Below are 57,671 nucleotides of genomic sequence, written 5' to 3' on the forward strand. Positions count from 1 at the left end.
GCATGAAGGTGCCGATGGAGACCACGGCCAGTGTCCACCAGCGCACGGGGCTTCGGGGTGTGATCGAGGTGGTCATGCTGTCTTTCCCATCACGTCGTCGTTCGGCTGGAGCGGGCCATTCGCAGAGGTCTGGCCATCGGCGTATACAACGTACACATTGCTCACTCCACCTTACACGCCAATGCGTACGTCGTATACCTTGGAAAGGTGCGCACTACGCTCACCGGCTGGTGACGGACCGACGAAGGGCGGCGGCGGGATCCATGGCGGCACCCAAACGAGTGAACAGGGACGATCTGATCGCGACCGCCCTGGCGATCGCGGACGGCGAGGGCCTGGACGCCGTGACCATCCGGCGGGTCGCCCAGCAGCACGACGTCACGGCCATGGCGCTCTACCGGCACTTCCCCGACAAGGACGGCATCTTCGACGCGGTCATAGAACGGCTGCTCGGGCAGGTCCACATCCCCGACCCCGACGCGCGGCCGTGGGACGAGCAGCTGCGGGAGCTGCTCTCCGGGCTGGTCGCCGCGCTGCGGCCGCACCCGAACGCCGCCACCCTCGTCTTCTCCCGCATCCTGGCCTCGACGCCCGGCCGCGACATCACCGAACGCACCCTGGCGCTGCTGTGCGACTCCGGGATGCCCGTCGAGCAGGCCGCCGAGACCGCGGGCCAGACGCTCTCCTCGCTGGTCGCCCTCGTCATCGCGGAACCGGGCCGCACCAACGGCCCCGAGCCCGACGAGGCCGCCGCCCAGGCCAAGAAGGAACTCCTGCTCGCCCTCCCGGCCGACCGCTACCCCCACCTGGTGGCCGCCGCCGACGCCCTCTCCCACTGCGCCAGCCAGGAGACGTACTACCGCCGCGGTGTCGACCTGATCGTCACCGGCATGCGCGGCGCCCCCGCCCGCACCGCCTGAGGTAGCCGCCTGCGTAGTTCTACGGATGTGGCAGGCGCCGAATCACGCGAGCCTTGCGTACACATTTCCCGTCGGCCGGAACCGCCGTCCCCTCGGCGCCTCCCGGGCACGACAGCACCACAGAACATGGAGAAAACGGATGGGCCTGGCGGAGCGCCGCAGCGCTGAGCGGTTCAAGAACGACGACTACCCCGGCTGGAAGTCGCGGATCGACGAGGCGGCAGGATTCGACGTGCCGATCGAGGTGGCATGGGACGAACTGGCCGTCCCCGACTACGCCGACATGTACGCCGAGTACTTCCCGCAGGTGTACTTCCAGCCCCTGGCGGACGCGCTGGGCGCGATCGGGGCCGACGACATGGGCAAGGAGGCGCTCCGCGAGGGGTTGACGAAGATCGTCATCAAGAACTCCGGCGAGTACTTCAGCGAGTCCGGCATCTCCTTCACCGACGGCGTGCTGACCTTCGACCACAAGTCGGACACCAACACCCACCACGTGCAGGAGCGCACGAAGGCCATCCAGGGCCTGCTCGAATCGGCGCTCTGAGGGGTCCGCGCACCCACGGCGCCTCATGACGCCCACATCTGGCGGTGCTTCGGCACCGCCAGATGTGTGTCGCGGGACCTCAGGAGAAGCTGATGGCCAGCAGAACCACCATGGTGCAGATCAGCGCGACGGCGATGGTGACGACCCAGCCTTCCACCGACCCCTCCGTGCGGTCGCCGCCGCCCCGGCCGGTGCGCCGGTCGTTGCGGGCCGCGGCGGGCAGCGGGCTCTGCTGGCGGCGAGGCTGGGATCGGGCGGCGGTGGCGGCACTGCGGGCGTCGGGCAGCAGTGCTTCGAGGAGCCGCTGCCAGATGTGCGGCGGGAAGTCGGCCGCAGCGGTGCCGTCGTAGGGCGCGACGGAGATACGGAGGGCGAGTGCGCGGTCGGCGCCCGTCGGACGGGTGCCGATGGTGTCCAGGAGAGCGTTCAGACCGGGCAGTTGCAGGGAGTCCCTGACGTGCGGGCGGACGGCCCACGCGAAGAGCCAGGCGGCGGTCTCGACGGCGGAATCGCTGTCGGAATGGCCGTGATAGAGATACAGCCGTTCTTCGAGCAGCCTGGTGCACAGCTGGCGGGCCTCGCCCCGCGTGCGGTGCGGGGCGCGATCGGCGAGGACCTGGAGGACCAGGTTGCGACCGGGCTGCCGTACCTCCGGTTGGCCGAGCATGCCCAGCAGTTGCGCGTCCGACAGGTCGCGGAGCCGGTGCCGCAGGGTCGGCCCCTCCGGACTGCCCAGGGACGCGGTCGCGGGCAGCGTGTAGCGGTTGAGGTCGACGACGGTACGGCGGCGGCGCCGGTCCCAGCGTTCGCGCAGGAACGCCCGGACGCTGAAACGGGCGGGCATGGTGAACGTGTCCAGGAGGAGCGGCGCCGACGGCGGCGCCAGCGCGGGCTGCCGGGACGGCGCCGGCACCGGGCCGGGACCGGCCTCGGGAATTGTCTCCGGCTCCAGTTCGACCCAGTCCTCCGAGACCACGACCGCCGCGGCCTCCTCCGCCTCCGCTGCCGCTTTCGCCTCCACCGGGGGCTCGTACGTCACCCAGACGTCCGCCGGCCGCCGCAGCCCCAGCAGCTCCGCCAGGTCCGCGAGTTGCCGTTCCCCCGAGTGAGCGGGATTCCAGGGGGACTTCCTGAGCAGATCTGCGACCGAGTAGCCGGGTTCGGCGGCGGAGAGATAGCGGCCGACGAGCGCCTCCGCGACCTCGTGGGCGTCGTCCCGGGGAGTGCCGGTGTCGGTCAGGGAGATCCGGCTGAGGTGGGGATCGCTCGTGGCCGAAGCCCGCCACTCGGGAACGAAGACGATGCCGAGGCCGCGGTCGTCGGCGGTGTCGAAGGTGGCGAAGTTGAACTCGGCGGAGAAGCGGTTGCCGAAGATCTCGTGCAGGCCCCACAGGAGCGGGGTCGCGAAGTTGATGTTGCGGGCGTCGGCGAGCCGTTCGTCCCTGACGGACAGCCGGTGGCCGGGGGCACGGAGCATGGCGGCGGTCAGCTGGACCAGTTGGGGGGCGAGGCTCTGGACGCGTGTGCGGATCTTGGGGAAGGTGCTGCGCCAGGACTCCTGGAGGACCTCGTGGCGGACCGGGGCGATGCGGGGGTCGCCGTCGGCCAGGTAGGGGACGTCCGGCGTGCTGGGCCACTTCCAGGCGACCAGGGCGAGGGTCGGGCGGATCTGGAGCAAGGTGCGGTCGCCCACGAGGGCGTGGCAGTTGGTGGTGGCCCGCCCGCCCGGTTCGCGGGCCGCGCGGCGGTGGAGGAGAACGACCTCGCCGGTGGAGGCGACCGTGCGGACCAGACTCGGCCGGTCGGGACCGTCCTCGACGCGCAGCAGCGGGGCGAGTTCGTGGTAGAGCTGCCAGGCGCGGGCCTCGTCGCAGGAGTAGGCGACCGGTGCGATGCCGGTGCGCGGGTTCCGCGGGTTGGTGGCGTTGCCCTGCCAGCGGAAGAAGAGCTGGTGGACCACTTCGGGGTCCTGCTCCCAGTCGTTCATGCGCTCACCTCGTCGGAGGGCTGCTGAAGGGGTTCGGTCGGGTCGATGACCCCGCACATCGACAGCACCGACAGCAGAGGTTCGATCACCCGCCGGGCCCGCACGCCGTGCGGGTAACGGCCGTCCTCGGCGCGGCCGCCGGTGGCGGAGGCGAAGTGCAGGGTGCACTGCGGGATGCTCTCGAAGGGCCTGAGCCACGGGCGTTGGGCGTGGAGCCGCAGGAAGGCGTAGACGTCCCGGCTCTCGGCGAGCATGCGTGCGTGGTCCAGCCCGGTCCGCGAGGGGTGGGTGGTCTCGCTGAGCCACTGGCCGACCGGGCTCTCGAACCGGATGAGGTCGGCCTTGCCGACGACCAGGGCGGCGACCGGCCGGTGGTCGGACGGCAGGCGGTCCAGGACGGTCTCGAAGGTGGGGTCGCCCGCCGGATTGGCATGGACCTCGTACTTGGCGCGCACCTCGTCGAGCTGCGGCAGCGGGAGCGCCAGCAGCGGGTCGACAGCGAAGACCAGGGCATCCACGTTGAGGAGGAATCTGAGCAGTTCGTCGGTCTTGAGCAGATCCTCGCCGCCGAGGTCGAAGAAGGCCACGGGCCTGGTCTCGCCGCGCCGGTCGGTGATCAGCAGTGCCTCGGCGAACTGCGCGAACGCCGTCTGGGGAGTGTGGCCCAGCTCGGCCCCGCCCCGCAGCGGCGCCACCCGCGTGCTGTAGAAGTCGGAGTGGATACGCGAGTTGACGGACTGCCAGCGCAGGCCGAAGGGCGCCAGGGCCTCGGCGGCCACCTCACCGATCATCTGGGTCAGCAGATGGGTCTTGCCGGTGTGCGAGGCGCCGACCATCGCGATGATCAGCGGCCGCCCGTTGGTGAGGTAGGGCACCGGCACGTAGTGCGGCGGCGCGCCGGGAGCGCCCGGGCATCTCTGGACGGCCCGCCGGAGCAGGTCCTCCAGCCGCTTGGGGTTGTGCTCGGAGGACACCTCCAGCGGCTCGTACTGGAGCTGGGTGTTGACGAGGAACAGTTTGCTCATGTCGTACGTCATCGGTTCGAGGCAGTACGGGCACTCGACGGCATGGGCCTTGCCGGGCGCGCGCGGACCGGCCGAGGGCCGTGGCGGCCGGGCCCGCGCCGCTGTCTGCTTGCGTGCCAGGGCCGTGTCGAACTCCCGGCGCAGCGGCTCGAGGGGGTCGGGTCTGACGGGCGTGGCACCCGCGGGACCGGGGCGGGGCTGGAAGCGGGCGAGCACCTGCGCCGCGGAAGGGCGGTCGCACGCCATGGGTGCGAAGAGCGGGCCGAGTTCGCGCACCAGCGAGGGATAGCGGTCCAGGTCCTCCGGTCTGCCCTGGGCGTCGCCGGAGCGGCGGGCCACCAGGCGGTACATCACCTGGGCGGCGCTCCACAGCGCGTCGCGCGGGTCGGTCACGCCGCTCCCCGCCAGCTGCTCGGGAGGCGCGTAGGGCGCGGTCCCGTACGGGGTGCGGGGGCGGCCCGTGCGGGCGACGGCGCCGAGGTCCCAGAGCTGGACCATGGCGTGGTCCCAGCGGACCTGGGAGGGCGCGATACCGCGATGCACCAGCCCGAGGTCTTCCAGGAGACTGACGGCCAGCACCAAGTCCCGCTGGATCAGCTGCTGTTCCCTGATCTGGACGCCGGCGGCCTCCGACAGCGGTTCGCCGCGGGGCCCGAGGTAGAGGACGAACGGCTCGGCGACGTCCATGTCGTAGCCGACGGGCATCGGGAACAACTGCTCGTGGCCGGTGCCGAGAAGCGCGGAGTGGATCTCCAGAGCCGCGCTCGCCTCGGCCTCCAGCGCGATCTGTGCCTCGCCGTCGCGGGCGTACGGCGCCGGGAGCCGTACCTGGACCAGCTCCCAGCGGCCGTCGAGGGTGACCCGGCGGGCCACGGCGGGACCGCGGACCAGACCGGGCAGGTCGCCGCCGGGGACCATACGCGCGGTGTGGCGGCGGCCGGAGGGGTCGGTGAAGCGCATCGGCCAACCTGTCCTGTTTCCCGGGTGAGTGGACGTGTGCGGCGAGGACGCGTTCACCATGAGTGCTCCTCGTCCACGGGGTCCTTCCAGGGACTCGGCCCTGCCCCCTCGGGGTCGGGCGCGAAACCGTCGTCGGCGTTCGGGCCGGAGCGGGCCGCTCCGGCCGGGTCCGCGGGCCCCACGGCGGACGAGTCCCGCGGGTACGGATCGAGCGGATCCCCGTACGTCCGCACGGACTCCACCGAACCCGAGCGCAGCGGAGTGAGGCGCAACTGCCCCGCGTAGCGGCCGGAGTAGGTCCATACGGCGCCGTCCTCGACGCTCTCGCCGTCGATCGCCCGGCCCTCCAACTGGGAGCGCAGGGCGGCCGGGGCGAAGCGGATCCACTCGACGGCGACGGGATCCCGGCTGAGCAGGGGGAGTTGCCGGGTGGACGCCAACTGGACCACCGGCTCCCGGTCCGCGTTCGGCCCGGCGACCTCGACGACCCGGTCAAGGCCCAGGCCGATCAGGCCCGCGGGGCCGCCCCGGGAACGCTTGGGATCGGCGAAGCGGGGCGCCGGGATGACGCCGTTGTGCAGCAGATGCCGCCGGGCGACGCCCATCAACTCCCTTACCCGCCGGGCCGCCTGGTGCTCAGCGCCGGCGGCGGCGTGGCCGCGCTTGACGGACTCCCAGTACGGCTCCAGAGCCCGTACGACCAGATCGGCGAAGTCGCCGCTGAGGGTGGCGACCAGATCCGGGCCGCCGTCCCCGTTCTCCCGGTCCATCCAGGGCGGGGTGAGCTCCTCCGGCGCGGCGGTGGAGCGCACCGGCGGTACGGGGCCGGCGGTACGGGGCATCCAGTCGGGGACATCGGGGCCGTCGTCGTCCTCTCCCGCCTCGGGGTCGGCGGTCGCCACGGGACCGGTGACGGGCGGCTCCTCGGCGTGGACTCCGGCGGCGGCCTCGGCGGTGACGGCGGCGCCGACGGTCCCCAGCACCACGGACACCGACCGGGCCGCTTCCGCGGAGCCGACCCGCTCGGGCTCCGCCCACCAGCGGCGGCGCACCGCCTGGTCAAGGACGTCGTCGAGGGCGCGCACGGCGGCCTGGAGTGCCGCCGCCCCGCTGTCCCTCCAGACCTGGCCGACGGCCCGGTTCCACTCGCGGACCACGGCGAGCCACGCCAGCAGCAGGCCCACGGGCAGCCCCACCGGGGCGGTCCAGGAGGGCAGCCCGAGTACGGTGCCCAGCGTGACGGCGAGCGCCCCGCCGAGCGTCGCCGAGGCCACCTGGGCCACCGCGTACCGCCCCTCGAACGCGCCGCGCACCCGGGGTGCGCCGGCCGGGAGATGACGCGAGACCAGCAGGGCCCCGAGCAGGGTGAGCAGCACCACACCGATCGCGCCGGCCGACCACGGGAGAACGCCCGCCCCGGCCAGCGCGCCGGCCAGGAACCCGAGCACGCGGGCACCGGCCGCGCCGCCCGGTTCCGGAGGCGTGCCGCCGCCTCCCGGCTGGAGGAGGCCGGGCGGGCAGACGCGGTCCGGCTCGTCGGCCAGTGCCTCGTCCTGGTACGGCATCATGCGCGCCGAGCAGTCCTCGAACCGGTCGGCGACGCCGCTGAGGGTGAGCCCCGCCCCGAACAGCCGCTCCGCCAGGGCCCGCAGGCCCTCGCCGGACTGCTCGGGAGTGACGCCCGACGGCCGCAACGTCACTCCCAGCTCCTTGAGCCGCAGCGCGGCCTCGGCCGGTTCGACGGCCCCGGCCGGGTGGGCGCCCAGTTCGGTGACCGCGCTCACCTGCCCCCGGTACGCGCTGAGGGCGGCCCTGGCCTCGTCCAGCGCGAGACCGAATTCGTACGATCCCTGGCCCGCGACCAGGCCGCCCGTGGTCTCCAGTTGGCGCTTGGCCTCGCCGGCGGCCCGCAGCGCGGCCACGCAGCGGGCGCGATCGTCCTCCAGCGGTCCGCCCCTGGTGTACGCGGCGGAGCCGTCCGCCGCGTGTGCGTCGGCGAGTCGGTCCAGCGGGTCCGGCAGGCCCGACGTGCTGTCAGAACCGCCCGGGCCGCCGCCTGACGGCTGTCCCACGAAGCGGGCCGCACCGCTCTCCCAGGCGCGGTCGCGGGCCGCCGCCGACAGGTCGTACTCCAGCAGGCGCGCGCCCGGCGCGGCCACCCCGTTGCATGTCGCGCTCAGCCGTTGCAGCACATGGTCGAACAGCTCCGGCACCTGCAGCAGCCCGGCCAGCGCGGTGAGCCCGCCGCCCGCCTTGGGGTCGCCCGCCCACAGCACCCCGACCGAGGTGGTCCTGAGCATGCCGGGCAGCCGTAACACGGAGGTGGCGTCCCCACCGGCCGCGCCGAGCCGCAGGTCGCCGGTCAGCAGGCACAGCAGGCTGATCCGGGGGGACCGCTGGTAGCGCAACAACCGTTCGTAGACCGGCTGGTGGCGTACCAGTCCCTCCGGCGTGTCCACCACCAGGAAGCGGTAGGCGCCGGGGGCGGTCACCCCGTGCGGCGCGAGCAGCGCCCCGACGGCGGCGGCGAGCCGCTCGTCGTCGTCGTACCGCTCGGCGTTCTCCAGCAGGCTGAGCCGGATCACCGGCTGCGGGGGTCCCTGGTCCTCGCTCATTCGGGATCACGCTCCCAGGAGTAGAAGTCGCCGCTCACCGCGCCGTTGCGCTGCCGGGTGCTCTCCGGCACGGCTGGGCGCGGCCGCTTCTCGGCCGGTTTCTCGTACGGATCCGACCGCTCGCCGGGTTTCTCGTGCGGCTGCTCGTCCGCCGCCGTGGACACCCGCTCCACTGCCGGCGCCGGAGTCTGCGCCGGCAGCGGCGACGTGCCGAAGTCCTCGTCAGCGGGCCGCTCGGCGACGGACGGCCCGTGGTCCGCCGTCGGCTCGGGCCGCCGCCGGCGGGGGCCGGCGCCGTCCCGGAAGGCGTCCAGGAGGTCGCGCAGGGTGACTTCGTACGCCTGCTGTTCGGCGTCGACGTCGAGCGCGGCGGGGAGGGTGTGGCTCCAGAAGCGGCGCAGCGGGCCCAGCCAGGCGGTGACCCGCGGGTCGTCGGACTCCTCGCGCTTGGCGAGCAGCCGCAGCTGCTGCGGCGCGACCTTCTCCACCAGGTGGGCGAAGAGCGCGTGCGGCTTGCTGCCGGGCCGGTCCACCCCGAGGGGGGTGATGTCCATCAGCACGTCGCAGTAGGTGTCCACGATGGTGCCTTCGTCGAGCAGGGCCCAGCGCTCGTAGGACTTGACCAGTCCGGCCCAGTTGGACAGGCCGTCCTGGTAGCCGTCCAGACTCAGCGTGATGCCGGGCTGGCCGGGCCGGGTGTCGGTGGTGAGCCAGACCCGGATCCGGTCGGGGGAGTCCTCGTCGCCCTCGACGACCTCGACCTGGCCGTTCCACATCGCGCACAGCAGCCGGTACAGGATGTGGGTGCGGTCGTCCTCGGTGCTGGCCAGCCAGCCGTCCTGGTAGCCCAGCCGCTGCCGCCAGTTGAGCATCGTGCCGTTCCGCCGCGCCGCCCGCGCCCAGCCGCGCAGCACATTGCGGGCCTCGGGAACCTCGGTGATGCTCATCTCGCTGCGGAACAGCACGACGGTGATCGACTCGGTCTCCACACCCCGGAACTCGATCAGCCGCTTGGTGTCCCTGGGCAGCGGCAGCACCGTGCGCAGATAGTCCTCGACCTCCTGCCGGTTGGGCACCTGCGGGTAGACGATGAGCACCTTCATCGGGCCGTTGCCCTCGGGGCTGAAACCGATCGGCAGCAGGCCCATGATCTTGTGCCCGAAGTCCGCGAGCGCGGCCTCTCCGATGCCCTCGGCCGCACCCCGGTCGCCCGAGGCGGCGGCCAGCAGCGACGCCATCGAGGGCAGCAGCGGACGCTCCTCCTCGTGCTTGAGCCGCTCCGCGAAGAGCGTCTTGACCCGCTTCTTCACCATGGACTTGACCGCGCCCACGGCGATCTCCGGCTTCTCTTTGCGTACCGCTTGCACGGCGGCCGTCCACTGGTCGGGGCCGACCAGCTTCAGCAGGAGGTTTCCCTCGTCGTCGTTCTCGTCCAGGCCGTGCCGGCTGGCGAGCCGGTCGGCCAGGTCCCCGTAGAACTCCCGCAGATCGCGCTGCGAGGGCAGCAGATAGGCGACGCCGGTACGGTCCTGGTAGAGCTCCTGGACGGCGCGCTTGTGCGTCTTCTTCTCTTCGTCGATGTGGTCGAGGAAGGCCGCGGTGAGCCGCTTGACCTCGCCTTCGAGGATCTTCGCCGAGCGCTCCCACGACGTGCGGTGGGCCGCCCACGCGGAGTGCCAGACCGCCTGGCAGCGCCACGCGTACCAGCGGTCCTGCTCGTCGACGGCCTGCTGCACCTCGGGGTCGCTCCAGTACAGCCGGCCCATCCTGCTGCCCCGGATCCGCGGGACCGACGGCGACTTGTCCCCTGCCCCGGCGGGCACGCCCGGGGGCTTGGACGGTGGCTGGCCGCGCCGCTGCAGTATGCCGAGCAGCCCCTGCTGGACGGCCGTGGCCGGGTCGAGCGGGTCGCCCAGCACGATCCTGCGCAGCTCGAACGGATTGGCCGTGGCCAGCATCTTGTCCATGGCCTGGAGCGGGGTGAAGGCGTGCACCAGGCCCGGCATCTGCCGGGCGACCTTCTTGCGCAGGTTCTCCAGCTGGGTCTCCAACTGCACGACGCGGTCCTGCAGTTCCCGCTCGATCGCGGCCCGGCCGTGCGGCCGCTCGCCCGGCTCGGCGGGGGCGTCGAACGGCCGGTGCCACAGGTCGGACAGCCCGCACAGGTCGAACATCTGCTCAAGCAGCGGCCGCAGTTCGCGCTCGGACCGGCGGCCCTCCTCGGCCAGCGCGTCCACGGCGACCGCCAGCATGCGCGCCGACATCACCTCGGCCAGTTCGTCCACCGGCACGGTCAGGGAGGCGACCAGGCTCGTCGAGACGCCCTTGTAGCCGATGCCCGACGGTGCGCGCTCGGTGCGCTGCTGGCCCCGGTTGAGGAAGCTGGAGGCGAAGGTCTGGTCGTTGCTGTCCCGGGCCACGCCGCCGTTGGCGGGAGCGTCGCCCAGTTCGGTGCCGATCAGCGACATCACCAGCGACACGATGGAGCGCCGCAGGTCGTCGGGGCGGATGCCGGCGGTACGGCTGAACAGGAAGCCGGTCGGCATCAGCCCGGGCCTCATACGGATCGGGCTCGCGTGGGGATAGTGGATCTGGAGCCCGCCGGTGTTCTCCTCGACGTCCCCCAGTTCGGCGCTGGAGACCGGACGGTTCTGCTCGTCCACCAGCCGGAACAGGTCCACCAGCGACCGGGCCGCGTTCAGCTCCGCCTCGGGGCCGCCGCCCGACTCGGCGCCGAACGCCGAGGGCATCACCACCAGCGGGTAGATCTTGACGCCCGGAAAGCCCTTCTGCTTGAACGCCTCCGCGATCAGGTGCAGATAGTCCAGGAAGATCCCCGCCCCGGTGCCGCCGGCCACCGAGAAGGACACGAACACATCGCAGCCGGTGATCTGGTTGCCGCCGAGCTGTGCCAGCGCGGGGCCGGACCGGGCGATCGCGTTGATCGCCTCGGTCAGCGGGCCCATCACCGCCATGAGGCTGTGCTGGAGGGTGCCGAACAGCGCCGCCCGGCCGATCGTCGGCAACTGGCCCGCGCCCTTGCTCAGCGGCACCACCCTGGGCTCGTTGCGCTCCGGCGGCAGCCAGGACTCCGTCTCCCGGCGGTACTTGGCCCGCAGCACCCGGTTGACCTCGGACGAGCTGTCGTCCGGGGGCAGCAGGTCATGGGTGACCCTCGCGGTCTTGCGGTAGGCGGTGCGCAGCGCCGGGTCGCTGACGCTGTTGAGCGGCAGCAGATCGAGCTCGGCCTGGCTGAAGTCCGCGTAGACGAACTGCAGGCACTCGGGCAACTGGTACGGCAGCTGCACGCCGATCCGGCTCAGCGCGGTGCCGTCGGGGCCGCACAGCTCCGCGCGGAGCCTGCGCTCCAGCTCGGAGCCGACCTGCCCGCCCGTGCCACCCAGGCCGACGAAGAGCATGGGCTGGAAGACTTTCATTGGTGTTCCCCCCTGTGTGGAGCGTCAGTTCGGTGATCGGCTGTCAGAGGAATGGATCGAAGTCGTCGTCGACAGCCGACGAAGCCGCCGATCCCGCTCCGGCGGGACGCGGCGCCGCGCCGCGCGGCCGGACCTGACCGCCGCGGCCCAGCAGGCGGTGCAGCGGCCCGCCGGGCTTGGGCGGGCGGCGGACTCCGCCCTCGGCGAGCGCGAGCAGCAGCTCGCGGCCCTGGCCGGTCTCCAGCGTGGCAGTGCGGCCCCGGGCGAGCGGACGTTCGCCCTCACCGGCGACGCGCAGCAGCACCCCCGCCCGGGGGTCGCGGCGGATCGCGTAGCCGCCGCCCGGTCCTGCGGCCAGCGTCGGGTGCTCACCGGCCTGGTCCACGACCTTGAACTCGAACCAGTTGCCCTTGCGCGCACGGCCCGCGGGCAGCGTGCTCAGCGGGGTGCCGTCGGGCAGGCTCAGCTCCAGCCGCAGACCGTGCGCCCCGCGGTTCCAGATCCGGATCCGCCAGGCCAGGACGGCCGCCGCGACCAGCAACAGCAGCGCGGTGGCGGCGAGCGCCAGCAGCTTGCCGTACTTGTCCATGAAGGTGGGCGTCGGTGTGACGGCGACCGACAGCTGGTCCTGGCGCAGCGGGCTGCCGCCCGCCGAGCTGTCGGTGACGGTGAGCGTGCCGCCGAGCCGGGTGCGGGCGGAGACGCCCGCGGCTGCGAAGTCGCCCTTGCCGGCGACCCTCAGCGTGATCGGGACGCTGCGGGACGCCCCCGCCGGGAGCGTGATCGAGGCCGGGGAGACGGTCAGCAGACGGCCGGCGGTGTTGCGTACGGAGACCAGCAGGGTGTGCGGCTGCCCGCTGTTGTTGCGCAGCTCCAGCGTGCCGTGGACGGCACCCCCGGGATGGGCGGCGGAACGGCCGAGGCTCAGCCGGGAGGAGACCGCGGGTGTGCCCAGCGAGACCTGACCGCCCTCGCTCCGGTCGGGGTCGGCCTGGAGCCCGATGGCGCTGAGCGTGGCGGTGGCCCGGATCGCGCCGTTCGCGGTGGCGGGGACGGCCGCGGTGCCGGTGAAGGCCCCGTCGCCCGCCTTGACGTCAGGGGACACGCCGTCGTCGGCGAGCTTGAGCGGCTGGTCGGCGAAGCCGCTGCCGGTGAGCGCGGCCTGGACCCGCATGCCCTTGAGGTCCTGCGGGTCGGTGATCGGGGTGTCCTTGCGGGTGAGGAGTTGGAGGGTGACCACGGCGGTGCTGCCGGGACGCGGGTTGGGCGGGTCCAGGGCGATGGAGGTGCGCAGCTCCCCGTGCCACAGCACGCTGACACTGGCGAGCTGGTCGCGGTGCCCGGAGGGCGCGTCGATGTGGACGGTCCAGTCGCCGGGCACCGGGTCGGTGAGCCGCAGGGACTCGACGGTCTCGCCCGTCCCCGCGAGGTCGTACGCGGAGCCGTCGAAGGTGCCGGAGACCGGCGCGCCGGGCTCGAGGACCTTGCCGTTGGGGTCGGTGTACGTCACCGTCACCGCGCTGTCGCCCTTGGACACCACGATCGCGCCGACCGTGGCCACCACGGAGATGTGCACGTGCTGGGTGGTGGGCGGGTAGGCCCCGCCGCCGTCCGTGCCCTCGCGGTGCAGGCAGTGGGCCGAGGCGAACGCCTTCTCCAGCGCCGCGCCCACGTCCGCCGAGCCGTGCACGTCCCGCGCGGTGGGCGCGGTGTCCGGGATGCCGGGGCACGACTGCTGGTAGCCGCCCTCGGCCATCTGCCGCAGCGTCGCCTCGTCCACGTCCGAGCCGAAGCCCAGCGGCCAGATCTGCACCTGGGCGGCCTTCGCCTCGGCCAGCGCCTCCTTCAGCTGGTGCTCGCCCTCGGCCTGGCGGTGGGCCGGGTCGCCGTACGCGCTGCTGTCGCTGACGTCGAGCTTGCCGTCGGTGAGCATGAACAGCACCCGGGGGGTGCCCGCGGCGGCGTCCTTCAGGCCGGCCACTCCCTGGCGGATGGCGGCGGGGAAGTCGGTGCCCGTGCCGGTACCCGCCGCGCGGATCTGGAGCTTGTCCGTGCAGGCGCCGACCTGGGAGCGGCCGATGGAGTCCAGCTTCAGTGGTGGGCAGAGCGTGTCCACGGCGTGCTGCGGTGGTCTGTCGGCGCTGGCGAAGCCGAAGACGTCGGCGGTGGAGGCGGCCGACACGTCGCCGAGCGCGATCCGCCCGGCGGCGTCGCGCTCCTGGAGCATGTCGTCGCCGCTCAGGCTTCTCGACTCGTCCACCGCGATCGCGAAGTCGATCGGGGCGATGGCGGCGGCGCCGCTGTGCTGTTCTGCCGGTGCGGCCGTCGCCCGGTCCGCGGTGCCGGCCGTGAGCAGCGCCAGCGCCAGCAGCGCGGCCGCCAAGGACTTCCTTTTCATGAGGTACCCCCCTCTGTGCCCCCCTGGGGGCTGAACAACGAAATTGACGAACCATCAGCCCGCAGCCGGGCCGGCCGGCCACGGCACCCCCGCCGTGGCCGGCCGTTCGGTGACGAAGCGGCCGGCGGTCCGGCTCGCTACCACTCGAACTTCTTCCGGCGCTCCTCGCGCGAGAGCCGTGACGTGGCGGAGGGCTGCGGCGCGTCGTCGTCCGGGTCGAAGGCGGGCTCGCTCCTCGGGGCCCAGCCGTCCGGCTCGAAGGACCGCGGCGGGGTGTCGGCGGGATCCGCCTCGTCCGGCCTGATCTGGCGGACCTCGACCCGCTCGGTCAGCTCGCGCCTCGGCTCCTCGGACGGCACACCGCCGCCGTTCAGCAGCATCCTGCGTACCTGGCGCTCGATGTCGGGGGACTGGATGACGCCGTCCGAGACCCACTGCATGACCCGGTCCAGCATCTCGGCCTGGTCACCGCGCTTCTCCTGACGCAGCGTCTCCAGGAACGCCCCGGCGTTGGCCTCGTCCTGCGCCAGCATGTAGTTGATCTGCTCGCCCTGGCCGCCGGCCATCATCATCCGGAAGAACTCCGTGCGCAGAGTGAGCAGTTCACTCTGGTGGCGTTCCTTCAGCCGGGCCGTCTCCTGCAGGACCTTGGCCTCGTGCTGCTCCCACCGCAGGTCGCGGTCCTTGTCGGCGTGCCGGACCGCCTTGGCGTCCACGGCGATGCGCACGAACACCTTGGTCTGGAGACCGAACTCGGACCCCAGATCCCGCCACTGGCCCGCCTCCAGCTCGGAGTTGACGGCCTGGTTGGCGCGCTGGGCGTCGTCCACGGCGTAGCGCTCCGAGACCTGGTGCAGCCGCTGCTTGATCTGCGGGCCGAGCACCTCGGCCACGTCCACCACCCGCTGGTCCACCACACGGAAGTTGTCGACCACCTCCCACTGCACGTCGACCTGGGACTGGAAGAACGAGGCCCCGCCGGCGGCAGGCAGTTCCAGCTCGAAGCTCGTGGTGTGCCGGCCGCGAGCCACCTCGATCACCGTGTAGGGCTTGGCGCCGAAGCGCTTGCCGAAGTGCTCGGTGCCCATCGCCGAGACCACGCTGTAGCCGCCGCTGCGGTAGAACAGCACCGAGGTCAGCTGCGATCCCGGGTGCCGGAACTCCCCGGCCGGGTCGTACTCGTGCTGGAACGGTCCCTTGAGCTGCTCGGGCAGCACCAGCTCCCGGCGTTCCGTGTTCATACTCGCTCCCCCTTCGCGGCCTGTTCGACCGTTCGCCAGATGCGTCGGGCCTGTTCGGTGGGGAGCGGGTCGTCCTCGTCCTCCACCATCCGGTTGATCAGCCAGCGCAGCTGGTCCCGGTCCTCGTCGTCGTCGACCAGCAGCGGCAGCAACTCGGCCAGGGCCGCGGACATCGCGGCGTCGTCCGCCTTCTCGGTCTCCGCGGCGCGGCGGATCCAGGTCTCCATCGAGACACTCACCGCGTCGCGGGAGCGCAGCACCCGCAGCGTGTGCCACAGCAGATCGGCGACGGGGACCAGCCGGCCCTCACGCGCCGCCGTCAAAGCCAGTGCCAGCGGCCATTTCTGATACTCCGCCAGATCCGGTGCGGCGTCGTCGTCCCAGATGTCGCCGACCTTGGTGGCGGCCAGGCGGGCCACGCTGAGAAGCCCCAGATCCTGGTCCTTGCGGTCCCGGCGGACGCCCCGAACCCACTGGGCGATCCTGCGCAGGACGTCCATGTCGTCGGAGCCGGCCGCCAGCAGGACGACGCTGTGCGAGACGACCGACAGGTGCTCGCCGTCGTCCCGGGTGGCGATCCTGGCCAGCATGTCCAGCGCCGAACCGACGGTCGCCGTGCAGTGCCCGTAGCCGAGCGCCACGGCCGCGGTCCACCGCAGGGGCGAGGAGTCGGAGCGCGCCCAGGCGCGTACCAGCGCGCGCACGCCGGCGCGGTGCGAGTCGTGGCGGGCCGCCTGGTCCAGCACGGTGGCCGCGAACATCCGGCGGCGGGCCCCCGAAGCGGTGGCCATGGGGCGGACGAGCTGCTCGTAGCCGTACTCGAAGTCATGGACGCACAGCTCTCCGGCCGCCACCGCCGCGCGGATCCGCACCTGCGGACGCGGGTCGTCGGCGAGCGAGCGCAGCCAGCGGACGAACGGGGAGCGCGCCGCGTGATGCCGCAGCCACACCTCCTCCAGTACGGCCGCGGGCAGTGCGCCGCCCCGGAAGCGCACACCGAGCACCGGCACCGGCACATCGGCCACCAGGACACGCCCCTCGGTGAGCGTCGCGCGCGAAAGGCCGAGCGCCACCGGCTCGTCGTCACAGAACAGGGCGCGGGCGGGGGAGCGTTCCGGCTCGCGGGTGACCGCCATCTCCCAGGCCAGCGACTGGGCGGTCTCGGCGACGATGCTGTGTGTCGAACCGTTGAACACCGACAGGGCGATACGGAAGGCCGCCGGGTACATCACCGCGGCGGCGGAGAGCGCGGCCGGGCTGCTGTCGCCGCCGGTCTCCCGGTCCAGCCCGGCGAACCAGTCGTACGCCTGCCGGGCCGCCAACTCCCCGCACCCGGCCAGGAGTTCCGCCCGCGTCAGCCGTCCGAGGGCATGCCCGGCCAGCAGGTCGGCCAGCGTCTCGGCCTCCGCCGGGCGCAACTCCTCCAGACCGACCGCCGCCTCCACCTCGGGGTCCCGGGCGAGCTCGGACGCCTGCCGGAGAACATCCCCCTCCTGCTGTCCGAGGTGCGCTTCGAGACGTGAGGCCAGCAGTTCCTCGGTGGGCGCGGCCGGGCAGAGCATGCCGTAGCGGCCGGACAGCAGCGTGGCGGTGGCGGTGCCCGAGGCGACGATGACGACGGCGTACGACTCACGGGTCCGCAGGGCGGCGGCGAGCGCGTCGAGATGCACCTCCGCCGGGAGCGCCGCGGCGTCGTGTCCCTCGGGGATCTCCAGGACGAAGCCGTGCCCGGTGCCCTGCTCCTTGAGGGTGTCGGCGGTCAGCTCGGACACGACGGTACGGGGGTCGAGCCGGGAGACCCGGGAGGCCGTGCCCGCCTCGTGTGCCGTGATCCGGTCGAGCAGTACGAGCGCGGTGCAGGTCCGGCCGCTGCCCGGGGCGGCGCCGAGCACCAGCAGCCGCCGGGTGCGCAGCGCCTGCTCCAGGTCGCCGAAGCCGGTCGGCTCCCGGTACACCTGGCGCAGCCGCTCCAGCTCCTCCTCGGGGACGCGGCCGCTGAAGACGGCGGTGGCCCGAAGCGCGTCGAGGCGGAGGTTGACGTCGCCGAAGTGCGCGGCGTGGAACTCCGGGCGGTGGAAGTTGTGCTGGTCGCGGCGGATGTCGAAGGTGGCCTTGGCCGAGCGGTGGGCCTGGGCCGCCGCCGCCGCGTCCGCGGCGTCCTCCTCGCCCTCTTCGCGGGGGTCGCTCCGCACCGCGCGGAACCGGTTCTCGGACCGCTCCCGCTCCTGCCGCTCCCGCTCGCGCTCCTCGGGATCGGCGCCGTCGTCCTTGGAGTCCTTGGAGTTGGAGTCCTTGGAGTCGCTCGACCCCTTGGCGTCCTTGGCGTCCTTGGCGTCGTGGGGATCCTTGGGACCGGGCGGGGAGTTCCGCGGCTCCGCGCCCTCCTTCGGAGCCGGCCGCTCCGGCGGGCCGGCCTTAGGTACATCCTCGTCGGCGGTGTCGCTCATCGGCCGGCCTCCCCGCGGTCGTCGCCGTGGGTGTCTCCGAAGTGCACCGGAGCGTGGTAGACGGGCCGAACATGGCGGTGCTGGTCGCGCCCGACGGTCACATGACCGGTGCGGTCATCGGTGTCGATGTCGGTGTCGCTGCCCTCGTCGGCCACGGTGCCGATGCCTTCGCCGCTGCCCTCGCCGGTGACATTGGCGGTGCCGTCGTCGGTAGCGGTGACGGTGCCGTCGTCGGTGACGGTGTCGGCCGTGTCCGCGGGCCGGTGGTCGGCGTCCTTCGTCCGGCCCGGCCCCGGGACGTGGAACCAGGCCGTGGCCTCGCCCTCCTTGAGCGGTAATCGTGCCGAGCGGTACGCCTCCGGGTGGATCCCCCAGCCGCCGGGGCTCACGATGTCCTCGTAGAGCCGGTCCGACACCACGCAGACCAGGTCGGCGTGCGCGGCGTCCAGGAGCCGCCGGGCCTCGTCGCTGTCGGCCAGCCGGCAGGCCAGGTCGACGGCCCTTCCGCTCACCCCGCGGGCGTCCTCGCGGACCGGGCCGACATGCATGCCGACCCGTAGTCCGAGCGGACGCGCCAGGCGCCGGTTGCCGGCCCGGAGGCCCTCGTGCACCTCCACCAGCCAGACCCCCAGCAGACCGGAGGGCGGCACACAAGCGGCGACAGTCGCCAGGATGCCGTCCCCCCGGTCCTCCATGTGGACATCGGCACCCGCCGCGCCGGCTTTGAGGAAAGCGGGTTCGACCACGTGGTAGAGCTGCTTGCGCAGCTCCGGTTTGTCGCCGTCGTCGTACTCGCCCGACCGCCGCGCGTCCACGCTGATCACCAGCTTGTACGTCGCGGGTGTGATGTCTTCGTCACTCATAGTCGTCCCCCCTGCGTGTGCCTCTGTGCCACTGCCAGTAGCTTCCCTGTGCGAAACCGGCCCGTCTGTGACCGTTTACATGCGGCGCGAGAGCGCCTTGTGGATGATGTGGTGCCGTGCGGGGGCGGGTGCCCGGCCCGCTATCCGTCCGCGGAGCCGGTATGTCCTGCGGCCAGCAGGCGCAGCAGCTCGGCGTCGACGATCTCCACCCGGCGTGTCCCGGTACGGACGATCTGCTGTTTCCTCAGCAGCCCGAGCGCCTTCGCGACCGCCTCGCGCGTCGCCCCCACGGCCGCGGCGAGGTCCTCCTGCGCCAGATCCACCCCGGGGAGACCCGAATCCGACGCCGACGGGCTGCCCTGGGCGAGTTCCAGCAGCCGGGCCGACAGCCGCTGGAGCACCGTCAGCGAGGCGAATGAGCGACGTTCCATGTCGGCGCTGCGCAAGCGCGATGACAACTGGCTCATCACCAACCCGCTGGCGTGCGGGTTCTCGATCAGAAAGCGACGGAACCGGTCACCCGGAACCAGCAACGTCTCGACCGCCCCCAGCGCGGTCACCGTCGCACTCCGCGGCCTGTTGTCCAGGGCCGCCATGTCCCCCAGCAACTCACCCGGCCCGCGCAGCCCCAAGGTCAGCCTCGCCGTGCCGCGTTGTGTCGCCGTCGACACAACTGTCCAGCCCTGCAGGATGACGAGCACATGTGTGCCGCGTTCACCCTCCTGCAGCAGATGGTCCCCGGGAGGGAACCTCCGCCTTCCTCCCAGCCCGGTGAGCGACTCCCGCTCGGCGGGTTTCAGGGCAGGAAGGAACGGCTGGTCATGTTCGAGTAACGCCATAACACCCCCCGCGTTTGCCCACCTTCGTCCGGTGGGGCGCACGCTTCGACGCGAACATTAGCCGTAACTTGCCACCGAGTTGGCGGATTTCTCGCTCTTGCCCGGCTGTCATGAATTTGTTATCAGAAGCGTTGGATCAACCGTTCGGTTCCTTTGTGTCCTGTCGCTCCCCCTGTCGCCACAACCCCACCCACCACACGGCCGGTGCGCGGATCAGGCGCCGACCGGGCAGGGACCCGGCACGGACAGTGAAGTGCGTCACACGGCTACGGGCGGCCGTGGCGGTCGTACGGGGCCGTGGCCGCCGCAACGGCCCACGCCTGTCGGGCGATCCGGGACCGTCCCCGCCGCGGCCCGGGTCGGAGCGCCGCGCCCGGTTCCCGGGGGCGACTTAGGTCACCCTTTCCTGATGCCGCGGGTGCCTGGTAGGGATGGAAGGGATCCGTCCGCGCGTGGGAAGTCGTGCCATGAACCAGGACAACGCCATAGGTCTCACCCCCTTCACGATCGACCTGACCGTCGAGGAAACCCGGCGACGGTCCGAGGTCATGGCCGCGCTCGGGCCCGACTGGGACCCGGTGGAAGTGCTGCGCGGCGAGGACGAGGCGTACGCGCTGCTCTACTCCGGTCTGGACGCCGAGCAGCAGCGGACCTACGACCTGCTCGTGGCGGCCGGTGTGCTGCCGGGGGAGGGGCCGGGCCGTGCGGCTTCCCATTGACCCCAAGGCGGACATCGCCCGCCGCGCCTGGGTGGACTGCCCCGCCTGCGACGACGCCCGCCACTGCGCGACCTGCGCCGACCGCCGCACCTGCCCTGACCACTGGCGCTACCTGCTCGCCAACAACGGCCCCGTCGTCCATCTCCAGTGCCCGCGGTGCACCCATCTGTGGTCGCTGAACACCCGGCCCGGAGTCACCGGCCGCGGCGACACGGGCCCCTGCGGCTGACGGGTCGAGCCGCCCCGCAGGCCCCGCCGGACGGCCGTTTCGTTCAAGACCGCCGGGGGCGGCGGCTGGCAGGGTCGTCGTATGAGCATCGATGTGGGTCGTGCGGGAGCGTTCCTGGCCTCGCACGCGCGCGTACTCGACCAGCGGCGCTTCCTGGCCCTCACCACGGGCGACGACGGGGCGCGCCAGGCGGTCGTCCAGGGGCTCGACGCCTACCGGAATCCTGACGGCGGCTACGGGTGGGGGCTCGAACCGGACCTCCGGGCGGCCGAGAGCCAGCCGGGAGCCGCGCTGCACGCGCTGGAGGCGCTGGCGGACGCCGGGCCGGTGAGGTCGCCGCACATGCCCGGGCTCCTCGACTGGCTGGACGCGGCGAGCCTGCCCGACGGCGGGCTGCCGTTCGCGCTGCCGATCGGTGACCCCGTGGCGTGCGCGCCGTTCTGGGCGCGGGCGGACCCGTCGCAGTCGTCGCTGCAGATCACGGCGGCGGTGGCGGCGCAGGCGCACCGGGCCGCACGTGAGGACGACCGGGTACGGAACCATCCGTGGCTGGCGAAGGTGACGGGCTACTGCTTCGAGGCGATCGGCCGGATCGACGAGACGCCCTTCGCCTATGTGCTCTCCTTCGCGCTCCGGTTCCTCGACGTCGCGGCCGACGACCACCCCGAGGCGCGGGCCCTGCTCGACCGGCTCGGACGGTTCGTCCCCAAGGACGGGGCGCTCGCCGTCGCCGGGGGCGCCGAGGGCGAGACGCTGCGGCTGCTCGACTACGCGCCCGAACCCGGGCGGCCGGTCCGCGGCCTGGTCGACCCGCGGGCGGTCTCGGACGACCTCGACCGCCTGGAACGCGGGCAGCGCGAGGACGGCGGATGGGCCGTCGACTTCACCAGCTACTCGCCCGCGGCCGCACTGGAGTGGCGTGGCTACAAGACGGTGGAGGCCGTCGCCGTGCTGCGCGCGAACGGACGCTGAGCCGAGCGCCGCGGGGCGCCCCCGGACCACGCCGGAGGACGCAGGTGAGAACCGATTAGAGTTGCCGGATGGCTATCGGTGCGAGCGAGGGGGGACGCGTCGGCGTGGGGGCGGTCACGGCGCCGGACGGCGTCACCCGCGTGCGCAAGCCGCGTGTGTCCACGAAGGGTGAGCAGACGCGCGGGCGGCTGGTCGCGGCGGCGCGGACACTGCTGGGCGGCGACGGGACGACGCCCTTCACCACCCGGAACGTGGCCGCGCTCGGCGGGGTCACGCACGGGATGTGCCACTACCACTTCGCGAACCGTACGGACCTGGTGATCGCGGTCATCGAGGACGTACGGGCGGAGTGGATCCTGCCGGTCGAGGAAGCCGTCGACGCGCCGGGCGGGTTCGCCGACCGGGCGGAACGGGTGATCGCCTTCCTGGGGCAGAGCGAGGGCCGGGAACTGGCGCGGCTGTTCTCGTCCGTGCACTGGATCGCGGTGACCGACGAGCGGGTCCGTACGGTCTGGGAGGCGGAGTACCGGCGGTGGCGGGCCGCGTTCGTGCGGCTGTTCCAGGTGCTCGCGGACGAACTCGGCAACGGTCTCGACCCGCGGCCGCTCGGTGACGCCGTGGCCGCCGCGGCCGACGGGCTGGCGGCGGTCAAGTCGCTGAACGCCGAGGTCGACGGCCGCGCGGTGGTGCGCACCCTGGTGCTCGGGCTCGCCACCGCCGCCGCCCACCCCTCCTCCCCGCGCTAGCCCCCGTCAGAGCGCGCGCCGCGCCTCCGCGATCCGCCGCGGATCCCAGCCGGGACGCGGTACCGAGTCCAACAGCAGCCGGGTGTACGGGTGCTGAGGATCCGTCAGCACACTCGCGGTGCTGCCCGACTCGACGACACGGCCGTGCCGCATGACGATCACGTCATCGGTGACGCAGCGCACCACACCCAGGTCGTGGGTGATGAACAGATAGGCGGTCCCGGTCTGTTCGCGGAGGTCGGCGAGCAGGTTGAGGATCTGGGCCTGCACGGACACGTCCAGCGCCGCCACCGCCTCGTCCAGCACCAGCACCGCGGGCCGCACCGCCAGCGCGCGGGCGATGGCGACCCGCTGCCGCTGCCCGCCGGAGAGCTGGCGCGGCAGCGCGGCGGCCTCCCGGGTGCCCAGGCCCACCTGGTCGAGCAGTTCCGCGGTGCGCCGGGCGTGGTCGGTGCCCGGGAAGTGCAGCCGCAGGGTGTCCCGTAGCACCGCGCCCACACTGGTGCGCGGGTCCAGCGAGAGGAAGGGGTCCTGGAAGACCATCTGGATCTCGCGGGCCCGCCGCAGCCGCTGCTCCCGGCCGCGACCGGCGCCGCGTGCCGCCCGGTCCTGCGCGTGCACCCGCACCTGGCCCGAGTCGGCGTGCTCCAGGCCGACCACGATCCGCGCGGTGGTGGTCTTGCCCGAGCCGGACTCGCCGACGATGCCCAGCGATCCGCCCTCGGCGAGCGTGAACGAGACCTCGTCGACGGCTCGTACGCTCCCGTAGGCGCGGCGCAGGCCGACGACCTCCAGGACGGTCCCGCGCGGCGGCCGGTCCCGTGCGACGCCGAGGTCCGTGGCGGATTCCGTGGGCGAGTCCGGGTACGGGTCCGGCGGGGGGCTGGTCATGTCGGCGGCCTCCGTGGCGGGTCTACTCATCGGGTGCACCGCCCGCGACCAGGGCGCTGTGGTGGCAGGCGACACGGTGGCCCGGGTCGCCCGCCACCGGGAGCCGCTCGGGCGGCTCCTCGGCGCAGACCGCTGTCGCGTAACGGCAGCGCGGGGCGAACGGACAGCCGGTCAGGGCCTCGCGCAGGCTCGGCGGCTGCCCGTCGATCGCGGCGAGCCGCCCCCGGGGGGCGTCAAGGCGCGGAGTCGAGTCGAGCAGGGCCGCGGTGTACGGGTGGTGGGGGCGGTGGAACAGGGTGCCGGCCGGGCCGGTCTCGGCGATGCGCCCGGCGTACATCACGTACACCCGGTCGCTGATCGCGGCCGCCAGCCCCAGGTCGTGGGTGACGAACAGCAGACCGGTGCCGAAGCGCCGGCGCAGGTCGCCGAGGAGGGCGACGACCTCGGCCTGGGTGGTGACGTCCAGCGCGGTGGTGGGTTCGTCGGCCAGGATCAGGGTGGGATCGCCGGTCAACGCGGCCGCGATCATGACGCGTTGCAGCATGCCGCCGGAGAGTTGGCCGGGGTACTGGCGCAGCACGGCCGTGGTGAGACCGACGGCTTCGAGCATGACGGTGGCGCGCCGCTCGGCCTCGGCGGCGTCCGTACCGGCGTTCAGCCGCAGGCTCTCGGTGAGGAAGTCCCCGACGCGGCGCAGCGGGTTGATGGCCGCCCGGGGGTCCTGGAAGATCATCGCCGCGGTGTGCGTGCGCAGTTGGCGCAGTGCGGCCGGGGTCATCGCCAGTACGTCCTCGCCCTCGACGAGGACGCTGCCCCGCGTCGTGGCTCCCTTGGGCAGCAGCCGCAGCACACTGCGCGAGGTGAGGGTCTTGCCGGAGCCGGACTCGCCGACCAGGGCCACGGTCTCCCCGGTCGCCACGGTCAGGTCGACACCGGCCAGTACGGGCCGGGCGGTTCCGGGCAGGCTCAGGTGCAGCCCCCGGATGTCCAGGGCGTTCATCGGTCCCTCCTGGCGACCTTGTCGGCCCAGTGCTCGCCGACGACGTTGAAGGCGACGACGGTCAGCACGATCGCGGCGCAGGGCAGGACCGCCGACAGCGGATAGCCGCTCTGGACGGCGCTCTCGCCGTCGAAGACCATCCGGCCCCAGTCGGGCGTCAGCGGCGGGACGCCGAGACCGAGGAAGGACAGGCCCGCCAGGTCGATCAGCGCGTAGCCGAAGTTGACGGTGGACTGGGCCAGCACCACCGGGGCGATGTTGGGGACGACATGGCGCAGGCAGATCTGCAGGCTGGAGTGGCCCTGGACCTGGTAGGCCTCGACATAGGGGCGTTCCCGCTCGGCGAGCACCAGCGAGCGGGTGAGCCTGCTGACGTACGGGAGGTAGGCGATGCCGAGCGCGACGACCAGCGGCGGCAGCCCCTCGCCGTAGATCGCGACGATGAGGATGGCGAGCAGCAGTCCGGGGAACGCGAAGACCAGCTCGGAACCGCGGGAGAGCACGGAGTCCAGCCACCCGCCGCGCCAGCCCGCGGCCGCGCCCACCGCGCCGCCCGCGACGGTGGAGAACAGCACCACGCCCAGCGGTCCGAGCAGCGAGGTGCGGGCGCCGACGACCAGCCGGGAGAGGGTGTCGCGGCCGGAGGCGTCGACGCCGAGGGGGTGGGCGCCGGAGGGCCCGGCCAGCGCGCTGCCCAGGTCGACGGCGTTGGGCGGGTGCGGCACCAGCCACGGGGCGAGCAGCGCGACGAGCACGATCACGGCCACCACGCCGAGGCACAGCAGGTAGAGCGGTGAACTGGTGGTCCTGAACCGGGAGATGCCAGGGCGGCGCCGCAGCGCGGCCGGTGTCGCGGTCGTCATACGGCCGACCCCCCGGCGCCCAGGGTGACCCGGGGGTCGACCAGCGGGTGGAGCAGGTCGACGACCAGGTTCACGGTCATGAAGAGCCCGACGATGATCAGGGAGATGGCCTGGACCACGGGGAAGTCCTTGGTGGTCGTGGACAGGTCGAGCAGTTGCCCGACGCCGTTGACGCTGAAGGCCGACTCCACCAGGACGGTGCAGATCAGCAGGGTGGAGACGATCAGCCCGCCCATCGTCAGCACGGTGCCGAGCGAGTTGCGGAACACATGGCGGCGGATCACCCTGACCTCCGGCACACCGCGGCTGCGGGCGACGGCGACATGCTCGTGGCCCATCGCCTCCAGCATGGAACTGCGGGTGACCCGCGCCAGCATGCCGATCAGGTAGAGGGCGAGCGCGACGGCGGGCAGGGTGAGATGCCAGACCATCTGGACGAATCCACTGCCGCTCCCGCTGCTGGGGAACCAGTGCAGCCGGACGGCGAAGAGGCCCTGGAGCAGTACGGCGGCCACGAAGGACGGTGTGCCGACCGCGAAGGTGGTGGCCACCAGGACGGTGGAGTCGGTGGCGCCGCCGCGCACCGCGCTGATCCAGCCCAGCGCCAGACCGGCGGTGAGAACCAGCACGAGCGCCATGGCGACCAGCAGCAGCGTGCTGGGCAACCGGGCGGCGAGCAGCCCCGAGACGCTGGTGCGGTACTCGATGGACCGCCCGAAGTCGCCGTGCAGCACATCGCCGAGCCAGCGCAAGTACTGCACCACGAAAGGGTCGCCCAGGTGGTACTGGTCGTTGATGGCCTTGATCGCCTCGGGCGAGGCGGAACGGCCGGAGAGCAGGAAGCTCGCCGGGCTGCCGGGCGCGAGATACATCGCACCGAAGATCACGAAGGAGGCGCCCAGCAGCGTCGCCGCCATCTCGGCCAGCCGGCGCGCGGCGAATCTGAGGAAGGTCATCCCGCCGCCCCGACGTCCGCGGCCCACGGGTAGTACAGATAGGAGATGGTGGTGGGGGCGCCGGTGAGCCGCTTGTTGAGGAACACGGACGTGGGCCACTCGGCGGCGGGCATCCACAGCACCTCGTCGGCGGCCGTCTTCTGCAGCTTCGCCTCGATCGCCAGCCGCTCGTCGGGGTCGTACGCGGCGACGGCACGCGCCACCAGCCGGTCGTAGGCGGGGTCGCTGTACCCGGCGTAGTTCTGGAAGCCCGTGGTCGAGAAGTTGGACAGCACGTCCATGGGGTCGCTCAGCGACAGGTAGTACGTCTCGGGGAACATGTCGAGCCCGGCGCGTGCCTTGGGGTCGGAGAACAGCGCCGTGTACGCGTTCGGAGCGATGGTCTTCAGCTTGACGTTCAGGCCGATCTCGGTGCCCGCCGCCTGCACGGCCGTGGCGAGCAGCGACACGTCCTGGCCGATCGGGCTGGTGGCGACGGTCACCGTCCGCCCGGTGGCGCCCGCCTGTTTGATCAACGCCCGGGCCAGCGTCAGGTCCTGACGGGCCGACGGCAGATCGTCGAACGCCGACTTGCGCACGGCGGGCGGCGCCGCATCCCAAGCGGCGCGCGGGGAAACGGAGTTGGTGACCGTACCCACGCCGGACAGTCCCGCCTTGACGAAGCCGGGGCGGTCGAGCGCCATCGACAGGGCGCGGCGTACGCGTACGTCACCGAGGGCGCCCTTGAGGCTGGTGACGTTCACGTTGACCGTCGTCAGGCCCTCGCCGAACCAGAGGGTGCCGACGCCGCTGCCGCGCAGCCGGTTGTAGCTCTCGGTCGGGACGAGGTAGCTGCCGTCGGCCTCACCGCTGAGCAGGGCGTTGGTCAGGGCCGAGGGGTCGGTGAGGAAGTCGAAGCGGACCTTGGCGGACTTGGCGCGCTTGCCCCAGTAGCCGGGGAAGCGGTCCAGGGTAAGGGACTGGCCCTTGGTCCAGGAGCCGAGCCGGTAGGGGCCGGTGCAGTCCAGACTGCCCGAGGTGCCGTAGTTCTTCCCCGCCGCCCGCACTCCCCGCGCGCCGGCGACGACACCCGCCGCGGTGGCCATGTACTGCGGGAACTGCGAGTCGGGCCGCTTGAGCCTGACGGTGACCTGCAGCGGTCCTGACTTCGCCACCGAGGCGACGTTCTGGAAGGACTGCACCCAGTACGAGCCCAGCGCGGGCTCCATCTGGCGCTTGAGGCTGTAGACGACGTCGTCGGCGGTCATCACACCGCCGTCGTGGAACCGCACCCCCGGTCGCAGGTCGAAGACGAAGGTGGTGGGGTTCGGCCGCTCGACCTTCTCGGCCAGGCCCGGCTCCTCCTTCAGTTGCGGCGTCCAGCGCATCAGGCTCTCGCAGACGTTCGACAGGATCATGTTCTGCTCGTAGTCGAACGCGTAGATGTAGTCGAGCGTCGGCGGTTCGGCGTACAGCGCCCAGGTGAAGGAGGCCAGGTCGCCCTTGGCGGCGGGGGTGCCGGCCGAGAGCCGGTAGGCGGGCGCCGAGCCCGACGGGCCCGCGGCGGGCGGCCCCGAGCAGGCGGCGGCCAGGACGAGTGCCGTCGCGGCGGCGGACGCGGCGCCCAGGCCGCGCCGCAGGCGTCCACCGCCTCGGGACGGGGGCAGGGTTCTTGCCATCGGTGCTCTCTCTTCCGTGCTCGGGGGCGCGTGCGGTCAGCGCGCCGGACGGTCCGCCGGCACCTGCTGGGTGATGCAGTGGACGCCGCCGCCGCCGAAGGCGATCACCCGGGCCCGCACGCCGACGACCTTGCGGTCGGGGAAGGCTCCGGCGATGACGGCGAGGGCGTCCCTGTCCGCGTCGACATCCGCGACGGGGACCACGACACCGCCGTTGGCGACGTAGAAGTTGAGGTAGCCGACCTCGGTCGGCCGGCCCGCGACCGTGACGAAGGCGCTCTGCGGGAGGTCGACGATCTCCAGCCGGTCACCCCGCGCGTCGGTCGCGGCCTCCAGTACGGCGCGGTTGGCGCGCATGCGCGCGTGGTCGGGGTGGTCGGGGTCGCTCGGCAGGTGGACGACGACCTTGCCGGGGGCGGTGAAGGCGCAGACACCGTCCACGTGCCCGTCGGTCTCGGTGTCCTCCAGGCCGCCGTAGGGCAGCCAGATCACCTTGGTGACACCGAGGCGGGCCATCAGCTCGGCCTCGATCTCCTCCTTGGACATCCCCGGGTTGCGGTTGGGGTGCAGCAGGCACTGCTCGGTGGTGATCAGCGTGCCCTCGCCGTCGACCGTGATCGAGCCGCCCTCCAGGACCATCGAGGAGGCGATGCGGGGGACGTCCATCCGCTCCAGCAGGGCGGCGGAGATCCGGTCGTCGGCGTCCCAGGGGGAGTGCTTCTCGCCCCAGGAGTTGAAGCGGAAGTCCACGCCCGCGCACCGCCCGTCCTCGTCCGTGACGAAGATCGGCCCCGAGTCGCGGAACCAGGAGTCGTCGATGGGCAGTTCGACGATCTCGACGGACTCACCGCAGGCGGCCCGCGCGCCCTCGCCCTGCCCGGGCAGGGCGACCATGGTCACCGGCTCGAACTGCGCGATCGCGCGGGCCACTTGGGCGTACTCCTGCCGCACCTCGTCCAGGACCCCGCCCCACAGCTCGGGCCGGGCGGGCCAGGCCATCAGGCAGCGCTCGTGCTGCGTCCACTCGGCCGGCATACGGAACGTCATGGCGACTCTTCTCTTCATCTCTGTCATCGCCGCACCTTCTGGCGGTGCGGTGCCCGAATACTCCACCGAACTGAAAGTTCAGTCAATACTCCTCGATCGGCCAATCCTCGCTGCTGTGCAGGGGAGATATCGTGCCTAAGGCTCAGGAATGGGCGGCCTGGGTGGCGTGGAATGCCGCCACCGAGGCCGTTCCAGAGCGGAAACCTGAGAGATCAGTCAGGAATCGCGCCCGGGCGGGTACAGTGACCGCTCATGTCGGACCGTCGAACGGACATCCTCGAAGCCGCCACCCGCGTCATCACCCGCCGCGGGGTGCGCGGGCTGCGCGTGGGCGAACTGGCGGCGGAGGCGGGCGTGTCCACCTCGCTGATCTACTACCACTTCACCGACCGGGCCGGGATCCTGCGCAGGACCCTGGAGTTCATCATCGCGCGCGCGGACCGCTACACCGCGGAGCGCGACCCCGCGGCGGCCCCGCTCGGCCCCCGGGGCGACCTGCGCCAGGCGCTGCTGCTCGAACTCCAGGACACACCCGAGGTGCGCGAGAACAGCACCGCCTGGGGGGAGCTGCGCGCCAGCGCGATCTTCGAGCCCGACCTCCGCGAGGACCTGGCCAAGGCCACGCTCGCCTGGGTGCAGGAGACCGCCGAGCTGATCGGGCGGGCCAGCCCCGGCGGCACCGCTCCCGAGCACGCGGCCGCCGCCGAGCGGCTGACCTCGCTGCTGGAAGGGCTCAGTACCCGCTGGCTCAGCGGGTCCATCCCGCTGGAGCACGCCCGGCGCCTGCTCGGCGACGCCATCGACGCCGAGCTGGGCGCCGCACGGGACAGCGCGGTGCGGGTGGGCGTGGCATGTTGACTGAATTTTCAGTCAATGAGACGCTGGGGCGGCATCGTGCAGCCCTTGCGCCCCACCGCGGCGCGGTCTCCTTCTGCCGCGCCCCTCCCGTTCGGAGCCACCCGTGCCCCCTCCGCTCTCCCGCCGCCACCTCCTGCGGTCCCTGGCCGGTGCCGGTCTCACCGCCCTCGGCGCCTCCGCCTGCGCGTCGAACGACGGCTCGGCCACGGCCGACGACACCACGGGACCGGCCACCTCCTCCCGGCCCGCGTCCGGCGCGGCCACGGGTCGTACTTTCGGCGCGGAGTGGGAGCGCCACGCGCGGACCTTCATGTGCTGGCCCGCCTCGACGGGCATCTGGGACGACCAGCTCCCCGCCGTCCGCGCCGACATCGCCGCGGTGGCCCGGGCCGTCGGCCGGTACGAGCCGGTGGTCCTCTTCGCCCGCCCGGGGCAGGTGGACGCGGCGCAGCAGGCGTGCGGCCAGGAGGTCGAGGTTGTCGCGATGCCCGTGGACGACCTGTGGGCGCGGGACACGCTCCCGGTGTTCGTCCACGACAAGGCCGTCCTCAAGGGCGTCGACTTCAACTTCAACGGCTGGGGCGACAAGCAGAAGGAGCACGGCAACGACTCCCGCCTGGCCGCCGCGGTACTCAGCAAGTACGGCATCCCCCGTATCGCCACTCCCGTCGTCGCCGAGGGCGGCGCCCTGGAGACCGACGGCCAGGGCACCCTGCTGGTCACCGAGAGCTCCGTGGTCAACGACAACCGCAATCCGGGCACGTCCCGGGACCGGATCGAGTCCGAGCTGAAGGCCGCGCTCGGCGTCACCAAGGTCATCTGGCTCGCCGGAGTGCGCGGACAGGACATCACCGACGCGCACGTCGACTGCCTCGCACGCTTCGTCGCACCGGGCGTCGTCCTGCTGGACCAGCCGTTCCCCGGCGCCCCCGAGGACGTCTGGTCGCGCTCCTCCGCGCAGGCCAAGCAGGTGCTCAAGGAAGCCACCGACGCGCACGGCAGGCCGCTGCGGATCGTCGAACTGCCGCAGCCCGACCCGGATCTGATCACCGGTCGCGGCGACGCCTTCGTCTCGTCGTACATCAACTTCTACGTCGCCAACCAGGCCGTCTTCCTGCCCCGGTTCGGTGACGAGGCGGCCGACCGCAAGGCGCAGGAGATCGTCGGCGACCAGTTCCCCGACCGCGACATCGTCCCCCTGAAGATCGACGCCATCGCCGCGGGCGGCGGCGGGATCCACTGCTCGACCCACGACCAGCCCGGCACCCCGGCGTCGTGACGGCGCGCACGCCGCGCCCGGACCGCCCGATCGCCGGGCGGTCCTTCCTGCCCTCCCTACTCCCTGACGAGGCGTTGTGCGACTCTCACCGACCGAGCGGGACCGGCTGCTGATCTTCACAGCGGCCGAACTCGCCCGCGCCCGCCGCGCGCGCGGGCTGCTGCTGAACATCCCCGAGGCGACCGCGCTGATCGCCGACACCGTCTGCGAGGCGGCCCGCGACGGCCTGCGGCTGGCCGAGGCCGTCGACGCCGGGCGGCATGTGCTGTCGGCGGCCGATGTGCTGCCCGGGGTGCCGGACGTGGTGACGACACTGCAGGTGGAAGCGGTGTTCGAGGACGGTACGCGGCTGTGCGTCGTCGACGACCCGTTCCGCGGCGCCGGGTCGCTGGGCCCGCAGGCGCCCGGCGCGGCGCTGCCGGGCGACGGCGTGGAAGCCCAACCCGCCGCCGCCGTCGTGCGGTTGGCGGTGGCCAACACCTCGCCGCTGCCGATCAGCGTCACCTCGCACTTCCACTTCTTCGAGGCCAACCCGCGGCTGGCCTTCGAGCGCGCGGCCGCCTACGGGTTGCGGCTGGCCGTGCCCGCCGGGTCCACGGTCCGCTTCGCACCGGGCGCCACCGTGGAGGTCGAACTGGTCCCCGTCGGCGGCAAGCGGACGGCGATCGGCTTCGCGGGGCTGGTCGACGGGCCCCTGGACGCACCCGGCGCCAAGGAGGCCGCGCTGGAACGCGCCCGCGCCACCGGCTACCTCCTCCACTACCCGCAGGCGGACGTACCGGCGGCCCGCGCACCCCGGGAGGCGGACCAGTGAGCGGCAGCGGATTCGACGCCCGGGGCTGCCACGGCCGCCCCGGCACCACGGCGGAGGCGATCACGCCCCGCGACTACATCGCCGTCCACGGCCCGCGCGCGGGGGACCGGGTGCGGCTGGGCGACACCGGGCTCATCGTGCGCGTCGAGTCGGACTCGCAAGCGTACGGCGACGAGTTCCTGGCCGGATTCGGCAAGACCGCCCGCGACGGCCTGCACCTCAAGGCCGCCGCCGTGCGCGAGACCTGCGACCTGGTGGTCAGCAACGTCCTGGTCATCGACGCGGTGCTGGGCATCCGCAAGACCAGCATCGGCATCCGCGAGGGCCGTATCCACGCCATCGGCCGGGCGGGCAACCCGGACACCCTCGACGGCGTGGACGTGGTGGTCGGCACCGGCACCGCCATCGTCTCCGGCGAGGGGCTGATCGCCACCGCCGGGGCCATCGACACCCATGTCCATCTGCTGTCGCCCCGGATCATGGAGGCGTCGCTGGCCTCCGGGGTCACCACCCTCATCGGCCAGGAGTTCGGCCCCGCCTGGGGAGTGGGCGTCAACTCCCCCTGGGCGCTGCGCCACGCGTTCAACGCCTTCGACGCCTGGCCGGTCAACATCGGCTTCCTCGCCCGCGGTTCGTCCTCCCACGCCGCGCCGCTCGTCGAGGCCCTCGCCGAGGGCGGCGCGTCCGGCTTCAAGGTCCACGAGGACATGGGCGCCCACACCCGCGCCCTGGACACCGCGCTGCGCACCGCGGAGGAGCACGACGTCCAGGTCGCCCTGCACACCGACGGCCTCAACGAGTGCCTGTCGGTCCAGGACACCCTGGCCGTACTGGACGGCCGCACCATCCACGCCTTCCACATCGAGGGCTGCGGTGGCGGCCATGTCCCCAACGTCCTCAAGATGGCCGGCGTCCCGCATGTCATCGGCTCGTCCACCAACCCGACCCTGCCCTTCGGCCGCGACGCGCTCGGCGAGCACTTCGGCATGATCGTCTCGGCGCACGACCTCAAGACCGACCTGCCCGGCGACGCCGCGCTGGCCCGCGACCGTATACGCGCCGGGACCATGGGGGCCGAGGACGTCCTGCACGACCTCGGCATCATCCCCATCACCTCCTCGGACGCCCAGGGGATGGGCCGGGCGGGGGAGACCGTCCGCCGTACGTTCGCCCTGGCCGGGAAGATGAAGGGCGAGCTGGGGCCGCTCGACGGCACCGGGTCCTACGGCGAGCGGGACGGCGGCGACGACAACGAGCGGGTCCTGCGCTACATCGCCAAACTCACCATCAACCCGGCGATCGCGCACGGCCTTTCGCACGAGATCGGCTCCGTCGAGGTGGGCAAGCTCGCCGACCTCGTGCTGTGGCGCCCCGACCATTTCGGCGCCAAACCCCAGATGGTGCTCAAGGCCGGCTTCCCCGCCTACGGCGTCACCGGCGACCCCAACGCCTCCACCGACCGCTGCGAACCCCTGGTCATCGGCCCGCTGTTCGGCGCCCACGGCGCCACCCCCGCCGATCTGTCGGTCGCCTTCGTGGCCCGCGCCGCCCTCGACAACGGCGACGCGATGCCCACCCGGCGCCGCCGCGTCGCCGTGCGCGGCACCCGCGGCATCGGCCCGCGCCACATGCTCCGCAACACCCGTACGGGCAGCATCGACGTCGACCCGGCCAGCGGCATCGTCACCCTCGACGACGAGCCGCTGCACTCGGCCCCCGCCGACACGGTCTCGCTCAGCCGCCTCTACTTCCTCTGACGGCCCGTCAAAGTCACGCGACCGGAAGGAAAACGGCGGGGCGGCGAGGTCTCCACCTCGCCGCCCCGCCGCTCGCCCGCGCTCCCCGTCCGCCTGACGGTCCTACGGTGCGGGCTGCGGCTGGGTGACGCAGTGGATGCCGCCGCCCTGGGTGCCCAGGTTGTCGATGTTGAGCTGCTCGATGGTCCGGCCGGGGAAGAGCCGGGTCAGTACGGCCTTGGCGTTGGCGTCCGCAGTCTTGTCGCCGAACTGGGCTGAGATCACCGCGCCGTTGCACACGTAGTAGTTGGCGTAGGAGTCCACGAAGTCCTGGCTGGTGGCACGGATCTTGTTGTAGTCGGGCGACTGGAGTCTCGTCACCGCGATCGCGGCGCCCTGGGCGGTGGTGGACGTCGAGAGCACGCCGTACTGCTGGTCCTCGTCCTGGGACCAGATGTCCGACGGGTCGGCCGGGTTGGGGGTCTGCACCAGGCCCGCCCCGGCGGACAGGAAGCGCGAGGTCGCGTCGACATGGTCGTTGGTGATGTCCTGGCCGGAGATCCCGGTGAACCAGATCACCTTGGACGCCCCGTACGCGGCGCACATCGCGGCCTCCAACTGGGCCTGTGTCTTCCCCGGGTTGCGGGCCGGGTCGATGATGCTCGACTTCGTCGCCATCAGGGTGCCCACCCCGTCGGCCTCGATCGCGCCGCCCTCACTGACCAGCCCCGCGGCGGTGAAGGGCAGGCCCAGGTAGGCGGCCACCCGGGACGCCACCAGGGCGTCGTTCGCGTGCGTCTGGTGGTTGCCCCAGCCGTTGAAGTTCAGTCCGACCGTGTCGAGTCCGCCCGCGCCGTTCGTACGGAACACCGGTCCCGAGTCGCGCATCCAGCAGTCGTCGACCGGGATGGAACTCACCACCGTCACACCCACCGCGTTGCACGCGCCGCGCGCGGCCGTCGCGCTCCGGGAGTTCGCCAGCACGTACACCGGCTCGTACTTGGCGATCGTGTTGGCGATCAGCGCGATGTTCGCCTGCAGTCCCGACAGCTTGCTCCCGTAGATGGAGGTGCTGTCGGGCCACGCCATCCACGTGCGGGTGTGCGGGACGCTGTCCAGCGGCGCCACGAAGGCACCGGTCCCGCCGGTGGCGGTGGGTGTCGGCGTGGGCGTGCACGGGTCGACGGCGGCGGGGGCCTGCCGGACCGGCTGCGCCGAGCTCACCCCGGTCGTCGCCACCCAAGCGGCGCCGACCGCCGTGGCACCGGCCGCGGTGGCGGCGGCGAGGAACGACCGCCGCCCCCACACCCGCTCCCGCGGCCCGGCGGACGATCCGTCAGTCGCTACGTGGTCGCTCATCAACGGCCTCCGATTCAGCAACCCGTGGACCCTCCAGCGGGTTGCCCGGAAAGCTATAACTGGCCAAGCGCTCGGTCAATACTCCTCACTGAAATTTCAGTCAGGTCGCTGGGCATGGGTCGAAGCGTCGCGCTCGGTGGCGGAGTCACAGGCGGGCGTGGGAGGCGATGTCGGCGGTGAACTGGTCGATCATGGCCGGGGTCACCGTGGGGCGGCAGTGGCTCAGGGCGTCGAGGTAGTCGGCGGTGCCCGCGCCGGCCGGGGCGGTGGCCGGGCCCGCGCCGAGGTCGCGTTCGAAGGCGGACTGGGCTGCCGTACGCGCCACGTGCTCGATGTCGGCCGGGGTCAGGCGGCCGCTCGCGGCGACCAGCGCGTCGAGGTCGACATCGGGCCGCTGCGCGGCGTACCGCGACCAGATGGCCGAGCGGGCCGCCGCGTCCGGGGTGCCGATCGGGATGAGGTAGTCGAACCGGCCCGGCCGCAGGAAGGCCGGGTCGAGCGAGCGGATCGAGTTGGTCGCGCAGACCAGCAGCCGCTCCTCGCCCTCCCGGAACCGCGGGATCAGCTTGAGCAGTTCGTTGGTGACCCCGTGCATCCCCGACTGCGCGGGCACCGACCGTACCGGGGCGATCTCCTCGACCTCGTCGATGAAGACCAGCACCCGCTCCAGCTCCGCCACCCGCGCGAAGGCCGTACGCAGCGCCGCCGCCAGATTGCCCTCGTCGGCCAGCCGGGACGGCAGCAGTTCGACGAACGGCCAGCCGAGCCGGGAGGCCACCGCCCTGGCGAAGGTCGTCTTGCCGGTGCCCGGCGGACCGAACAGCGCGATGGCACGCGGCGGAAGGACACCGTGCCGGGCGGCGCGCTCGGGTGCCGCGAGCGGCAGCACGATACGGCGCTCGATGACGTCCTTCTCCGCCTCCATCCCGGCGACCTCGGCCCACAGGTCGCCGGGCAGCAGCCGCCCGCCCAACTCGTCGAGGGAGGCGGTGGCGGTGGCGGACGCACCCGCGGGCTCCGCCTTCTCGAAGTAGGCGACCGCGGGCCGCCGGGTGTAGCCCGCGTTGCGCAGCCCTTCCCCCAGCAACTCCTCCTCCGGCAGCACGTAGGCGATCCTGCGGACGCGCGCGGCGACGAGCCGGCGTTCCAACTCCCGCAGCAGCGCGCTCGCCAGGCCACGGCCGCGCCACGCGGGGGCGATCGCGATCCGCATGACCCAGGCGCGGTCCCCCGCCACGCAGGCCAGCGCCGCGCCGATCGGCTGCCCCTCGCTGACGGCGACGACGGCCGGCTGCCGGGTGGTGAGCGCGCCGATGCACTCGGCGAGCGAGAACACGGACTCCTGGCCCAGTTCCGCCGTGACGTCGATCAGATGGACCACCGCTGCCAGATCGTCCTCGCGGTAGTCATGGATGAGCCAGTTCACCGGTTGCCGCCTCTCGACCCTGGGGGAGTCCGAAGCTAGGGGCGGCGGGCGAGGCGGCGACAGCTCCACGGCGGACAAGGAGCGGCGGTTCTCCTGACGTTCTGTCCCTGGCGGAGTACGGCTTGCCTTCGAGGGTGCTTCCTCCCGGTGGCCCCGGCTACGCGCTCAGCCGGTGCAGCTCGGCGTCGATGGCCCCCGCCATCAGCTCGCGGGCGTGCGCGACGGGGAGGCTGCCGCTCAGCCAGCGCATGCTCAGCCCCTCCAGCAGCGCGGTGAGCCGCTCGGCGGCGCCGGCGAGCGCCGCCGCCCCGCCCATCGGATGCACCCGGCCGAGCAGCTCGGCGACCTCCTGCACCCAGACCAGCGTGGCCCGGGCCAGCTCCTCGCGCAGGTCCGCGTCGAAGACGGCGCTGGCCCGCAGCTCGCCCCATGCCGTGCTGTTCTCCCGGACCGCGGGGGTGTCCTGCAGTTCGAGCAGCAGCGTCTGCTCCAGCTCACCGCGCGCGTCCAGCACCGGGGCGCCGGGCTCGCGGTCGGTGGTGTAGCGCTCGGCCCGGTCGCTGATGAACTCCAGCGTGGCCTGCAGGATCCCCGCGCGGTGCTTGAAGTGGTAGTAGATCAGCGCGGTGGAGACCCCGGCCTCGGCCGCCAGTTCCTCCACCCGCAGCCCGCGGACGCCGTGCCGGGCGATGACCCGCGCCGCCGCCTCCAGGATCATCCTTCTGCGGTCAGCCACCGGTCCGCGCCCCCTGTACCCCTGGTCCTGTCGATGCGGGTGTGCATCTGGATGCGGGCTCGCATCTGACTGAAATTCTAGTCGGCGCGAGCCCGCACGGGTCGGTCAGGCGTGGGTCCACATCTGGTTGGCGCCCCCGTTGCAGTCCCAGATCACCAGCTGGGTGCCGTCGGTGGCCGAGAACGCGGGGTCGTCGAGGCACCGTCCGGAGGCGGGATTGCGGTAGCCGCCCTGGTACGGCTGCCACTGCTGGTTGCCGCCGCCGTTGCAGTCCCAGATCTCGGCCTTGGCGCCGTTGGCCGTGGCGGCGCCCGTGACGTCCAGGCACTTGCCGAGGGCGCGCAGCGTGCCGTCCCCCGGGGCGGTCCACGCCTGGGCGCCACTGTTGTTGCACGTCCAGATCTGTACGGCGGTGCCGGCGGCGCTGTTGCCGCCGTTGACGTCGAGGCACTTGCCCGCGATGCCGGAACGTACGGGGGTGAGGGCGGGGACGGGCGCCTTGATCCAGCCCGCGGCGTCGGCGGCCTGGACACCGGCGTTGAAGGCGTCGGCCATCTTGCGGTAGCCGCCGTCGTTGGGATGCAGCTGGTCCGACAGGTCGGCGCCGGTCAGGGCGCCCATGTCGACCAGCCGTACATGCCTGCCCGCGGACTGCTCGCTCTGCACGATGCCCGGGAGCGCGTTGTTGAACGCGGGCCGGTTGGGCTCCTCCGTGGGGCTCGTCGACACGATGACGGTGCCGAGGAGCACGGTCGCGTCGGGCGCGTCCGCGGTGATCTTGTCGATCAGCGCGTGGAGGCGGTCGGTGGCGGTGGGGATCTGGTAGTTCTGGTTGAGGTCGTTGGTGCCGATCTCCAGGGTGACGACGTTGGGCCGGTAGGTGGCCAGCACCGAGTCGGCGATACCGGCGATCTGGTCGATACGCCAGCCGGAGTGGCCTTCGTTGTCGGGGTCGGACAGGGTGCCGTTGCGCCCGGTGCCGACGAAGTCCAGCGCGTGGCCCTCGGCGGAGAGGTCGCTGCCCAGGTCGCCGCGGTAGCTGTCGCCGGTGCTGCTGCCGACGCCCCAGGTGATCGAGTCGCCCAGCGGCATCAGCCGCAGGGTGGCGGGTGCGGCGGCCGCCCTGACGGCGGTGGCGGGGGCCGGTCGCGCGGTGGCCGTCGCGGGCAGGGCGAGGCCCGCGCAGAGTGCGGCGGCGACCGCGGCCGTGAGGCGTGCCGTACGAGGGATCATGGTCGGTCCTTCGGGTGGGGGGATACGGGGGGATACGGGTGGGAGGACAGTGGGAGGACGTACACCCGCGGCGGACGGGCGCGCCGCCGCGGGCGGCCTCGTTCAGGACGCGGCGGGGAGGTTCCACCGCTGGTTGGCGCCGCCGTTGCAGTCCCAGATCTCCAGGGCGGTCCCGTTGGCCGTGTTGAGTGCGGGGATGTCGAGGCAGCGGCCCGAGGCCGGATTGACCAGGGTGCCGTTGCTGACGGTCCACTGCTGGTTGGACCCGCCGTGGCAGGTCCACAGATCCACCGCGGAGCCGTTCGCGGTGGCGTTGCCGACGACGTCCAGGCACAGGCCGTTGACGGTGACCGCGCTGTTGCCGATGGTCCACTGCTGGGCGGACGAGGTGTTGCAGTCCCAGATGTCGACGACGGCGCCCGCCGTGGTGGAGTCGGTGTAGTCGTCCAGGCACTTCGCGGTGTTCAGCGCGGAGGTGATCTGCCCGGTCGCGGTGCCGCCCCCGCCGCCCGAGCCCGGGGTGATCGACAGGTTGTCGAACTGGTCGGTGCGGTAGCCCTGGATGCCCAGCCCCGCCTGCCCGGACTGGAACGAGGTGTCGGTGACCGAGCCGACCTGCCTGCCGTCGACCGTGGCGCTGATGGCGGAGCCCTGGAAGGTGAGGGCGAGGCGGTGCCAGGCGCCGGTGCCCAGTGCGGTGGTGGTGCCGGTGGCCAGCGTGTGGTTGGAGCCGTCGGTGTACATCTTCTCGATCCACCACTGGCCGGTGTCGCGGATACGGAAGTAGTAGGCGTTCATGTGCGACTGGGGGCGCAGCTGGGTGTTGGCACGGCCGAGCAGTTCGGTGGTGCCCGCGCCGCGCAGCAGGACGTCGGAGCTGACGGTGTAGTTGGACCAGGTGGTGTCGCCGGTCAGGGCGTAGGAGTCGGAGTCGTCCTGCCACTCGATCGGCTTGACCGGCGCCATCTGCTGGACGCAGTTGCCGGAGCGGCCGGTGCACGGCTGGACCTCGAAGGACCCCTGCATGTCGGACAGATAGGTCGCCTCGCTGCCGATGGCATCGTTGTCATATGTGTCGCTGTAAGGCAGTGCGAGGGTGTGAGCGGCCGGTGCGGTCGCCGTGCCCTTGCCCTGACCGGTGGTGGTGGTCACGGTGTAGACGTAACCGGGCTGCAGCGTCAGGGAGTACGAGCCGCCCGACGGTGTGATGTCCTGCGTGTGCACGAAGGACGTGGCGGCGCTCGGGTTGTTCACCTCGGTCGCCCAGACGTGGACGGGTCCGGTGGACAGTCCGCCCTGGACATGGACGTCGACCGTCTGGGACGCGCCGGCCGTCGTGGTCTCCAGGACGGTGGAGTAGTCCGTGCCGTTCGGCGACTTCAGGCTCACGTAGGTGCCGTTGGACTCGGCTCCGCCGAGGTAGCCGGAGGCGGAGTCGATGAACTTCCAGCCGGGCTGGGTGAATTGGGTGACCTGCGCGGTGGCCCAGGTGCTGGCGCCGATGGTGTAGTTGCCCGACCACGGCGAGCCCGCGGTGGCCAGGCCCACCGTGGAGTACGGCAGGTTCGGGTAGATCGCGGCGAGCAGTGGCCAGTTGAGGTAGGCGGTCATCTTCGCGTCGACGTAGCCGCGGGTGATCGCGCGGATCAGCGCGGGGGCCCCGGTGTTCATGTCCTGGGAGCCGTTCTCGCTGTCCCACAGCGGCTTGCCGAGGTCGCGTCCGGTCTGGGTGCTCTGGCAGGACGTGGCGTCGCCGCCGTCACCGCCGTTGCAGGAGTAGTGCACACCGACGACGGACACCGCGTTGTCGAAGGCGGCGTTCTTCGCCATGTCGTCCGCGACGCTCCAGCCCGAGTCGTCGCCGACGAGCTGCACGCCGCCGTATCCGGCGCTGTCGAGTGCCGAGCGCAGCTGGATGTACCAGTTGGCGTCGTGGCCGCGTTCGTTCCAGCCGCCGAGGTAGCTGATCGTCAGGCCGTGCTGCTTGGCGCAACCGAGCCAGGAGATGAGGTAGTTGACGGTGTCGGTGGACCAGAAGCCGCCGTTGATCCAGCCGGGCGCGGCCCAGGCGAGACCGTAGAGCTTGAGTGCGGGGTTGCGGGCCTTGGCCTGCTCGGCGAGCCAGAACTCGTAGCCCGCGTCGCAGTTGATCTGGCCCCTGCTGTGCTCGATGGAGGGTTCCGAGCCGTCGGTGGAGTTGGCGTCACCGCCAATCTCCAGCTTGAGCAGTTGCAGGTCGGCGCCGTAGCCGGGCTTGAACAGGTAGTCCAGGATCTGCGACTGCTGGGCGGCCGGATAGTCGCGCAGCAGGCGGGAGTTGCCCCCGCCGCCGCTGATCGCGCCGATGCCGTCGTACGTCCGGCCGCTCTGTGTGCCGTCGATCGTGACGGATGTGGTGGCGGCCCGCGCCGGAGCCGCCGCGACCGCGAGCAGCGCGGCCAGGAGGGCCAGAATCCATAAGGGGGTCAGTCGTGCCGTGCGACGCATGGGTCGCCCTTCGCCGTGGGGGGTGTGGCGGCCGGGGCGCCCGGGATCGTTCGACTCTGTGGAACGCCCGCATACCGCTGGGAAGTTGGAGCACAGTGTGTGGTCGTGTTTCTTTTGGGGTCAACCCCTCACGACAAAAATGCCCGGAAACGATCAGAAGCGATCATGAGATGGGGTGAGGCCCGCGCTCCGGTGGTGCGGGTCCGCGCGGGAAGGCGATCTGGATGTTGGATTATTTTGCATCTTGTCGATTGTCTTGACGGTGTTACGCACAGAGCATCACCATGCGACGCGAGTGTTGCGGGTGCCGACCGGCCCCGCCCCCCCACGGCACCGCGAGGAGTCGCATCACCATGACATCCCCCCTGCGGACACGTCCGCACGCCACGCGCACCCGAGGGCGCGGCAGAAGGTGGCTGGGCCTGCTGGGCGCGGCCACCCTTCTCGGCTCGTTCCTCTACGGCGCCGACGCGGCCACCACCGGATCCGCCGCCCACGCCGAGGGCAACGGGGCCGCCCTCACGCCGCAGTCCGGCTGGAGCAGTTGGAGCTTCATCCGCAAGAACCCGACCGAGGCCAACATCGAGGCTCAGGCGGCCGCGATGGCCTCGACGGGCCTGGTCGGCCATGGGTTCAGCTACATCAACATCGACGACTTCTACTACCTCAACCCGGGAAGCAACGTCGACTCCGCCGGGCGCTGGGTGGTGGACACCGGCAGGTTCCCGCACGGCATGAAGGCCGTCGCGGACTACGTGCACGGCAAGGGCGAGAAGTTCGGGATGTACCTGACGCCGGGCATCCCGGTGGCCGCGTACAACCAGAACACGCCCATCCAGGGCACCTCGTACCACGCCCGCGACATCGTCTCCGACACCACGCACTACGAGAAGAACTACAACTTCGGCAACGGCGCGATGTACTTCATCGACTACGCCAAGAACCCCGCCGCGGCCCAGGCGTACCTCAACTCGTGGGCCGACCTGCTTGCCTCCTACGGCGCGGACTACCTGAAGATGGACGGCGTCGGCACCAGCGACATGGCGGACGTGCAGCACTGGTCGCAGGCGCTGCAGCAGTCGGGCCGCACCATCCACTTCCAGCTGTCCAACTCCCTCGACGTCAACCAGGGCAAGACCTGGCGCGACAACTCCAACGGCTGGCGCGTCGACGGGGACGTGGAGTGCTACTGCAGCACCCTGACCAACTGGAACAACGTCTCGCAGCGCTTCGACGACCTCCCCGCCTGGGTCCGATACGACGGCCCGGGCGGCTGGGGCGACCCCGACTCCATCGAGGTCGGCAACGGCTCCAGCAACGGGCTGACGGTGGACGAGCGCCGCACCCAGCTCACCCTGTGGTCCATCTCGGCCGCCCCGCTCATCCTGGGCACCGACATGACCCACATGGACTCCACCGACCTGTCCCTGCTCACCAACGACGAGGTGCTCGCCGTCGACCGGGCGGGCCGCCCCGCCCACCCCGTCAAGCAGGGCGCCCAGCAGCAGACCTGGTGGGCCTACAACGGCGACGGCACCTACACCGTCGGCCTGTTCAACCTGGCCGGCTCCACCGCCGATGTCACCGCCACCTGGTCCGATCTCGGCTTCACGGGCAGCGCCGCGGTCCGCGATGTCTGGAGCCGCACCGACCTGGGCACGTCCAGCGGATCCTTCACCGCCTCGCTGCCCAGCCACGGCTCCCGCCTGCTGAAGGTCACCCCCGCGGCCGGGCACGGCACCATCGGCGTACCGATGGTCAGCAAGCTCTCCAGCCGCTGCGTCGACACCCCGCAGGGCACCACGTACAACACGGTGCAGCTGGCCGTGTGGGACTGCAACGGCGCGCCCAACCAACGCGTCGTCTACAGCGCCTCGGCCAAGACCCTGGTCATTGAGGGCAAGTGCTTCGACGCCTACGACAACCGGACCGCCGCCGGGACACCCGTCGAGATCTACGACTGCAACGGCGGCACGAACCAGCAGTGGACCAAGAACGCCGACGGCACCTTCACCGGTGTCCAGTCGGGACTCTGCCTCGATGTCACCGGCGCCACCAACCCCAACGGCGCGGGTCTCGAGCTGTGGACCTGCAACGGCGGCGGCAACCAGCAGTGGTCCCTCGGCTGAGCCGAGCGCGTCCGACTGACGCACGCGGCCCCCAACAGGCGCTCCTCGTCCGCCTGTTGGGGGTGTTGTGGTGTGCGGTGCGCGCGCCGGGGGTGGGTCTCAGTGCTTCCAGGTCGACACGTTGGACCACTCCGCGTCCGAGTAGTTGCCCCAGCTGAGGTCCATCGCGTGGGCGATCCGCCCCAGGACGCCGTCCGGGCCGAAGAGGCCGTTGGCCGCCGATACCAGCGTCCCCACCGTCCTCGATCGGGGACACCCCCACCTAGGGCGGGTCCTGGCGAGCCGGGCCGAGCCGGGCCTGCCCCGCGGGCTCGGCCGCGTACGCTCTGTGCCGTGCCCGCCTCCCGCCTGCATCGTGCCGCCGTCCTCGTGCTCGAAGGGGCCAAGCCGCTCGATGTGGGCATTCCCGCGCAAGTTTTCTCGACGCGCGGCAGCATGCCGTACGAGGTGCGGGTGTGCGGGGCGGAGCCGGGGCTGGTGACGGGCGGGGACGGGCTGTCGTACCACGTCGCCCACGGGCTCGACGCGCTCGGTTGGGCCGACATCGTCTTCATTCCCGGCTACCGGTTCCCCGACCGGGAGGACCCGCCGGAGGCGGTCGTCGAGGCCCTGGTCGCCGCGCACGCGCGGGGCGCGCGGCTGGCGGCCATCTCCACGGGGGCGTTCGCGCTCGCCGCGACGGGACTGCTCGACGGGAAGCGCGCCACGACGCACTGGCACTACACACGGGCCCTCGCCGCGCGGCACCCGAGGATCCAGGTCGACGAGAACGTGCTGTTCGTGGACGCGGGCAGTGTGCTGACGTCGGCGGGCGCCGCCTCGGGCATCGACCTGTGCCTGCACATCCTGCGCGGCGACCTCGGGGTGGCCGCCTCCAACCACGCGGCCCGCCGGCTGGTCGCGGCGCCGTACCGCAGCGGCGGCCAGGCGCAGTACGTGCCGCGCAGCGTGCCGGAACCGCTGGGTGAGCGATTCGCCGGTACGCGGGAATGGGCGCTGCACCGGCTCGGCGAACCGCTCACCCTGGACGTGCTGGCCCGGCACGCGGCGGTGTCGCCGCGCACCTTCTCCCGGCGGTTCGCCGAGGACACCGGCTACACGCCGATGCAGTGGGTGATGCGGGCCCGTATCGACCTGGCTCGTGAACTGCTGGAGCGCTCGGAGCGCGGCATCGAGCAGATCGCCGCCGATGTCGGCCTCGGCACGGGCGCGAATCTGCGGCTGCACTTCCAGCACATCCTGGGCACCACGCCGAGCGAGTACCGGCGGACGTTCACCAAGGGCGAGTAGCCCGCCGGGCCCTTCGGCACGGGCAGCCAGCCGAGCCTGGCGAGATCCTTGCGAACCATGGCGCTCACGCCGTGGCCACGCGTGCACCCGGGGCGCGAACCTGGTGGCGATACCGAAGGGACACACTCATGACTCGCATCGCCATCAACGGATTCGGCCGCATCGGACGCAATGTGCTGCGCGCACTGCTGGAGCGCGACAGCGACCTGGAGATCGTGGCCGTCAACGACCTCACCGAGCCCGCCGCCCTGGCGCGGTTGCTCGCCTTCGACACCACCGCCGGGCGGCTGGGCCGCCCGGTGACCGTCGACGGGGACACCCTCGTCGTCGACGGCCGCCGTATCAAGGTGCTCGCCGAGCGCGAACCGGCGCAGCTGCCCTGGGCCGAGCTCGGCGTCGACATCGTGCTGGAGGCGACCGGCCGCTTCACCTCCGCCAAGGCCGCCCGCGCCCACCTCGACGCGGGCGCCAGGAAGGTGCTCGTCGGCGCCCCCTCGGACGGTGCCGACGTGACGCTGGCGTACGGCGTCAACAACGAGGCGTACGACCCGGAGACGCACACGATCGTCTCGAACGCCTCCTGCACGACCAACGCGCTCGCGCCGCTGGCCGCCGTACTGGACCAACTGGCCGGTATCGAGCACGGGTTCATGACCACGGTGCACGCCTACACGCAGGAGCAGAACCTGCAGGACGGCCCGCACCGCGACGCCCGCCGCGCCCGCGCCGCGGCCGTGAACATCGTGCCGACCACGACCGGCGCCGCGAAGGCGATCGGCCATGTGCTGCCGAACCTCGACGGCAAGCTGTCCGGCGACTCGATCCGCGTACCGGTCCCGGTCGGCTCGATCGTCGAGCTCAACACCACCGTCGCCCGCGACGTGACCCGCGACGAGGTGCTGGAGGCGTACCGCGCCGCGGCGGCCGGACCCCTCGCCGGTGTCCTCGAATACTCCGAGGACGCGCTCGTCTCGTCCGACATCACCGGCAACCCGGCCTCGTCGATCTTCGACTCCGCCCTGACCCGCGTCGACGGCCGCCACATCAAGGTCGTGGCCTGGTACGACAACGAGTGGGGCTTCTCGAACCGCGTCATCGACACGCTGGAACTCCTCGCCGCGAGCTGACCTGCCCCGCACGCCGTCGCTCGCCCGCACACCCGCCGGGCCGCCCTCCCCCGACCGAGAGGGCGGCCCGGTGTTGTACGGTGCGTCGAGGCCGACGGCACCACGTCGCGCCGCATCTCACATGGCGTCAATCCCGTCGAAACCCTTGACAACCTCCGGGGCGCGACGAAGCCTATGGCAACGTTGTCAATCATCCTTGGCAACGTTGTCAGGCGCTGCCAGGGCCGCCCGACGCCTCCCGCAGGGTTCAGACGCGTGATTGGACTGCTCTCGCATGGCGCTTCAGACACCACCCTCAGACCACCCCTCCCGTAGATCCGTGGTGACGACCGGCTCGACGCTCCTGGCGGGCTTCGCCGCTTCCGTCGCCCTCCCCGGCGCACGTGCCGCGGCGCTCTCCGGCACCCCGGCGGCCGGGGCGGGCACCCCCGGCGAACTGGCCGCGTACCGCCCCGTCGAGGTGTCCTCGACGGACTACGCGCCGACGCCCGGCGAGTTCGTCGTCGACAAGGTCACCTCACCCGGTGTGCGGGGCACCGGATGGCGGGCCGCCGACGGCGACCCGCAGTGGATCTCCGTCGACCTGCAGGCGGCCTGCCAGGTCACCCGGATCAGGCTGACCTTCGAGGCGGACGCGCAGGACCCCGTCTTCGTCAAGCGCCCGGGGAACTGGGCCGACGGCACCACCGGCAAGGAGATCCTGTCCAGCTACTCCGTCGAGTTCGTCGTGGAGACCTCGACGGACAAGAAGGCGTGGACGAGCGTCCACCGCACCACCGCCGGCACCGGGGGAGTGGTGGACATCGCCCTCGACGCCCCCGTCACCGCCCGCTGGGTGCGGATGACCTCCCGCAAGCGCTCCAGCCCCAACCCGCTGGGCCTCAACGGCTTCGAGGTGTTCGGCGCCGCCCCCGGCCACCGCGCCCACGCCACCGGCTGGACGGACTGGGGCACGCACGACCACCGGGCCCCCGCGCTGGTGGTCGCCGCGGACGGCACGGTGCCGCTGGAGTCGGGCTGGACCCTGATCATGGACGACTGGGCGGGCGGTGAGGGCGCCGACCTCTCGCTGCCGACCGTCGACACCAGCGCGTGGCTGCCCGCCACGGTCCCCGGCACCGTCCTCGCCTCTCTTGTCGACCAGGGCCACCTGCCGGACCCGGTGCGCGGCCTGAACAACCTGCACATCCCCGAGGCGCTGTCCCGCCACGCCTGGTGGTACAAGCGGGACTTCGCGGTCCCGCAGGGCCTGCCGACGGGGGCCGGACGCCGCGTGTGGCTGGAGTTCGACGGCATCAACCACCAGGCCGACATCTGGCTGAACGGCCACCGGGTCGCGGGGATGACCTACCCCTTCGCCCGCTCGGCCCTCGATGTCACCGCGCTGCTGTCGGCGAGCGGCCAGAACGCGCTGGCGGTACGGATCACACCGATGCCCGTCCCCGGCAGCCCCGGTGACAAGGGCCCGGCGGGCGAGTCCTGGGTGGACGCCGGGGCCGGTCAGATGAACCTCAACTCGCCGACGTACCTGGCCGTTTCGGGCTGGGACTGGATGCCCGCGGTGCGGGACCGGGTGGCGGGCATCTGGAACCACGTCAGGCTGCGCTCCACCGGCGACGTCGTGATCGGCGACCCGCGCGTGGACACCGTCCTGCCGAAGCTGCCGGACACGTCGGTGGCGGAGCTGACGGTGACGGTGCCGGTGCGCAACGCCGGGGCGGCGGACCGCCGCACGACGGTCACGGCGGCGTTCGACGGGGTGACCGTGTCCCAGGTCGTCACGGTCCCCGCGGGCAAGGGGCTCGATGTCGTCTTCGCCCCCGGCACCTTCGCCGCCCTGCGGGTGAGCGACCCCCGGCTGTGGTGGCCCAACGGCCTCGGCGACCCGCACCTGTACGACCTCACCCTCACCGCGACCGTCGCGGGCGAGCGCAGCGACCGGCGGACCACCCGGTTCGGGATACGCCAGTTCGGCTACGAGTACAAGGTCCCGCTGGCCTTCACCAGCAGCGGCGACGCGTACACCCAGAGCGTCGACCTCGGCCCGCGGACGGCCCGTTACGTGCGGGTGCACTGCCTGACCCGCGCCACCGGCTGGGGCAACTCGCTGTGGACGCTCTCCGTGGTGGACAGCGCCCGGCCCGCGATGGACCTGGCGCTGCACGCCCCCGCGACCGCGTCCACGGTGGCGGACGGCACCCAGCCCGGCAGCGTCACCGACGGCGACCCCGGCACCCGCTGGACCTCCGCCTACCAGGACGACCAGTGGATCCAGGTCGACCTGGGGTCCTCCGTCGCCTTCGACCGCGTCGACCTGACCTGGGAACAGGCGTACGCGCAGACCTATGTGGTGCAGGTGTCCGCCGACGGCTCCGCGTGGACCGACGCCGGGGCGGTCGACAACACGGCCGTACCGCTGCCGTTCAACGGCGGCGACGCCAGCCTTCAGGTGGAGGACTTCACGGCCCGGACCGCGCGCTATGTGCGGATCAACTGCGGCCTGCGGCAGACGAGCTGGGGCAACTCGCTGTGGTCGCTGGCGGTGATCGACAGCGCCGACCCGGGTACGGACCTGGCGCTGCACAGGACGGCGACCGCGTCGAGCGAGGACGCCTCGTACCCGGCGGTGAACGCCACCGACGGCGCGCCGGGCACCCGCTGGTCCTCGCAGTACGCCGACCACCAGTGGATCCAGGTCGATCTGGGCTCCTCCCGCGGCTTCGACCGGGTGGCGATCCTCTGGGAGGCGGCCTACCCCAAGACGTACGTCATCCAGGTGTCCGACGACGGGCAGGCGTGGACGGACGTCAAGTCGGTGAAGAACTCGCCCGATCCGCTGCGGATCAGCGTCAACGGGGTACGGGTGCTGGCCCGGGGCGGCAACTGGGGCTGGGACGAGCTGCTGCGCCGGATGCCCGCGGAGCGGATGGACGCGGCGGTGCGGATGCACCGCGACATGAACTTCACCATGATCCGCAACTGGGTGGGCTGCAGCGACCGCGAGGAGTTCTTCGCCGCCTGCGACGAGCACGGCATCCTGGTCTGGAACGACTTCCCCAACGCGTGGGGCATGGACCCGCCGGACCACGACACGTACAACTCGCTGGCCCGTGACACCGTGCTGCGCTACCGCATCCACCCCTCCGTCGTGGTCTGGTGCGGCGCCAACGAGGGCAACCCGCCCCAGGCGATCGACGACGGCATGCGGGACGCGGTGCTGTCGCAGGCGCCCGGGGTGCTCTACCAGAACAACTCGGCGGGCGGGATCATCAGCGGCGGCGGCCCATACAACTGGGTCGAGCCGGAGAAGTACTACGACCCCTCGTCGTACGGCAGCAACAGCTTCGGCTTCCACACGGAGATCGGCATGCCGGTGGTCTCCACCGCGGAGAGCATGCGGAACATGGTGGGTGACGAGCCCGAGTGGCCGATCGGCGGCGCCTGGTACTACCACGACTGGAGCGAGCACGGTAACCAGGCACCCCAGAACTACAAGGCCGCGATCGAGGCCCGGCTGGGCGCGGCCACCGGCCTGGACGACTTCGCGAGGAAGGCGCAGTTCGTCAACTTCGAGAACAGCCGGGCGATGTTCGAGGCGTGGAACGCCAACCTGTGGGACGACGCCAGCGGACTCATGCTGTGGATGTCCCATCCGGCCTGGCACAGCACGGTGTGGCAGACCTACGACTACGACTTCGACGTCAACGGCATGTACTACGGCTCCCGCACGGCCTGCGAGCCGCTGCACGTCCAGGCCGATCCGCTGGGGTGGGAGGTCATCGCGGTCAACCACACCGCGCGGGACCTGAAGGGCGCCCGGGTCAGCGCCCGCGCCTACGACTTGGCCGGGCGCCCGCTGGGCGGTGAGCTCCGGGCGTCGCTGGACGTCGGATCGTCGGCGACCGCGCGGGCGTTCGCGGCGGGCTGGACGGACGACCTGCCCGATCTGCACCTGCTGCGGCTGGTGCTGACCGACGCCAAGGGCCGGGAGCTGTCGCGGAACACCTACTGGCGGTACCGCACTCCGGCGGCCATGAAGGCGCTGAACGCCGCCCGGCAGGTGCGGTTGTCCGCCTCCCTCGGGCGGGTCGGCCGCTCCGGGTCACGCGGCACGCTCACCGCCACCGTCACCAACCGCGGCCCGGGCGTCGCGGCGATGGTGCGGCTCTCGCTGCTCGACGGTCACGGGGGGATGCGCGTGCTGCCGACGCTGTACAGCGACAACTACCTGTGGCTGCTGCCGGGAGAGTCCCGTACGGTCACGCTGTCCTGGCCTTCCGGCGCCCTCGGCTCGGAGCCCGTGCTCCGGGCGGAGGCGTACAACAGCCCCGCGATGCAGGTGAGTTGACCCGGTGAGTTGACCTGACGAGGGGTGGCCGGGCGGCCGTGTCGCCCGGCCACCGCCACGCATAGGACTTGCCGGGGGGTGGTCATAACGTCCGCTCCGGGGCATACGCGCGGTCCTTCCTGCCACGTAATGTGACATTGCAATGGCCCGCGGGCTTGACGTAAGCGGATGGCGAAGGAGTCGCCCTGAGATGACCGAGACCTTGAGTACGCCCTCGACGGGCCTGCACACGGGCAGCCACGACCTGGCCGTGTCCCCGGCGCTCCGCGACTTCATGACGACGGGGTGGGCGCCGAGCCCGCTGCCCGCGGACCTGCGGGTGCCGGGGGAGTCGCTGATGGCGGCGCGCCGGGCGCGGCTGTCGGCGCGCTTCCCGGGGGAGCGGCTGATCGTGCCCGCCGGCCGGCTCGCGGTGCGCTCCAACGATGTGGACCACCGCTTCCGGCCGCACACCGCCTTCGCCTGGCTGACCGGCTTCACCGGCGAGGACCAGCCGGGGAACGTCCTGCTGATGGAACCGGCCGGCAGCGGTCACCAAGCCGTCCTCTACCTGCGCCCCCGCTCCTCGCGCGACGGCGAGGACTTCTACCGCGACCGCCGGTACGGCGAGTACTGGGTGGGCCGGCGGCCGGACCTCGACGAGGCGGCGGCCATGAGCGGGCTGCGCTGCGAGCACCTGGACGGGCTGGCCAAGCTCCTGGACGGCGCCGCGCCGACCACCCGGCTGCTGGCCGGTGTCGACGGCGAGGTCGACCGACTCGTCGGCGGCGACCGCCTCAGGCCGTCGGGCGACGACGAATTCACCGCCGCACTCGCCGAGTTGCGGTTGGTCAAGGACCCCTGGGAGGTCGGGCAGCTGCAACTGGCCGTGGACCACACCACCGCCGGATTCGAGGACGTGGTCCGCGCCCTGCCCCAGGCGCTGCGGCACGCGCGCGGCGAGCGGTGGATCGAGGGCGTCTTCGGCCTGCGCGCCCGGGCCGAGGGCAACGGCGTCGGCTACGAGACGATCGCCGCGGCCGGCGCCCACGCCTGCGTCCTGCACTGGACACGCAACGACGGGCCGCTGGACCGCGACCAACTCCTGCTGCTGGACGCGGGCGTGGAGACCGACACCCTCTACACCGCCGACATCACCCGCACCCTGCCGCTGTCCGGCCGCTTCTCACCCGTGCAGCGGACGGCGTACGACCTGGTGCTCGCCGCGCAGGACGCGGGGATCGCGGCGCTGCGGCCCGGCGCCAGGTTCCGTGACTTCCACCAGGCGGCGATGCGGGTGATCGCCGAGGGGCTGCACGAGTGGGGCGTCCTGAAGGTCTCCCCCGAGGAGGCGCTGGACCCGGCGAGCGGTGTCTACCGGCGGTGGACGCTGTGCAGCAGCGGCCACATGCTCGGCATGGACGTCCACGACTGCGCGGCGGCCCGCGCCGAGACCTACCTCGACGGTGTCCTGGAGGAAGGCCATGTCCTCACCGTCGAGCCGGGCCTGTACCTCCAGCCGGACGACGAGCTGCTGCCCGCCGAGCTGCGCGGCATGGGCATCCGCATCGAGGACGACCTGGTGGTGACCGCGAACGGCGCCCAGCTGATGTCCAAGGCACTGCCCCGGGAGGCCGACACGATCGAGGCGTGGATGGGGGCGCTGCTGGACGGCTGACCCGTACCGGGTACCGGGCCGTCTCCTCCCCGAGGCGGCCCGGTCACCTGACCCGGCTCTTCGGCGTCGCCGCGGGCGCCGCCGCGGCCGCCTCCTCCTCCCGGCCGTTCGCCCACAGGGAGCGGATGTGGCCGAGGTGGCGGCGCATGCACGCGCGGGCACCCTCGATGTCGCCCGCCAGCATGAGGTCGAGCAGTTCGATGTGCTCCTCGGCGGAGTCCACCAGCGTGCCGTTGGCGTCCAGCCGGTTGAGGCCGTACAGCCGGGAGCGCTTGCGCAGGTCGCTGACGACGTGCACCAGGTGGTCGTTGCCCGCCAGGGACAGCAGCGCGAGATGGAAGCGCCGGTCGGCGTCGACGTACGCGATGAGGTCATGGCCCCGCGCCGCGGTGACGATCTCCTGTGCCACCGGGCGGAGTTCCTCCAGTGCCTCGGGGGAGGCGACGGCGGTGGCGCGCGCGATGGTGGGGACCTCGATCAGCTCACGGATCTCGGTGTACTCGTCGAGGTCGCGGTCGGTGACCTCGGTGACCCGGAAGCCCTTGTTCCGGACCGCCTCCACCAGACCTTCCTTGGCCAGGTCGAGCATCGCCTCGCGCACCGGGGTGGCGGAGACGCCCAGCTCGGCGGCGAGCGTCGGCGCGGAGTACACCATCCCCGGCAGCAGCTCGCCCGCGATCAGCGCCGCGCGCAGCGCGTGGGCCACCTGGTCTCGCAGGTGCTCGTGGACGGGGACGATCCTGCGCGACGACAAATGGCCCATGATCGACCCTCCAGACGAGCGGTGACGCGAGTATACAATGTCACGTTGTTCTTGCTGTGACGGTGCCGCAATCTGGAGGAGCACGGATGGAACTCGAGCTTCGGCATCTGCGGACGCTGTGCGCGATCGCCGACACGGGCAGCCTCGGCCGCGCGGCCGCGGCTCTGGGGTTCACCCAGCCCGCGGTCAGCAGCCAACTCCAGCGGATCGAGCGGTTCTTCGGGCAGGAGCTGTTCGTCCGCGGCCGGGTCGGCATCCATCCGACGCCGTTCGGCTTCGAGGTCGTGGTGCAGGCCCGCGACGTCCTCACCCGCGCCCAGGCCATCGGCCGCCGCACCACCGGCGCGCCCTGCGCCACCGACCGCGTGCTGCGGCTGGCCGCGACGAACACCCCCGTGCTGCCCGGGCTGGTCGGCCGCGCCCGCAAGGTGCTGCCGGGGCTGGCGCCCCTGGTGAGCAGCGTGTACTCCTCGTCCGAGATCGTCGCCCTGCTGGAGGGGGACGAGGTGGACGTGGCCATCGCGGTGGACTACCCGGGCCAGGAGCTGCGGCACTCCGCCGACCTCGCCCGCCGCGCCCTCGTCACCGAGCCCTGCTTCGTGGCGCTGCCCGCCGACCACCCCAAGAGCGGCCAGCGCGAGGTGGCGCTCGCCGATCTGGCCGACGACGCCTGGTTCCTCACCCCGGACGACGGCGCCGGCTGGCCGGGGGTGTACTACGCGGCCTGCGAGGCCGCGGGCTTCGTCCCCGCCGCGGTGCACGAGTACCTGGGCGACCGGGCGCAGCTCCAGCGGATGATCGCCGACGGGATGGGCGTCTCCATGGTCCAGGCGACGACCCATCCGATACCGGGCGTCACCATCAGACCGCTGGCCGGCACACCGCTGTGGTGCCGCTACGTGATGGTGTGGCACAAGGCGCGGGTCTCCGAGGAGGTCGCGGAGGCGCTGTTCGGTGCCGCCGCGTCCGCCTACAAGGAACTCATGGCCCGGGCACCGCACTTCCAGGAGTGGGTGGCCAGGCAGTACCAGGTCCCGCGCGCCTAGGGATCGTAAGCGTCGTCGTACCGAGCGGGCCGCGGGCTGATTGTCGGCCCGCGGATCTCGTCTAGGGGTGGCATGTGCAATGTCACCGTACTATTTTACATTGCACTGATGGGTTGTCGGCAGACCGCGATCGCGCGCACGCCCCAACGCCCTTTCCCCGCACCACAGTTCGCTCGACCCTGTCGCGCCCTTCGTGCGGCGCGCCGACTGAGGAGGTCAGATGAGAAGATCGTCGGCCCTGGTGGCCATGGCGGTCTCCACGGTTCTGCTGGGCGGCGCGGTGCCGTCCGTCGCGGCACCCGACCGGCAGGACGGCACCGGGGTGAGCTCGCTCGCCTGGACGTCCTGCGGTGACGCCACGACCCCGGCCCTGCAGTGCGCGATGCTCGACGTCCCCGTGGACTACGCGCACCCCGACGGCCGGAAGATCAAGATCAAGCTGGACCGGCTGCCCGCCACCGCGCCCAAGTCGCAGCAGCAGGGCCCGATCCTGCTCAACCCCGGCGGCCCCGGTGACAGCGGCCTGTGGATGCCCGCGTACATCACCGGCCAGATCCCGGCCGATGTGGCGTCCACGTACGACTGGATCGGCTTCGACCCGCGCGGCACCAACGGCAGCGAGCCCCATGTCGTCTGCGACGCCCACTACTTCGACGCCGAGCGCCCCGACTACCAGGTGGGCCACGGCACCGAGAAGGCGTGGCTGGCCAAGGCCGCGACCTACGCGGCCGACTGCGCGGCGGACTGGAGCTGGATCCTGCCGCACATGACGACCGTGGACAGCGCGCGCGACCTGGACAGCATCCGCCGCGCGCTCGGCACCAAGAAGATCAGCTTCTACGGCGGCTCGTGGGGCACCTCGCTGGGCTCCACCTACGGCCAGCTCTTCCCGTCGCACGTGAAGCGCATGGTGCTGGACAGCATCGTCGGCCCCACCATCACCTGGTACGACCACAACATCCTGCAGGACAAGGAGCACCAGCGGCGCTTCGACGCCTTCGCGGCGTGGACCGCCAAGGCCGACAGCGTCTACCACCTGGGCACCACCGCGGCGGACGTCGTCAAGGCGTACAACGCCGTGGAGGACGCCCTGCGCACCTCACCGGTGTCCGCGGCGCCCGCTCCCGGCGCGATCGGCCCGGCCGAGTTCGAGGACACCTTCTACGGGGGCGGCTACAACTTCCTGCGCTGGCCCCGGATGGCGACCGTGCTGTCGGCCTACGCCAACCAGCACGACACCCGGCCGCTGAACATCGCCTACAACCGCTACGCCGCACCCGGCGCGGACGACGGGGCGTTCCCCAACTACAACGCGGTGCAGTGCACCGAGAACTCCTGGCCGCGGGACTGGGAGTTCTGGAAGAAGGACCAGGCCGCGGTGAACGCCGTCGCGCCCTTCTACACGTACAACAACATGTGGTACAACGCGGCCTGCATGTTCTGGCCGCACGACGGCGGCGCGGGACGGCTGAAGATCACCGGCAAGGGCCTGCCGCCGGTACTGCTCTTCCAGGCGACCGAGGACGCGGCCACGCCGTATCCCGGCGCGGTCGCGATGCACAAGGCGCTGCCGAGCTCCAAGCTCGTGGTCCAGAACGGCGGCAGCTTCCACGAGATCCTCTTCCACGGCGACGCGTGCCTCGACGACACCTTCGTCGCCTATCTGCGGGACGGCACGCTCCCGTCGGGCAAGGGCTTCATCGCCAGGACCTGCGCCCCCGAGGCCGACCCCGCCCCGGTCTATGTCGACCCCACGCCGGCCGCCAAGCGGGCCACCGCCGCGCTCCCGGCCACCGACAGGGAGGCCGTGCACGGCCGGATCTGACACCGGCCGCCGGTCGCCCGAGCGTGTCCCCCCGCGAGGTGCGGGGGGACACGCTTGTGTCATGTGCGGCCAGGGTGAAGGACTCTGACGTCCCGTCACCGCAGCGCGTCGCCAAACCCACGGGGGTGAACAGAAGTTGTCCGGCAGTCCAGATGTTGGGGGTGTCCCGGCGAAAGTGCGATGCCACGAAGCGTTGCCTAGGGCTTCACCCTGGTGCCATGTTACATGGCACCGCCTCGGGAGTTCGGGCGGCTTCCCACCCCCACAAAGGGAGATGCCATGCGTCATCGACGATCACCCCTGCCCAGAATCCTCGCCGCCGGGCTGGCGGCAGGGGGCCTCGCCGTCGCCCTGCTGACCACGCAGGCGACGGCCAGCCCGGGCCCGGCGCGGCCCGCTCCGGCCCACGCCGCCGCGGCCGCCGCGGTCGCCAAGCGGTCCGGCGCCGACACCGGCCAGAACGCCGAACTCCCCGCCGCCCGCAGCAAGGCGCTGCCCTCGGCCCTGCGCGGCGCCCCGGCCGCGTGGGCGCAGAGCCCCTCCGCGGCGCGTTCGACCCGGATCAAGCCCGCGGTCAGCGGCGGGACCGCGGCGAAGAACGGCCCGGCGGCGGTGACGAACTGTACGACCGCGGACTTCACCAGCCGGACGGGCAGCGCGCTGGTGGCGTATCTGAAGACGGTCGACTGGTACACCTGCATCAACCCGCTGTTCAGCCTGACCGGCGCGAACGCCAACGCGGTGTTCAAGCAGTCGCAGATGCTCGCGGTGGCCAACGGCGTCAACACCACGGCCGCTTCGTACACCGGCGACGACTCGACCGGCCTGCACGAGCTGCTGTACTTCCTGCGGGCCGGCTTCTACGTGCAGGAGAACGACGCCGCCGACGTCGGCACGTACGACTCCTCCCTCACCCGCGCGGTCGAGACCGGGCTGAACACCTTCTTCTACAGCTCCCACGCCGGCGACGTCAGCGCGGGCAACGGCACCGTGCTGTCCGAGGCGTTCGTCATCACCGACAGCGCGCAGGTGCAGGGCGACTACCTGAACGTCTACAAGCGGTACCTCACCGCGTACTCCAGCGCGTGGGACGCCTACCCGGCGATGGACGAGGCGCTGAACTCGATCTTCACGCCGCTGTGGCGCGGCCCCTGGATGCCGGGCTTCGTCACCTCGGTCACCAAGGACTCCAGCATCGTGAACACGCTGTACACCTTCACGATCAACCACCGCGACCTGCTGGGCGGGACCAACGACGTCCTCGACTCCAACGCCGGCAACGACATGAGCCACATGGTCATGATCCCGGCGCTGCAGACCAAGGTGCGCCCGCTGATCAAGGGGCTGATGAACGCCTCGTCCATCACCGGTCCCACCGCGAGCCTGTGGGTGCACGTCGCCTACCGGGCCAATGACGAGGACGCGGCGCAGTGCTCCTACTACGGTGTCTGCAACCTCACCCAGCAGCTCACCGCGGCCTCGCTGCCGATCTCGTACCCGTGCAGCAACTTCACGATCATGGCGGAGTCGCTGACCGCGACCCAGCAGACCGACGTCTGCACCAGCCTGCGCAACGAAGTGCCGTACTACCACGGCCTGGTGAAGGACAACGGGCCGATCGCGGGCCAGTACTTCGCGCTCAAGATGGTCATCTACGGAAGCAAGGCCGACTACTCCACCTACTCCTGGGCGATCTTCGGCAACTCGACGGACAACGGCGGTGAGACGCTGACCGGCAACCCGTCCGACCCCAACAACGTCGCCTACTCCATCCTCTACCAGAAGCCGTACGACGACGGCTTCACCGCCAACGCCTGGAACCTCAACCACGAGTTCGCGCACGTCCTGCAGTCGATCTACGACATGAAGGGCGACTTCGGCACCCAGATATCGGTCGCCGACGTCTGGTGGATCGAGGGCCAGGCCGAGTACGTCTCCTACAGCTACCGCGGCATCAGCGACGACGAGGCGATCGCCGAGGCGGCCAAGCACACGTACAAGCTCAGCGACCTGTGGAAGAACACCTACACCATCGACGACGAGACCCGCACCTACCCGTGGGGCTACCTGGCCGTCCGCTACATGAGCGAGAAGCACCCGGCCGACGTCCAGGCCATGCTGGCGAAGTTCCGCACCGGGGACTACACCGGCGGCCAGGCCGTCTACGCCACCGCCATCGGCACCCGCTACGATGCCGACTTCGACGCCTGGCTGACCAGCCTGGCCGGGGGCGGCAGCACCGGCGGTGGCACCGCGACACCGTGCACCGACGCCAACGTCCAGGCCATGGCGCAGAACTGCTACCGCGCCAACCAGGCCGCGGCCGCCGGTGACAACGACTACCTGTGGATCTACCTGCCGGCCGGCACCACCACGCTGAAGGTCACCACGACCGGCGGCACCGGCAACGCCGACCTCTACTACAACCCCGACAACTGGGCCACCCCGTCCGCCTACACCGCCAAGTCCACCAACTCCGGCAACGACGAGACCCTCACCGTCACCAACACCACCGCGGGCTACCGCTACCTCAGCCTGCACGCCGTGACCGCCTTCAGCGGGGTCACCGTCACCACCGCTTTCTGACGCTGCTTCAGAAGCACCGCACAGGTGCGGACCCCGTCGCCCGGCCGGCCAGCGGCCGACCGGGCGACGGTGGCGCGGAACCGGACGTTTCCCGGCGCCGAGGGGCGACAACCGGCCAAAGGCCGTCCGCGCGCACCCTGATCATATTGTCATGAACATGTTTGAGTGCTGGCATGGTCATCGACTGCCTCCCCCCACGAGAGGACCCATCAGCGTGAGAACTCTGAAGTCCACCACGGCCGTCTTCGCCGCCACCGCGGCGCTGGTCCTGGGCTGCGGTCTGGGCACCGCCGCCGCCAGCCCCTCGCACGCCGCGCACTCCGCCGCGACACCCCGCCCGGCGGCCGTCGGCGTGTGCGCGTCCACCGCCGCCTCCGGCGCCGCGGTCCGCGGCGCCCTGCCGCCGGCGCAGGTCCACCGCGACCTGTCGGCGCTGACCGCGCAGCACCGGGCGCGGTACGGCATCGCCGACAAGGGCCCGCTGCGCGCCGCGGCCCGCGCCGGCTCCACGGCGCGCCCGCAGATCAGCATCCACCCGGCGCAGGGCACCTCCTTCAAGACGCTGTCCGGCGCGGACGGCTCCTGCGCCACCCGGTCGGTCTCCACCGCGCT

General features: G+C 72.0%; 42 protein-coding genes (2 of these 42 running past the window's edge). 19 read left to right on the plus strand and 23 right to left on the minus strand.

Going from position 1 to position 57,671, the window contains the following annotated elements:
• On the minus strand, positions 1-76 hold the start of the coding sequence (locus tag AB0M29_RS13835) for an MFS transporter (protein WP_365382454.1). The gene continues 1,538 nt to the left of window position 1, outside the view; the window shows 76 of its 1,614 coding nt (coding positions 1-76); it begins with the start codon at positions 74-76; its stop codon lies beyond the left edge, outside the window.
• Positions 77-281: 205 nt separating this feature from the next.
• On the opposite strand from AB0M29_RS13835, the gene AB0M29_RS13840 reads away from it, so the two are divergent.
• Together AB0M29_RS13840 and AB0M29_RS13845 are read left to right on the plus strand one after the other, a co-directional pair.
• On the plus strand, positions 282-920 hold the full coding sequence (locus tag AB0M29_RS13840; protein ID WP_365382455.1) for a TetR/AcrR family transcriptional regulator: 639 nt from the start codon (positions 282-284) through the stop codon (positions 918-920).
• A 139-nt stretch (positions 921-1,059) separates the two neighbouring features.
• The gene (locus tag AB0M29_RS13845; RefSeq protein WP_365382456.1) at positions 1,060-1,467 is read left to right on the plus strand and encodes a hypothetical protein; all 408 of its coding nucleotides are present in this window, start codon (positions 1,060-1,062) and stop codon (positions 1,465-1,467) included.
• A gap of 79 nt (positions 1,468-1,546) precedes the next feature.
• Here AB0M29_RS13845 and AB0M29_RS13850 read toward each other — a convergent pair whose 3' ends face one another.
• The 9 genes from AB0M29_RS13850 to AB0M29_RS13890 form a co-directional block, all read right to left on the minus strand.
• Entirely contained in the window at positions 1,547-3,454 is a 1,908-nt protein-coding gene (locus tag AB0M29_RS13850) for a hypothetical protein (RefSeq protein WP_365382457.1), read from the minus strand.
• The gene (locus tag AB0M29_RS13855) at positions 3,451-5,439 is read right to left on the minus strand and encodes a hypothetical protein (RefSeq protein WP_365382458.1); all 1,989 of its coding nucleotides are present in this window, start codon (positions 5,437-5,439) and stop codon (positions 3,451-3,453) included. The genes AB0M29_RS13850 and AB0M29_RS13855 overlap by 4 nt, the downstream gene beginning before the upstream one ends.
• A gap of 53 nt (positions 5,440-5,492) precedes the next feature.
• Complete coding sequence (locus AB0M29_RS13860) at positions 5,493-8,054, minus strand: hypothetical protein (RefSeq protein WP_365382459.1); 2,562 nt, start codon at positions 8,052-8,054, stop codon at positions 5,493-5,495.
• Complete coding sequence (locus AB0M29_RS13865) at positions 8,051-11,491, minus strand: tubulin-like doman-containing protein (protein WP_365382460.1); 3,441 nt, start codon at positions 11,489-11,491, stop codon at positions 8,051-8,053. The genes AB0M29_RS13860 and AB0M29_RS13865 overlap by 4 nt, the downstream gene beginning before the upstream one ends.
• 43 nt (positions 11,492-11,534) lie before the next feature.
• Positions 11,535-13,889 (minus strand): choice-of-anchor X domain-containing protein, encoded by a 2,355-nt coding sequence (locus AB0M29_RS13870; protein WP_365382461.1) that lies wholly within the window; start codon positions 13,887-13,889, stop codon positions 11,535-11,537.
• 137 nt (positions 13,890-14,026) lie between these two features.
• Positions 14,027-15,130 (minus strand): hypothetical protein, encoded by a 1,104-nt coding sequence (locus tag AB0M29_RS13875; RefSeq protein WP_365382462.1) that lies wholly within the window; start codon positions 15,128-15,130, stop codon positions 14,027-14,029.
• The gene (locus AB0M29_RS13880) at positions 15,127-17,577 is read right to left on the minus strand and encodes a hypothetical protein (RefSeq protein WP_365382463.1); all 2,451 of its coding nucleotides are present in this window, start codon (positions 17,575-17,577) and stop codon (positions 15,127-15,129) included. The genes AB0M29_RS13875 and AB0M29_RS13880 overlap by 4 nt, the downstream gene beginning before the upstream one ends.
• A complete protein-coding gene (locus AB0M29_RS13885) occupies positions 17,574-18,440 on the minus strand; it encodes a hypothetical protein (RefSeq protein ID WP_365382464.1) in 867 nt (288 codons plus the stop codon). Before AB0M29_RS13885 ends, AB0M29_RS13880 begins: the two co-directional genes overlap by 4 nt.
• 140 nt (positions 18,441-18,580) lie before the next feature.
• Complete coding sequence (locus tag AB0M29_RS13890; RefSeq protein WP_365382465.1) at positions 18,581-19,279, minus strand: Crp/Fnr family transcriptional regulator; 699 nt, start codon at positions 19,277-19,279, stop codon at positions 18,581-18,583.
• A gap of 467 nt (positions 19,280-19,746) precedes the next feature.
• On the opposite strand from AB0M29_RS13890, the gene AB0M29_RS13895 reads away from it, so the two are divergent.
• The 4 genes from AB0M29_RS13895 to AB0M29_RS13910 all read left to right on the plus strand — a co-directional run bounded on the left by AB0M29_RS13895 (position 19,747) and on the right by AB0M29_RS13910 (position 21,945).
• The gene (locus AB0M29_RS13895) at positions 19,747-19,998 is read left to right on the plus strand and encodes a DUF6400 family protein (protein ID WP_365382466.1); all 252 of its coding nucleotides are present in this window, start codon (positions 19,747-19,749) and stop codon (positions 19,996-19,998) included.
• Positions 19,982-20,227 (plus strand): hypothetical protein, encoded by a 246-nt coding sequence (locus tag AB0M29_RS13900; RefSeq protein WP_365382467.1) that lies wholly within the window; start codon positions 19,982-19,984, stop codon positions 20,225-20,227. Before AB0M29_RS13895 ends, AB0M29_RS13900 begins: the two co-directional genes overlap by 17 nt.
• An 81-nt stretch (positions 20,228-20,308) precedes the next feature.
• Complete coding sequence (locus AB0M29_RS13905) at positions 20,309-21,199, plus strand: hypothetical protein (RefSeq protein WP_365382468.1); 891 nt, start codon at positions 20,309-20,311, stop codon at positions 21,197-21,199.
• Between the two features lie 68 nt (positions 21,200-21,267).
• Complete coding sequence (locus tag AB0M29_RS13910; RefSeq protein WP_365382469.1) at positions 21,268-21,945, plus strand: TetR/AcrR family transcriptional regulator; 678 nt, start codon at positions 21,268-21,270, stop codon at positions 21,943-21,945.
• A 6-nt stretch (positions 21,946-21,951) separates the two neighbouring features.
• On the opposite strand, the gene AB0M29_RS13915 is transcribed toward AB0M29_RS13910, so the two are convergent.
• The 6 genes from AB0M29_RS13915 to AB0M29_RS13940 are packed head-to-tail and all read right to left on the minus strand — an operon-like array spanning position 21,952 to position 28,360.
• On the minus strand, positions 21,952-22,836 hold the full coding sequence (locus AB0M29_RS13915; RefSeq protein WP_365382470.1) for an ABC transporter ATP-binding protein: 885 nt from the start codon (positions 22,834-22,836) through the stop codon (positions 21,952-21,954).
• Between the two features lie 22 nt (positions 22,837-22,858).
• Positions 22,859-23,836 carry an ABC transporter ATP-binding protein gene (locus AB0M29_RS13920; protein ID WP_365382471.1) on the minus strand — a complete coding sequence of 326 codons (978 nt, stop codon included), beginning with the start codon at positions 23,834-23,836 and terminating at the stop codon, positions 22,859-22,861.
• Positions 23,833-24,699, minus strand: coding sequence for an ABC transporter permease (locus AB0M29_RS13925; protein ID WP_365382472.1), 867 nt, complete (start codon positions 24,697-24,699; stop codon positions 23,833-23,835). The genes AB0M29_RS13920 and AB0M29_RS13925 overlap by 4 nt, the downstream gene beginning before the upstream one ends.
• Positions 24,696-25,655: an ABC transporter permease gene (locus AB0M29_RS13930; protein WP_365382473.1), complete on the minus strand. Its 960-nt coding sequence runs from the start codon at positions 25,653-25,655 to the stop codon at positions 24,696-24,698. The genes AB0M29_RS13925 and AB0M29_RS13930 overlap by 4 nt, the downstream gene beginning before the upstream one ends.
• Positions 25,652-27,313 (minus strand): ABC transporter substrate-binding protein, encoded by a 1,662-nt coding sequence (locus AB0M29_RS13935; protein WP_365382474.1) that lies wholly within the window; start codon positions 27,311-27,313, stop codon positions 25,652-25,654. The genes AB0M29_RS13930 and AB0M29_RS13935 overlap by 4 nt, the downstream gene beginning before the upstream one ends.
• A gap of 36 nt (positions 27,314-27,349) precedes the next feature.
• Complete coding sequence (locus AB0M29_RS13940; RefSeq protein WP_365382475.1) at positions 27,350-28,360, minus strand: agmatine deiminase family protein; 1,011 nt, start codon at positions 28,358-28,360, stop codon at positions 27,350-27,352.
• A gap of 252 nt (positions 28,361-28,612) precedes the next feature.
• On the opposite strand from AB0M29_RS13940, the gene AB0M29_RS13945 reads away from it, so the two are divergent.
• The 4 genes from AB0M29_RS13945 to AB0M29_RS13960 all read left to right on the plus strand — a co-directional run bounded on the left by AB0M29_RS13945 (position 28,613) and on the right by AB0M29_RS13960 (position 33,068).
• Positions 28,613-29,218 carry a TetR/AcrR family transcriptional regulator gene (locus AB0M29_RS13945; RefSeq protein WP_365382476.1) on the plus strand — a complete coding sequence of 202 codons (606 nt, stop codon included), beginning with the start codon at positions 28,613-28,615 and terminating at the stop codon, positions 29,216-29,218.
• Between the two features lie 103 nt (positions 29,219-29,321).
• Positions 29,322-30,497 carry an agmatine deiminase family protein gene (locus tag AB0M29_RS13950; protein ID WP_365382477.1) on the plus strand — a complete coding sequence of 392 codons (1,176 nt, stop codon included), beginning with the start codon at positions 29,322-29,324 and terminating at the stop codon, positions 30,495-30,497.
• Positions 30,498-30,573: 76 nt separating this feature from the next.
• Positions 30,574-31,311 carry an urease subunit gamma gene (gene ureA, locus AB0M29_RS13955; protein ID WP_365382478.1) on the plus strand — a complete coding sequence of 246 codons (738 nt, stop codon included), beginning with the start codon at positions 30,574-30,576 and terminating at the stop codon, positions 31,309-31,311.
• Positions 31,312-31,370: 59 nt separating this feature from the next.
• Positions 31,371-33,068: an urease subunit alpha gene (locus AB0M29_RS13960; RefSeq protein WP_365382530.1), complete on the plus strand. Its 1,698-nt coding sequence runs from the start codon at positions 31,371-31,373 to the stop codon at positions 33,066-33,068.
• A gap of 102 nt (positions 33,069-33,170) precedes the next feature.
• Here the strand turns inward: AB0M29_RS13960 and AB0M29_RS13965 are convergent, their stop codons facing one another.
• From AB0M29_RS13965 to AB0M29_RS13985, 5 genes are all read right to left on the minus strand, one after another.
• Positions 33,171-34,406, minus strand: coding sequence for an agmatine deiminase family protein (locus tag AB0M29_RS13965; protein WP_365382479.1), 1,236 nt, complete (start codon positions 34,404-34,406; stop codon positions 33,171-33,173).
• A 145-nt stretch (positions 34,407-34,551) separates the two neighbouring features.
• Positions 34,552-35,832, minus strand: coding sequence for a bifunctional GNAT family N-acetyltransferase/ATP-binding protein (locus AB0M29_RS13970; protein WP_365382480.1), 1,281 nt, complete (start codon positions 35,830-35,832; stop codon positions 34,552-34,554).
• Positions 35,833-35,989: 157 nt separating this feature from the next.
• Positions 35,990-36,550 carry a helix-turn-helix domain-containing protein gene (locus AB0M29_RS13975; protein ID WP_365382531.1) on the minus strand — a complete coding sequence of 187 codons (561 nt, stop codon included), beginning with the start codon at positions 36,548-36,550 and terminating at the stop codon, positions 35,990-35,992.
• Between the two features lie 123 nt (positions 36,551-36,673).
• Entirely contained in the window at positions 36,674-37,801 is a 1,128-nt protein-coding gene (locus tag AB0M29_RS13980) for a ricin-type beta-trefoil lectin domain protein (protein ID WP_365382481.1), read from the minus strand.
• A gap of 102 nt (positions 37,802-37,903) precedes the next feature.
• Complete coding sequence (locus AB0M29_RS13985; RefSeq protein WP_365382482.1) at positions 37,904-40,288, minus strand: RICIN domain-containing protein; 2,385 nt, start codon at positions 40,286-40,288, stop codon at positions 37,904-37,906.
• Positions 40,289-40,641: 353 nt separating this feature from the next.
• Here AB0M29_RS13985 and AB0M29_RS13990 point away from each other — a divergent pair, with 353 nt between their 5' ends.
• Entirely contained in the window at positions 40,642-42,417 is a 1,776-nt protein-coding gene (locus tag AB0M29_RS13990) for a ricin-type beta-trefoil lectin domain protein (RefSeq protein WP_365382483.1), read from the plus strand.
• Positions 42,418-42,516: 99 nt separating this feature from the next.
• Here AB0M29_RS13990 and AB0M29_RS13995 read toward each other — a convergent pair whose 3' ends face one another.
• Positions 42,517-42,654: a hypothetical protein gene (locus tag AB0M29_RS13995; protein ID WP_365382484.1), complete on the minus strand. Its 138-nt coding sequence runs from the start codon at positions 42,652-42,654 to the stop codon at positions 42,517-42,519.
• Positions 42,655-42,750: 96 nt separating this feature from the next.
• Here AB0M29_RS13995 and AB0M29_RS14000 point away from each other — a divergent pair, with 96 nt between their 5' ends.
• The 4 genes from AB0M29_RS14000 (at position 42,751) to AB0M29_RS14015 (ending at position 50,839) form a co-directional block, all read left to right on the plus strand.
• The gene (locus AB0M29_RS14000) at positions 42,751-43,707 is read left to right on the plus strand and encodes a helix-turn-helix domain-containing protein (protein ID WP_365382485.1); all 957 of its coding nucleotides are present in this window, start codon (positions 42,751-42,753) and stop codon (positions 43,705-43,707) included.
• Positions 43,708-43,835: 128 nt separating this feature from the next.
• Complete coding sequence (gene gap / locus AB0M29_RS14005; RefSeq protein WP_365382486.1) at positions 43,836-44,834, plus strand: type I glyceraldehyde-3-phosphate dehydrogenase; 999 nt, start codon at positions 43,836-43,838, stop codon at positions 44,832-44,834.
• A 274-nt stretch (positions 44,835-45,108) separates the two neighbouring features.
• Positions 45,109-49,182, plus strand: coding sequence for a discoidin domain-containing protein (locus AB0M29_RS14010; protein WP_365382487.1), 4,074 nt, complete (start codon positions 45,109-45,111; stop codon positions 49,180-49,182).
• Between the two features lie 190 nt (positions 49,183-49,372).
• Positions 49,373-50,839: an aminopeptidase P family protein gene (locus tag AB0M29_RS14015; RefSeq protein WP_365382488.1), complete on the plus strand. Its 1,467-nt coding sequence runs from the start codon at positions 49,373-49,375 to the stop codon at positions 50,837-50,839.
• 43 nt (positions 50,840-50,882) lie between these two features.
• Here the strand turns inward: AB0M29_RS14015 and AB0M29_RS14020 are convergent, their stop codons facing one another.
• Positions 50,883-51,602, minus strand: coding sequence for a GntR family transcriptional regulator (locus tag AB0M29_RS14020; RefSeq protein ID WP_365382489.1), 720 nt, complete (start codon positions 51,600-51,602; stop codon positions 50,883-50,885).
• 86 nt (positions 51,603-51,688) lie between these two features.
• On the opposite strand from AB0M29_RS14020, the gene AB0M29_RS14025 reads away from it, so the two are divergent.
• The 4 genes from AB0M29_RS14025 to AB0M29_RS14040 form a co-directional block, all read left to right on the plus strand.
• Complete coding sequence (locus AB0M29_RS14025) at positions 51,689-52,648, plus strand: LysR family transcriptional regulator (protein ID WP_365382490.1); 960 nt, start codon at positions 51,689-51,691, stop codon at positions 52,646-52,648.
• A gap of 220 nt (positions 52,649-52,868) precedes the next feature.
• Positions 52,869-54,473, plus strand: a complete 1,605-nt coding sequence (locus tag AB0M29_RS14030; protein ID WP_365382491.1) for an alpha/beta hydrolase — start codon at positions 52,869-52,871, stop codon at positions 54,471-54,473.
• Positions 54,474-54,752: 279 nt separating this feature from the next.
• Positions 54,753-57,059 (plus strand): M9 family metallopeptidase, encoded by a 2,307-nt coding sequence (locus tag AB0M29_RS14035; protein ID WP_365382492.1) that lies wholly within the window; start codon positions 54,753-54,755, stop codon positions 57,057-57,059.
• Between the two features lie 214 nt (positions 57,060-57,273).
• Positions 57,274-57,671 carry the 5' portion of a hypothetical protein gene (locus AB0M29_RS14040; protein ID WP_365382493.1) on the plus strand. The gene runs 571 nt beyond the window's last position, so the window shows 398 of its 969 coding nt (coding positions 1-398); it begins with the start codon at positions 57,274-57,276; its stop codon lies off the right edge, out of view.

This window comes from Streptomyces sp. NPDC051976, assembly GCF_040680795.1.
Lineage (GTDB): Bacteria > Actinomycetota > Actinomycetes > Streptomycetales > Streptomycetaceae > Actinacidiphila.

Coding starts and splice junctions, on each gene's coding strand:
- AB0M29_RS13915 (WP_365382470.1), bottom strand. CDS start 22,836: ATGACCAGCCCCCCGCCGGACCCGTACCCGGACTCGCCCACGGAATCC.
- AB0M29_RS13935 (WP_365382474.1), bottom strand. CDS start 27,313: ATGGCAAGAACCCTGCCCCCGTCCCGAGGCGGTGGACGCCTGCGGCGC.
- AB0M29_RS13965 (WP_365382479.1), bottom strand. CDS start 34,406: ATGAGCGACCACGTAGCGACTGACGGATCGTCCGCCGGGCCGCGGGAG.
- AB0M29_RS13905 (WP_365382468.1), top strand. CDS start 20,309: ATGAGCATCGATGTGGGTCGTGCGGGAGCGTTCCTGGCCTCGCACGCG.
- AB0M29_RS13895 (WP_365382466.1), top strand. CDS start 19,747: ATGAACCAGGACAACGCCATAGGTCTCACCCCCTTCACGATCGACCTG.
- AB0M29_RS13845 (WP_365382456.1), top strand. CDS start 1,060: ATGGGCCTGGCGGAGCGCCGCAGCGCTGAGCGGTTCAAGAACGACGAC.
- AB0M29_RS13910 (WP_365382469.1), top strand. CDS start 21,268: ATGGCTATCGGTGCGAGCGAGGGGGGACGCGTCGGCGTGGGGGCGGTC.
- AB0M29_RS14015 (WP_365382488.1), top strand. CDS start 49,373: ATGACCGAGACCTTGAGTACGCCCTCGACGGGCCTGCACACGGGCAGC.
- gap (WP_365382486.1), top strand. CDS start 43,836: ATGACTCGCATCGCCATCAACGGATTCGGCCGCATCGGACGCAATGTG.
- AB0M29_RS13945 (WP_365382476.1), top strand. CDS start 28,613: ATGTCGGACCGTCGAACGGACATCCTCGAAGCCGCCACCCGCGTCATC.
- AB0M29_RS13890 (WP_365382465.1), bottom strand. CDS start 19,279: ATGGCGTTACTCGAACATGACCAGCCGTTCCTTCCTGCCCTGAAACCC.
- AB0M29_RS13880 (WP_365382463.1), bottom strand. CDS start 17,577: ATGAGCGACACCGCCGACGAGGATGTACCTAAGGCCGGCCCGCCGGAG.
- AB0M29_RS13870 (WP_365382461.1), bottom strand. CDS start 13,889: ATGAAAAGGAAGTCCTTGGCGGCCGCGCTGCTGGCGCTGGCGCTGCTC.
- AB0M29_RS13875 (WP_365382462.1), bottom strand. CDS start 15,130: ATGAACACGGAACGCCGGGAGCTGGTGCTGCCCGAGCAGCTCAAGGGA.
- AB0M29_RS14030 (WP_365382491.1), top strand. CDS start 52,869: ATGAGAAGATCGTCGGCCCTGGTGGCCATGGCGGTCTCCACGGTTCTG.
- AB0M29_RS13925 (WP_365382472.1), bottom strand. CDS start 24,699: ATGACGACCGCGACACCGGCCGCGCTGCGGCGCCGCCCTGGCATCTCC.
- AB0M29_RS13850 (WP_365382457.1), bottom strand. CDS start 3,454: ATGAACGACTGGGAGCAGGACCCCGAAGTGGTCCACCAGCTCTTCTTC.
- AB0M29_RS13855 (WP_365382458.1), bottom strand. CDS start 5,439: ATGCGCTTCACCGACCCCTCCGGCCGCCGCCACACCGCGCGTATGGTC.
- AB0M29_RS13980 (WP_365382481.1), bottom strand. CDS start 37,801: ATGATCCCTCGTACGGCACGCCTCACGGCCGCGGTCGCCGCCGCACTC.
- AB0M29_RS13885 (WP_365382464.1), bottom strand. CDS start 18,440: ATGAGTGACGAAGACATCACACCCGCGACGTACAAGCTGGTGATCAGC.
- AB0M29_RS13860 (WP_365382459.1), bottom strand. CDS start 8,054: ATGAGCGAGGACCAGGGACCCCCGCAGCCGGTGATCCGGCTCAGCCTG.
- AB0M29_RS14020 (WP_365382489.1), bottom strand. CDS start 51,602: ATGGGCCATTTGTCGTCGCGCAGGATCGTCCCCGTCCACGAGCACCTG.
- AB0M29_RS13920 (WP_365382471.1), bottom strand. CDS start 23,836: ATGAACGCCCTGGACATCCGGGGGCTGCACCTGAGCCTGCCCGGAACC.
- AB0M29_RS13940 (WP_365382475.1), bottom strand. CDS start 28,360: ATGACGTTCCGTATGCCGGCCGAGTGGACGCAGCACGAGCGCTGCCTG.
- AB0M29_RS13865 (WP_365382460.1), bottom strand. CDS start 11,491: ATGAAAGTCTTCCAGCCCATGCTCTTCGTCGGCCTGGGTGGCACGGGC.
- AB0M29_RS14025 (WP_365382490.1), top strand. CDS start 51,689: ATGGAACTCGAGCTTCGGCATCTGCGGACGCTGTGCGCGATCGCCGAC.
- AB0M29_RS13930 (WP_365382473.1), bottom strand. CDS start 25,655: ATGACCTTCCTCAGATTCGCCGCGCGCCGGCTGGCCGAGATGGCGGCG.
- AB0M29_RS13975 (WP_365382531.1), bottom strand. CDS start 36,550: ATGATCCTGGAGGCGGCGGCGCGGGTCATCGCCCGGCACGGCGTCCGC.
- AB0M29_RS13990 (WP_365382483.1), top strand. CDS start 40,642: ATGACATCCCCCCTGCGGACACGTCCGCACGCCACGCGCACCCGAGGG.
- AB0M29_RS14035 (WP_365382492.1), top strand. CDS start 54,753: ATGCGTCATCGACGATCACCCCTGCCCAGAATCCTCGCCGCCGGGCTG.
- AB0M29_RS14010 (WP_365382487.1), top strand. CDS start 45,109: ATGGCGCTTCAGACACCACCCTCAGACCACCCCTCCCGTAGATCCGTG.
- AB0M29_RS13985 (WP_365382482.1), bottom strand. CDS start 40,288: ATGCGTCGCACGGCACGACTGACCCCCTTATGGATTCTGGCCCTCCTG.